We start from the raw sequence: 51,062 nt of genomic DNA, 5'->3' as shown, positions 1-51,062 counted from the left end.
ATGGAGCAGGAAAAACAACCACAATAAAAATGCTTACTGCATCTTTGAGGCCGACATATGGAGAAATAAAGATCTTTGGGCTTGAGATGCCCCAAAAAAGGGTTGAAATCATGAAAAGTGTAGGTTATATGCCTGAAGTTCCAATAGCATATGAGGACATGACAATTTTTGACTTTCTCATATATATGGGCAGACTTTCTGGTATAAAAAAAGAGAAAGCAATAGAGCAAGCAAAGGAACTGATGAGCTATGTGGGTGTTGGAAAACTAGCATTAAACAAAATAAAAGAGTTATCTTCGGGCCAGAAGCAGAGAGTAGCTTTTGCTTCTGCTTTGATTGGTAATCCCGAACTTTTAATATTGGATGAACCAACGGCAAATCTGGATCCTCTCGGAAGAATAGAGTTTATTGGAAAAATCATATCCCTCGCAAAAGAAGGGAAGACAATTTTTGTTAGCTCTCATATAGTAAGTGAAGTGGAAAAGATGTGCAACTATGTTGGCCTCATCAATCAAGGTAGGCTTATTGCTCAGGGAAGGATACGAGATCTCACGCAAATAGAAGAGAATGATTATGACATTGCAACTTCTAACAACGCTTTTGCACTCAACTTTTTAAAAGAAAAGCCCTACGTAAGAGAGGTTTGGGAAGAGGAGGGGATTATACGAGTTCAAGTAGACCCAAGGTTTTTGGATGAGCTTTTCCTCCAGTTTCCAAAATACCTAACCTCCCAGGGCATTCGCTTAAAGCTTTTCAGGCCTCATACAAGCCCTCTTGAAAGAATTCTCATGGAAAAGTTCGGCATAGGTGAGGCAAGTGATTAGTGTTCTTTACCAAAACGAAGTTTACAGACTTTTGAAGTCTAGAAGACTAAAAGTAATGCTTGCGTTAATGCTTCTTCCCGTGATAGTTTATTTCTTTACCCATGAAGAGATAACGGAATATGGTGCAAAGGCCTTGGAGATCTCATTTCAGATAAATATTTCTCAATTTTTGATAAACTTCTGGGCAAGTGTAATAGGCCAGCTTGTGGTAATAATCATTATGAGCGATTTGCTGGCGAGTGAAATAGATAGGGGGACAATAAGAATACTCTTAGTAAAACCAATAAAGAAAAGTGAAATAGTACTCGGCAAGTTCTTTTCTGGTATAACAGCAGTGGCATTGATATTTGGGATTCCCTATTTGGTTATGCAAATCTACATGGTTCTTCTCTATAAAGCGGGTTTTGAAGGATTTACTGCAACTTTTGATGATTTTCTGTTTGTTCTTGTGATCACGATTCTTGTACTTGGAAGTTTGGGAGGAGTTTCAATGCTGCTTTCAGTAATTCTCTCAAGACCTCTCTATGCTTCATTAGCAAGCTTTGGACTAGTGTTTACAGCTCAGTTCATACTTCCCCAATTGCCATTCTTTGATAATCCTGAGCGCTTTAACTTGAGTTATCAAATAGGAGTTCTTCTAAAGAAAGGATTTACACTCAACACTGGTTTAGACGCTTATAAGGGTGATCCAAATATGAGTGGGATGTTTTTCCTCGGCGTTATCTTACTTAGCTTAATTTTCACCTTATTAGGGTTATATAGAAGAGAGTATGAGGGATGAACCATGAAAAGATTTTTATCAATGTTTATTTTCCTTTTGTTTGTTGGAAACGCCTTTGCTCTTTCTGTTGAGCTTGGAATAGATGAGGTATTGATAGTGGATAACACCACTGTGACTTTCGACGTTGCTCAAAACAATCCTGGCCTAGTTTTTCTGACCTTGGAAAGAGGGAATGAGAGTATCCTTAAGGCTTTGCAGTTTGGAGAGAGCGTTTTCTTCAATGGTGTGAACTATACTGTGGGAAGCGTAGATATGGATACTCTCACTCTCAAGCTCCATATCTTAGGAAACTACTCCAATCTTGAGGTAGTGAAGAGGAAGGACTTTGAGGTCACTCTTCTTGAGTCTTTTGATGCGTATATAAAGGTAAAAATCACGAACACTGGCTACTATGAGATTGACGACACTCTCATTGTTTCAACTCAAGGAGTAACTGTGACAGAAAAGAAGCTATACTTAAAGCCGAATAAAGATATTATCTTAAAAATAAAGCCTTCTTACACTCAGCTGACATTCACGTTAAAAAATGCAAAAATTTCGAAGAGCCTAACGATTCCTTCTTTTGATGAGCTTGTGACAATAGAGAGAATTTGGAGAGACGACAAGCTTCACATTCTCCTCAAAAATCATGGGGATCCCATTAATGTCACAGTTAAGCTTCTCTTTAGTGGCATGACCTTTGACAGAAAAGAAGTTCTCCTTGAATCAAAAGAGGAAAGGGAGGTAACCTTTGAAACAGACGTTACTCAGGGGACAATAGTTGTAGATTACAGCATCATAAAACAAGAAAGCTTTTATTTTGAGTCTCCTGCTATTTCGTTAGTGAATGTGACAAAGGAAGGAGATACACTCTACATCTGGCTTAAAAACGAAGGAAAAACTGCATTTTCTGGAAAAGCTACTGTTTACCAAAATGGAGTAATAATAAGTGAACCTTACTACAGAGATGTGAAAATAGGCCCTAATGAAGAAGTCCTCTTAGAGTTTGTTGTTCCAGAAGATGTTCAGATTTTGACTCTTAGTGTAGTTTCTCCAACTTACTCTGTCGCTTTTCCAATCTCACTAAAAACTAAACTCAATGTGAAAGCAGTAAATTCTTATGCCAGGGGAATTTTAGGAGGAACGACAAGTTATGCAATTGTTATAGCAGGAAATGAGAAGGTTGTGCTTGGTGTTGAGGGGTTGCCAGATTCAATAAAAGCATACTTCTATTATGATGATACTCAGGTTAAAGAACTTGATGTGGTTCAAAGTGCACAGGTGAGTCTCGTCCTAAAGCTTCCTAACCTTCCCCAAGGTTTTGCACTTAATGAGCCAATCCTATTTAACGTGACTATAAATGGGATCGAAGTTCCCCTTAAGTTGGAAGTGACTGGGATTGGGATTTTACCAGTGTATGGTGATAACTGGCTTGCAAAGATAAACTATACTAGTGAATACCACCATATAGGTTTGCCATATAGGATTGTTGGGAACAAGATAACGCCTCCATTCGTATTTGAACATTGGAAGGGAGAGAAGATCGCAATAATATATGGGAGATACATAAGACAGGGAAAAGACTTGAGAATCCATCTCTTAGATTCTTCTGGGAAGATTGTGGCTTCCTCAACGCAAGAGAAAGGTAGGAGTGATTATCTTATCTTTAACCAGAGCGACTTCATGATTATGATTGAGGGGGAAAACTACTTTGACGGAGTGCTTTTGGTGGCTGAGTATCTCAACGAACCTAAGAATATAAGCTTTGAACTTAAAAGGAGAGAATTTGGTGAGGGCTTGAGAACTTTTATTATAAATGCAACGTCTCTTAGAGGACAACGGCTTGAGGTTTCTTTAGATTCAGATAAACAGGTTGAACTTAGGGCTTATTATTTCACTCTTAACAATGAGAAAGAGAATCTTGACCCACTCTCTACTAATTTTAAAGGGGTCTTTAAGGGAAGAGGAAGGACTATAAAAGGGGAGTTTGGGATAAGGAGTTATGAAGATTTTGTTGCCATAGCTGTTGTTGGGGAGGGAAACGTAACCCTCCACTTTAAAGTATCTGGGGGAAGGCCAGAAGTGAGTGAATTAACTTCGAGAGAAATTTACCTGTTGATTTTAGGCTTAGTAGTGCTTTTGGCTATTGTAATATATTTAGAAAAGAAAATTGGATAGAATCAGAAAATCAATGGGGCCCTGTATTCACCCCAAACCTCTCTGAGAATGTCAGTAACCTCACCAAGGGTTGCAAGGTGCTTGTGGGCTTCGATTATGTATGGCATTAGGTTCTCATCTTCGGTCTCAGCGGCTTTTCTCAATGCGTCCAATGCTTCTTCAACCTTTTTATTATTGCGTTCACTTCTAAGTTTCTTTAATCTCTCTACCTGTTTATCCCTGATGCTTGGATCGACTTTGAGGATTTCTACTTCTAGTGGTTCATCTACGATAAATTCGTTCACACCAACAATAATGCGCTTCTTCTCTTCAACTTCCCTCTGGTACTTATAAGCTGAGTCGGCGATCTCCTTCTGGATGTATCCCCTTTCAATGGCCTTCATCATTCCTCCCATGCCTTCAATCTTTTCAATGTACTTCATAGCTTCTTCTTCTATGTGATCGGTAAGCCACTCAATGTAATAGCTTCCTCCAAGTGGGTCGATGGTATCAACCACTCCACTCTCGTATGCAATGATTTGTTGTGTTCTTAAGGCGATTCTAACGCTCTTTTCTGTTGGAAGGCTCAGGGCCTCATCATAACTATTAGTGTGGAGGGATTGGGTTCCACCTAAAACTGCGGCTAGGGCCTGAATGGCAACTCTAACTATATTGTTTTCTGGTTGTTGAGCTGTGAGTGTTGAACCGCCTGTTTGGGTGTGGAATCTCAAGAGCATTGATCTTGGGTTCTTGGCTCCAAATTTCTCCTTCATTATCTTGGCCCACAGTCTTCTTGCTGCCCTAAACTTGGCAATCTCTTCTAGGAAATTGTTGTGAGCATTGAAGAAGAAGCTCAATCTTGGAGCGAACTTATCAACGTCCATACCTCTTGCTATGACAGCCTTAACATACTCAATACCATCAGCAAGAGTGAAGGCAACTTCTTGAACTGCATTTGCTCCAGCTTCTCTAATATGGTACCCACTTATACTTATTGAGTTCCATTTTGGAACATGTTCTGCACAATACATTATGATGTCTGTTGTTAGCCTCATAGATGGCTGTGGTGGGAAGATGTACGTTCCTCTGGCGATGTATTCCTTTAATACATCGTTTTGTACAGTTCCTCTAAGTTGATCTTGTGAAACACCTTGTTTTTGACCCACAAGAATATACATGGCTAAGAGATTAGCGGCTGTAGCGTTAATTGTCATTGATGTAGAAACCTTATCTAGGGGAATTCCATCAAAGAGTATCTCCATATCCTTGAGAGAATCAATAGCAACACCGACTTTACCAACCTCACCTTCTGCCATGGGGTGATCGGAATCATAACCAATTTGTGTTGGTAAATCAAAAGCGACGCTTAGACCAGTTTGCCCTTGCTCCAAGAGGTATTTGTAACGCTTATTGCTTTCTTCAGCGGTTCCAAAACCAGCGTATTGTCTCATTGTCCATAGTCTTCCTCTATACATCGTAGCATAAACTCCTCTTGTGAATGGGTATTGGCCAGGGAAGTTGAGCTTTTCTAGATACTCCCAGTTCTCAAGATCAGCGGGAGTGTATACCCGTTTGATCTCAAATCCATCTGCGGTCATGAATTTTTCCTTTCTTTCTGGCCTTTTTGCGATGAAAGGTTTTACAGTTTTTTCATTCCATTCTTCTTCGGCTTTTTTAATATCCTCTATCCTCTTTTTATCGAAGGTCATTAACACCACCGTAGGGGTTATGTTTTAAGCATATAAAAATCTTTTAGTTTTTACTCCAGAAATGCCTGTCAAAGCCAATGAGGAGAGTCAAATAGCTAAAAGCTCGTTTTCTATTGGATTTTTTATCCAGATATCTTAAGAATATAAATAAAGTGAAAAAGAGATTTATTCTTGCCATTTGGGGTTGTCTTTGACAACAATTTCCCCGTTTTCCTCAATTACTATTTTAGAAAATCCTTTTTCAGCAATTGTTCCATAATCATGTCCAGCATCTGCTGGGTAGAGGGCTAAAAAGATAAATGGCTCATTTCCAGTGTTTATTGTTCTATGGGCCCAATATGGAGGAACATAGACTATTGTACCAGGCTCCATTGGGATCCATTTTGCGTCACCTTCTGGGGTTTGTAAAAGCATTCCTCCCTTGCCCTTGAGAGCAAAGTAAACTTCTGCTCGGTCTATCTTTGAATGATAATGACCTTTTGTCATGAAAAACTCTTTTCCCACCTTTCCTGGATAAAGAACTGTTGTAGCGAAGTTTAAATCTCCTTCCTTCTCTTCCTGTTCTATAGCATATACCTCATAAACCACGGGGTCGCTTTCTTCAATCATTTTTTTCTGTGCCTCTTCATCGATAAAATATCCCTTCATGTCACTGAGCTTCCTAACACTTTTCTTTGCATTCTCAATAATCCCAGTTTCAAAATCTAGTTTGACACCGAAAGGTATTTTGTACTCCATTTTCTTCACCTCTATATCTCAATTTGCCCGTTCTATTTTAACTTTTCTCTTTTTGTATCACTAAAGGTGAAAAATTAGAGGAGGGATTGAAGGAGAAAAGCAGTCCCTATTGCAACTGCCCAATAACCAGGATTCCACTTTAGGACCTTATAACCGTCCAGTGGGGGTATTGGGAGGAGATTAAAGAATGCCAGCAATAGATTGATATAAGCAGCGTAATAAAGAGAAACTCCAACAACTCCGGAAGGCTTCCCAAAACTCAATAAGGCTATGGCAATTATTCCTACCAGTATGTTTGTCACTGGTCCGGCGAGACTTATTTTTCCATATATTTCTCTATCTTCCCACCCGGCATATAGAGAATAAACCTGAACCGCACCAACAGCAACAAAAAGGAATCTAAGTCCCAATAATTTGTTAAGAATTCCTAGGAAGAGAGCAAGCAAGATTCCAGTATCCCATCTTCTATAAATCGCGTAATATCCATACTTTCTGGCTACTTGTCTATGGGCGATTTCGTGAAAGATAAACGCAGTGAAGATACCCAGTGCTACGTAGGGGATTATCTTTATGTTAAAACGGGAAAAAACAAGTGTAAGGACTATGAATGAGATTACTAGGTCTTCTATTTCTTGTTTCTTGAACTCAAATGCCATCTTTCATCTACCCCGGATTTCAATTTTTTTACCGAGAACAAGCTCCGCTGCTTTGACAGCACTTCCTCCGCTACCTACGGCTATTCTAATTTGGTCTTTAGGGACATAAACAATTATCTTATCTTGTTCGTATTCGATCTCTAGGATCTCAACTTTGAGCATGCGTTTGAGTTCTTCTCTCATCTTTGACCCCAAGAAAATCTTGGAGACTCATAATATAAAGTTTAAGGAGAGGTTAATTTTGAAGATGTTGTAACCCAATCTCGAAACTGGTTTCCTGAAAGCTCTATAACCCTGTCTGCAGTATTTTGTAGTGCATCGCTTATTTCGTCTTTTGGAGTGATAATAATTACTTCTTTCCCCATCTTTTTGGCTTCTATGACAAGAGGCATGAAGTGTGCATCTCTAACTCCTAATGCTAGAATATTTATTTTTGGGTTGTAGATTATTTTCATAGTCTCAACGGCAACAGCCACATCAACTCTCCCATTAACAATGATTGGCTCCAAACCAGAGTCAATGATAATCTCAACAAGTTTTGGAGCGATGTTATGGTTAAGAACGACTTTCCCTATAACAATTCTTCCAAGACTTCTCAAAATATTTGGAATCTCATCAATCCTGACGTTAAATCGTTTCGATAGGATATTAGGGCCATTTACAACCAAACCAATTTGCGGAGTTTGGTTGTTTTTTTGAGACATGATATTCCCCTCTTAGAAATTTATAAAATGGGGAAAGGACAGGAAATACTCTTAAGTATGAGATGTTATTCGTCCCCTTTCAGATACTTGTAGGCTAGGAGAGAATACAGGGCAGACCCCTTCCAAAGTACACTCTCATCAACGTCAAATCTAGGATGATGATGGGGATAGATTATTCCTTTTTCCTCATTTCTAATCCCTAGGAAGATAAATGCACCAGGAACTTTTTGTAAGTAAAATGCAAAGTCTTCTGCTCCCATAGTCATTTCTGCTTTAGTAATGGGCCCTAATTCTCGCGCAGTTTTCATAACAAACTTAGCAAGTTCTGGAGTATTAATTGTTGGAGGATAGGGTATTCTAAATAATTCAAGAGTTCCTTCACAATCCCAAGCAGCTGAGTAGTGTTTCACAATGCTCTCTATTTTCTCTATTATTTTAGTTCTAAGGTTCATATCAAATGTCCGCAAAGTCCCTCTAATCTCTAAGCTGTCGGGGATTACGTTATATCCATGACTTGCTTCTATCATGGGAGTTGTGATAACTATGGGAGATAAGGGATTAACACTTCTTGAGACAATCTTTTGAAGGGCATTGTATATGTCTACAGCAGGGGCTGTAGGGTCATTTGTTAGATGGGGTGATGCAGCATGTCCGCCTTTTCCTTTTATTCGAATAATAAAGCCGTCAGATGATGCCATTATAGGACCTTCTTTTGTGGCGATAGTTCCAGAAGGAAGGTGGCCCCATACATGGATGCCAAATATTGCATCTACGTCATCCAAGTGTCCTTCTTCGACAATCTTTTTAGCTCCAGCACCACCTTCTTCTCCAGGTTGGAATATTAATTTCACAGTCCCTCCAAGATGCTCTTTTATTTCAGCCAGTATTTTTGCTGCTCCGAGGAGCATTGCTGTGTGTGCGTCATGACCGCAAGCGTGCATTTTTCCTGGAATTCTGGACTTGTAAGGGACATCATTCTCCTCCTGAATCGGCAAAGCATCCATATCAGCCCTCAATGCGACAGTCTTGCCCTCTTTCCCACCGTTTAAAATTCCAATGATGCCTGTCTCGGCAGTTCTAAGAACTTTATACCCAAGCTGTTTGAGTTCTTCTTCCACGATACTAGAAGTTCTAGTCTCTTCAAACTTTACTTCTGGATACATGTGAAAATCTCTTCTTCTCTCAATGACATACGGTTCTAATTGCTTTGCAAGATCTATAATTCGGGATTCAATCCCCATATGTCTCATCTCCTCTTGAATTATTCCAAAGACAAATAAAAATGAAAAAAGATCACAACTTAATTGGTGCCCCAGGCCCTAGTGGGAATCCTAGAAGATACCATATTATTGCTAGTATGATCCACGTCACTAGGAAGAGCATAGAGTACAAGAACGTTCTTGAAATTATTGTACCAATTCCCACATCTTTCTTGTAGATACTTGCATATCCAATGATGACTGGGAAGTAAGGGGACAATGGGGTAAATGAGTTGGTGCTTGAGTCACCAAGTCTGTAGAGTAATTGTGCCCACTCTGGAGTGTATCCTAAGTAGTACATCATTGGCACGAGAACCGGAGCTAAAAATGCCCATTTAGTGGATCCACTTGTTATGAAGAGATTTATGAAAGTGGCTATTAGGATTATGGATATGAATAGGCCGATACCAGTGAATCCTGCGGACTTGAGGAAATCTGCAAGCTTTATTGCAAGTACTGAGGCCATGTTCGTGTGCTTGAAGGTATAAGTAAAGTTTGCTATGGGCAAGATTATGACCAAGTAAGATGCCATAGTTTTCATAGCATCTGCCATGTAATTTACCATGTCGGTGGGCCTTTTAACTGTACCAACGCTTTTTCCATAAACATATCCACCAATTACGAAGAACAAGAACAAGATTGGAACCATGCCCTTAAGGAACGTAGAAGGCACTATTGTATTTTGGGTAGGATCTCTTAGTGGTCCGTTGGGCATTATTGTTAGCAGTAACATCAAAAGGAAATATCCGCCTGCGGCCAAAAGGGCCTTCTTTAGAGCTCTCATTTCATAGTCGGTGATAGGTTTTAGATACTCTTCTGGAACTTGAGCATGCTCGTATTCTTCCTCCCATCTAGCAAATCTTGGCATTGCGTACTTTACAGTGAATATCGTGGCAACAGCAGTGATTATGAATGTTGAGGCCACCATAAAGTAATAGTTTGCAGTTGGATATACATTGTAATTGGAGTCTACAATTTTAGCTGCCGCGTCAGTTATTCCTGAGAGTAGTACGTCAGTTCCTGCTATGAATAAGTTTGCTGTAAAACCAGAGGACGCAGCAGCATATCCAAGTATAAGTCCAAATATTGGGTCTTTTCTTCTGGAATAGAACAATGCCGCTGTAAGTGGAGGAATTATTACTAAAGAAGCATCAGAGGCAAGGTTTCCACAGATTCCCAAAATGAATATAGCAGGAATCAAATATTTGTCAGGAACTTTTGTTAGAGTTCTCATAAGTGCGGGGATAAAACCTGCCCTTTCGGCAAACCCTGCTGCCATCATCATGACTAATACTAGTCCAAGTGGTGGAAACTGTGCAAAGTTTTTGACTATGTTAGTTAGAATCCAGTATAACCCTTCCTTATTAAGTAGACTTACTATTGCGACTTCTTCGCCTTTCGCTGGATCTATCGCCGATACTCCTGCCAAAACACCTGAGAGCAGGATAACCAAGACCCAGAGACCTAAGAAAATCCAAAACATATGGGGAAGTTTGTTGCCTACTTTTTCTATCCAGTTTATAAATCGCATTAATGCTCCGCCTTTTTCCTCAGGCATATTTTATCACCTAATGGATTTGTCACAGACAAATAGAAGAATAAATATTTATGTATTGTTGTTTAAAATTTGACATTACAATATGGCGTAATCTTGCAGTTTGTTATAGGTCAACCCTGACAAATTCGATGTGTTAAGGTGTTACTTTTACCCAGCGTAAAAATATAGATGAAGATTTAAAATTTCAATTTAAATGATTTGTACCATGCTTTCGGACTTCCTATTGCGGGATAAACACTGTATTTCTCTACTACTTTGTGATTCCTAAGGAATTTATCCACATGATACCTAAGTCGCTCAAGATTAGTTTCAAAAAATCTTAACAGAAGGTCATAATCTCCTCCAAGATACATGGTTACTTCGTATATTCTGGGATTTTTCATTGCTTCATGAATAAATTCGTTGATCTCTTCAATTCGGATTTGTTGGTTCAATTTAACCAAGACATCAGCATATGCAGCATCAGCCGCTCTCAAAAGCAGGAGACCGATTATTTGTAATATTCCCTCCTCTTGGAGTCGTAATCGTCTCCGCCTAACTGTAGTTATAGAAATGCCAAGCTTTTCTGCAATTTTGGTATCACTTATTCGCCCATCCTCTCTTAATGCTTGGTATATTTTTATATCCAAATCATCTAATTTTCCTTTAAAAACTGTTTTTAGAACTAAGATTTCGTCATGATCTAGATCCATAACTAGAACCTCCTCGATTAATTTCATAGCAATCGTTATAGTACATAAAAGAGTATTTAAAGTTCATGGAGAGGAATTTTGACATATTCTCTTCTAAATAACCATCATACATTAAGCCTTATAACCACAAAAATTACTAAGAGTGAGGAAGAAAAACTAATCGAAATCCCATATTGTCCTTCCTTTGTAGAACATCATTACATATCCACAAGTTTCACAGATCACAATACTTACTCTGTGAGCTGTGAAGCCCCATTTACTATCCAGTTTGCCTTCTTCGACCTTAAAGCTGGTTCCACCACAAAGGGGGCATTTTAGATGTTGTCTCTCCATAGGATCACCAGTGTAGATTTGTTTTTTTATTTAATAAATCTTTTTGCTCTTTATATGAATTTAAGATTCTCTCTATTCCTTTTTTATGTCCTAGGCCAACTACGGCGATTACTTTAGGCTTTTTGATACCCGCCTTTTTGAGCTCATCTACAATAAATTTGAGATGTTTTGCCATTATTTCGTTCCTTTCCTCTACTAGAACTTTAAACAAATAGGGATATCTTGTTTTAAAACGATGCATCATTATTTTGTAGCTTTCCATAATGTTTTCTGACTCTCCCTCAATGGGGACTATTGGAAAGAACACTAAAGCACTTTCAATTAGAAGAAAGAGTTTCTCCCTAAACGGAGCTTTTAAAAGCTTCCCCATGATTATTTGTATATCCTCGTCGATCAGATAAAGGGGAATTCTTAGAAAACCTGCCATTTGAATAGCTTCTTCCATTTCTCCACCGGGCTTCATTCCAAACTCTTCTCCAATTTTCTCTTCAACTTTCATTAGAATGTAAGCCAAAAGGGCTTTTCTTCCAAGTTTCAAGGCTTCTTGAAACGTGAGTTTTTTAGAAGATTTGAGGGCATAGAATCGTTGTTTGTCGAGTTCAATAGCTATGGCATCAGGATTTTCCTTTAGGATCAACTGCCTGACTTCTTCCCTACTCCTTGGAGACACGTGCATAGTTCCGATGATCTTAACGTATCGAAGATAGCTCATACCTCTCACCAACTTTAATGACATCAAAGTCCTTTGGAATTATAAATTTGTAGTTGCATACTTCACGTGCTCTCGTACAGTACTCTTCATAAGTGTATCTAGGTGCTCTATGGAAGAGGGCTAAAAGTTTCACTTTGGCTTTTTTTGCTATTTCACAAGCTTCAGGAACTGTTGAGTGATAACTCTCGTTTCTGTCTGCTTTATCTATATATGTGGCTTCGTGTATCAGTAGATCAGCTTTTTCTGAAAAAAGCTTCACTCTCTCACATGGTTCGGTGTCTCCGGTATATACTACTTTTACTCCTTTTTTGGGCTTTCCAGTCACTTCTTCAAGGTGTATTATTCTGCCATCAATTTCTACTCTTCCTTCTTTTTCAAGCTTCTTCATCCAAGGGCCTGGGATTAGTCCGAGCTCTCTAATCTTTTCAATATCAAAACTCCCTCTCTTCTCCTTTTCTTTAAATACATATCCCAAAGCAGGGACACCATGTTCAACTTTAAAACTCCATATTTCATAGTCCCCGAACTTTAATCTAGCTTCTCCAAGCTCATGAATGTGAATTTCAAACCCTGGCCTGAAAAATCCACTTTTTAAATAATTCTGTACGAATTCAAAAGTATATTTTGGGCCATAGATATGAAGTGGCCTTTCCCTATTCCATAAGCTCATGGTTTGAATAAAGCTCATCAAGCCAAGATAGTGATCGCCATGAAAATGAGTTATGAAAATCTTGTCGATCTTCATTGGACTCAGCTTGGCGATATTGAACTGTCGTAATGTGCCTTCTCCAATATCCCATAGTATTATCTCGCCCTTATATTTTAAAGCTATAGCAGGAACATTTCTCTCTTTATTTGGCATTATGCCTCCAGTCCCAAGGAAAATTACTTCAAGCATGTTCCTAATAAAGAAGAGAGAGATAAAAAAGTTTTTGATAAGTTGAGAGTTTTTTTATCATTTGGTAGATGAAGGGATTCAGCTTCTCTTGGTGCTTAATAACATTCCTCGTATCCCTCAAGTTCGGGGTTTAATGCTTTATTAATAGTGAACTTGATCTTTTTTGCCTCTTTCTGGAATTTCATTATAGTCGTGGCAAGTTCTTCAAGCAAGGGGAGGGGATCAGGAGAAATGTTTGTTAGAACGTCTCTGTTTACAAAGTATATTGATATTCTTCGTGTGTCTCCTAAGAATCTCTCAAGAATACTTACAAAAGACATAACTTCATTTTTGAATAGCATGTATCTTTCTAGTCCAAAAAATAGGACGACGGTAAAGTTTTTACTCACAAACTCCTCATAAACTTCTTTATACTCTGCTAATAATGCTAATAATTCTCTATCCACAGGAATGAACTTTATTACCTCTCCTACTGAGGGCTCATGTCGCCCGATCTCTATGATTTTTGCCCATTTTAATACTTCCATGTCCAATCCTTCCATTTTCATGCGATAAGTATGGAGCTCTACTAGATTGTACATGTCTGTGATTAAGACCTGATATTCTTTGCTCTTGGCCCATTTGATAATATCATGAAGAATTCTGGTGGGATTCATGTTTGAAGAGTACTCGACCAGTACAATCTCACCAGGTTTTATTTTGTCGAGTATCTCCCACATAGATACTTCACCTTTGAAATTTTTAAAGAACTTTTGAATATTTAACTTTTTTCATATGAAATAATCATGTTCTGCCAAAGGTTAAAATACTACATTCACCAAAATTAATTGGTGAAGCTGGATGGAAGAAGTACTTAAAGCAATTCAGGAAAAAGAATGCGAAAAAGTAGCAACGTTGCTCTATTACAAAGCAGATGAGTTAACTGAAGACGAACTAAAGATTGTTCTAGAGAAAACTGAGAAACTCGCATTAGAGTGTAAGGATTACGAACTCTATAAACTGGTTGTCTACTATTCTCTCGAGTTTCTTGAGGTTGATAAGATTAAGGACTTTGAAGAATTGGTTGAGAAAGATGGAAGTTTTGAGGCCAAATATCATCTTGCTGATTTGTATTATCTATTAGGTGAGCTTGAAAAATCAATTGAGCTTTACAGAGAACTGCTTGAAGAGGAAACTGAAAAAGGAAACCTTGAGAATATTGCAAAAGTTTACTACAACATGGGTCTTATCCATGAGGAACTTTTGGAGTATGAAAAAGCTCTAGAACTTATGAGCAAAGCTGAAAAGGTCTTTGAGGAACTTGGGAAGAAGGAGGAGATTGTTCATATTAGAATTCACAAGGCATATATAACATTTGAAATAGGAGAGGTCCCAAAAGCAAAGGCGGAACTGGCAGAAGTACTTTCCGAGGCGCGTGGGAATAATCAGTTAGTAGCCCAGGTGCATCTGGTCTTTGAGGAAATCTTCGAAGAAAAAGATAATTATGATGCAGCTTTACATGAGTGCCTTTATGCGATGTTGTATGGGAGAGGTACAGAGTATTTCGACATTGCATTTGATTCATTAATCGATGTTCTCTGGCAGATATTAATGGAAGACAAATTTGATGTGATATACAACAATCTAGATATGTTCGCTAGGGCCTTTCCAGATATGAAAGAGTTCTTTGAAGGTGTAAAGGTTGTTGCCTTATACAAGGACGGAAAAATAGGAAGAGAAGAAGTAAGCGGATATATAACAAAGATTAAAGACAGGAGACTCCTAGATCTACTTGAGTTCTTAAGCGAAGCTGAGCCCTGATTTTATCTTTTTTGGTGATTTTCATGAATATCAGGATAGCAAAGCTTGAAGATGCAAAGGGGATAGTTGAAGTACACTGTTCAGGTGTTGAAAAGTGGATTAAGAAAGACGATAATAGGGAAGCGACTTATGAAGAACTCAGTATAAAAGACCGCTATCTGCATGGTGGTCCATGGATGAGTATTGAAACCTGCGCTGTTCATTTAAATAGCCTTCTCTTGGAAGGTCAGATTCCTATAGTGGCGGAGACAAATGGGAAAATTATTGGAAATGCTGAGCTTTTGATAAGCGAAGAGCCAATAGTCGGTAAAATTAGAAGAATAGCTCATCTAGATATTCTGGAAGTTCATAGGGATTTTAGGAGAAAAGGGGTAGGAAAGAGAATTGTAACCTTTGTAGAAAATATAGCAAGGGAAAGAGGGTGTGAGCTTTTGACAGTAGTACCTGAAAAGAGTGCTATTGGTTTTTATACAAAACTTGGGATTGATAATGTGCTCTTTCAGGGCTATTTTGTTGAGTTTGAACTCTCTCTTTTTTCAGACCAAGAAGAAACCCCTGATTTATTTGAGTTTTCATGGAAAGAAATTAAAAATAAAGAGATGGTCGTAGGGAGATTTCAGAGCTCTTATCATCATTGGTTTACGGCATTTAAAGATAGACTGGCAGGTATAGATGATGCAGTTTATTTCGAAAGTGGGAAGTTGGGAGAGTCCTATTATATCCTTGAGGAGGCCATTTACAGTAATTTGATAGTCACTGCATATATGTGGGGGCAGGAGAAGGACTTTCCTCTCTTATTAAACAGGGCAAAAAACCTAGGTTTCACAAAGCTTCGTACAATAGTTGAAGAGAACCTAATAAAAGAATTCAACCCAAAGATTTTGGACAAAATGATTATTCTCTCGAAGCGCCTTTAAACTTTTTTAAGTCTCTTTTTGTGTTTATATTGAAAAGACTCTCTCTCCATTCAAGAGGGAGGGATTCTATTTGAATATAGCATGTCTTTGCATTTCTTATGGCTTTCCCCAACATATACTCTCCCTTTTTTATCTGATTTTCAAGAACAGGTAAGAATTCCTGGGAATAAGCAGCATGGAGGGGCTCAAGGTAGCCATTTGCCCATAAAGGAACGCAGGCCATAGGCCTAAATTTGTGGAATTCTTTTATAATATAGTTTACGAACTCTGGATTTATATTGGGCATATCGCCTGCTGCTATAAACACATCCCCCAGCTTGACCAAAGCTGTATAGATCCCTCCAATGGGACCTATCTCAAGTTTATCAATGAGAATCCTAACTCCGAGATCCTTAAATTTGTCCTTTCTTTCTTGCAATGTTATTATAACTACTTCTTCTATTGATTTTGATTTCAGGAGTCTCTCGATTGTGTAGGCAATTAAAGCTTTTCCGTTCACGTTATACAGAAGTTTCTCCTCTCCAAACCTGTTTGATTTACCTCCAGCAAGTATTACACCAATCACGTTTCTCCTCTCCGAGTTTGGAGATATGGAAAATATAGGTCATAAAGATATATGTTTTTATCTTTTGTATTTTCTATTAGTGATGTAAAGTTTAAAGTTCAAAGCCTTATACCTTAAACACTTTAGCGTTCGCGACTTCCTTCAAAACTGGAACATAGGAAATCCCCGGGTTTATTCCCTTGCCATTTGTATCGTAAATGTTAAGCTCAATGCCCTTCTTTCTCAACGCTTTTGCAAGCTCAATGATTTCATCCTTAATTCTCTTGCCAAAGAGGGGAACGTTTGCTTTTCCATCGGTTATTAGAAATGCTCTAACTTTGACGGACTTGTCTTTCATTCTCTCTCTATTGGCTAAAAGCAAAAGATTGTATAAAGCAGAGCTGAGAGGAGTCCTTCCTCCAGTTGGGACACTTTCTATTTTTTCAAACACTTCCCAGTAGTTCTTAGTTGGCGAAACAAAAACTTCTGCTTCTTTGCCCTTTGCAACTATCAAAGCCATTTTTGACTTCTTGATATAGCCGTTCTCGACCAGCTTTTCCGCTATCCCCTTTGCAATGCTTATTCTTCTCTTCACAGCCATACTTCCGCTTGAGTCTAAGAGCAAAACCCAGAGCGTAGGAGCCTTTGCCTTCCTAACCCTAACGCGGACATCCTTTAGCTCAAGCTTTATTGGTGGCTTCTTGCCATTTAACACTGCCCAAATAGTCGAGTTGTAAAAATCAACATCCCTTATTTCATCTTTTGGGGGTAGATAAGAGACGGGAATTCCCTTTGGAAAGTTTACCACAGTAATGCTAACGTCCCTTGAAGAGCGGTAGCCTGTAAAGTCGTTGCTCCCAAAGTTTTTGCTTTCTATTTTTGGAATTTTGGCTTCGCTTGAGCGAAAATTTTGCTCTAAATTTCCGATTCCTTGACTTCGAGACTTTTGGTTTCTCCTTTCGCTTTTTTCTTCCTTCTTGTGCTCATGCTTATGGTTGTGCTTATGATCATGATTGTGCTTCTTATCATCTTTAGGCTTTGGAGGCTTCATTTGAGGTGGCTTTTGAAAAGGTCTATCCCTTAGACGGTGCGGTAAAGCTAATTCCATAGCTTTCTCTAAGTCCTCTAAGGAAACCCTTCTCCTTCCGTTTAAAGCGGCTATTGCTTTTGCAGTTTTTATTGTAGTGATTTCAGCCCTGTTGGTCTTTATACTTAAATTAATCACAGTCTCAGCTAAAAGCTTTAACAAATCATCGCTTATTTCAACTTTAGGCAAAAGTTCCTTCGCTTTAACAATCTTTTCTGTAAGCTTTTTCTCTTCGCTCTCAAACTTCTTGTAGAAGCTTATTGGGTCTTCATGGAATTCTTCTACTCTTTTAACTATCTCTATCCTATCCTCTGGGTTCATTGGTGCTGAGACCTCAACGCATAGACCAAATCTATCGAGAATTTGGGGTCTTAAGTCCCCTTCCTCTGGGTTCATGCTTCCAACTAAGATAAAGCGGGCTGGATGTCTAAATGAGATACCTTCCCTCTCTATTGTGTTCCATCCCATTGCTGCAGCATCTAAGAGTGAATCAGCTATGTAGTCATCTAAGAGATTGACCTCATCGATGTAAAGCACTCCCCTATTAGCTTCCGCTAATATTCCCGGCTGCAAAGCTTTTTTGCCCTCCTTTAAAAAGCGCTCCACATCAATTGTTCCGACTAATCTGTCTATTGTAACGCTCAAAGGCAAATCAACAACGCGCATCTTCCTCTTTGACGTGGGCAACTCTTCCCCATTTTCATATCTCTCATAACAGCTGTCGCACATCTCTAATGGGTTCATTGGATTGCAGTTGAACGAACAATCTGCCACAACTTCAATCTCGGGCAAAACGTTGGCCAGAGCCCTAACCAGGGTCGATTTCCCCGTTCCTTTGTCTCCTTTCAATAAAACTCCGCCTATTAGCGGATTAACCGCTACACAGAGTAAGGCTAATTTAGCCTTTTCCTGCCCGACTATTGCAGAAAATGGGAAGATTAAGCGTTTTTCACGAGCTTCCATATTTTATCCACCTCCTCAATGTTTTCACTCCAGTGTTCATCATCCTCAGCAGTGTAGATTTCAATCGTTCCACCTTGAACTTCCCCTTCACCAAGGTGTTCCTCCAAAAGCCCCTCAATTTCAGAGTAAGCTTCCATGAGCCTTTCAATGAGCTCCTCGCTCGTCTCCCACAAGCCACGCTCATAAGCTTCAATCAAACGCCTTGCAATTTCCTCAATAGCGTAGGGATTGTGCTCCTCGAACCATCTCCTCATATCTTCATCAAGAACGTACTTTTCCGCTATTTCATCAAAAATCCAATCTTCAACGAGCTTTGTTGTTGCTTCCCAGCCATAGAGATGAAGAATCTTCTTTGAGAACTCGCTCGCCCCTCTGTAGCTGTGCTTCTTCATTTCCTCAATCCATCTGTCGTTGAGAAGCTTTGTCCTTGTTATTCTCTCAATCTCGACTTTAATATCAACAATTTTAGTATCGCTTATGTCTCTCGTATCAACTTGGATTATATCTACATCCTTGCCAGTTAGAGCATCTACCGCTGTTTTAAATCCACCGTGATAGGCAAAATAACAGCAGCAGTTCGTTAAGTCGTGCTCATCACTTATGTGGTTTCTATTGATTATGTCAACGCTTTTGAGGTTCAAAACTAACGATTCGTGAGCCTCAACTCCAAAGGCATCTTTTCCATAAGCGTAACCACTCCACTGAACCCAAACCTTTGCTAAATCCTCATCCTTCTGCCAGCCCGATGACTCAACAGCTAAGTTTACACCAGCTCCATAAGCTCCAGGTGGAGCAGAGAAAACTCTAAACCTCGCAAACCTTTGGGCTTCTTCAAAACTTTTTCCTAATTCAATCAGTTTTTTAATGTGCTCAATGTAGTGCTTTTTGATGTAGTTCATCTCTAAGGGTTCATCCAGCGTAACAACCTTTTCTATTGCTTTGTCTATGAGATATATGTAATTTGGCAAAGTATCTCTAACAATTCCACTTATCCTAACCAGAACGTCAATCCTTGGTCTTCCGAGCTCTTCTAAGGGAATTATTTCAAGGTCAGAAACTACATCTCCTTTCCAGATAGGCTTAACTCCAAGCAAATAGAGAATTTGAGCTATTTGTTCGCCATCCGCCTTATAACCGTCTATACTCCAGAGAACCTGCCCAATGCTTTCGGGATACTTCCCATGCTTCTTTGTATACTTCTCCAAGAGCTTTTCAGCAGTTTCAACTCCAATTTGCCAAGCTGCTTTGGTTGGCAGAGTTCTTGGATCAACTGCATAAAAGTTTCTTCCCGTCGGTAAAATCTCGAACTTCCCTCTCGTTATGGCTCCCGAAGGGCCTGGCTTCACATATTTTCCTTTCACGCCTTCTAAAAAGCCATTATATTCCCTTTCGCACTCGACAACTTTTTGAGCAACTTCAAGGGTTTTTCTAAACGTTCCCTCAAGCTTTTCTTTCTCCTTAACTCTGAATCCACACTTTTCAATTTCTTCCTCAATGACATCAAAGCCTTCTCCATTAAGCAAACGCTCTAAGCTTTTAACTGCTATCCTGTGGAAAATCTCCAACAATTCTCTGTTCGTAAATCCGTTTGTAGTCTCCAAGGGGTTCTTTCTTATCTTGTCGTAGTCCATGCCTATTGCCTCAGCTATTGCCCTTCTAATTGACGGGGAAGCGTAGGAATCATAAGCCATTGCCGTGGCAATGTATTCCGCCAATCTTTCTGGTTCTTTCGGTGGATGTCCAAAGATATGAAGACCGAGATTAATTTGAGAACCTCTCATCAACTCAGCGTAGCGGTGGATTTCCTCGATAGTTTCCTCGTCATTTTGAGGATTGTTTAGTTTTATTTTGTTCTCCTCAGCTTTCTCCAAAATTTGCTCGTAAATTTTCTTTCTCCTTGCCTCATCTCCTAAGTTCTTTGCCTTTGCATATTGGTTTAGAAACGAGTCTAAATCATCTAAAACTTCAGCCATTGCCATTGGGGGATAAATGTGATCTATTAACGTTGCATAACTTCTTCTCTTGGCTATGACACCCTCCATTGGATTTGAAACTACATAGACGTATAAGTGGGGAACGTCATCTAAGCTCGCCTCAGGAACACATGAAGGAGAAAGCCCAACGCTTTTCCCCGGTCTAAATTCTAAATAACCGTGAGTTCCAAAGTGAATCATAACATTGGTATTAAACTTCCTCGTTATCCACCTGTAGACGGCCCACCACTGGTGAGGAGGAGTTATAGTCGGATCATGGAGGATTCTACAAACTTTTCCATCACACCTCGTCCCAGCGCAGCCGAACTTTGGCTGGGGAGTAATAAAGACATTTCCAAACTTTATTCCAGGAACAACGAACTTTCCATCATAAACCATTCCAACCAATGTTTTGTCTACTTTTCCTGCCAAAACGTCCTCTGGTCTTCCCCAATCTTTGACTATTTTTTCTCTCAAGTCCTCGGGAAGCTCATTGAACCACTCCAAATAATCCTCCAAGCTTACGAAGTCAATTGCCCCACCATTTTTGACGATTTCTTCCACACTTGTCCATCTAAACTCGCTTATTGCCTTTCTCTCCAAAATCATTCTTATTAGCTCTTCTCCATTCTTTGGAAGCTCTTCACCAACATAATAGCCTTCTTCTTTTAGCTTGTGCAGAAGTCTCACTATGCTCTCTGGAACATCTAATCCCATTCCCACTGCAATGCTGGCTTCAAGTCCCTTACAAGGCGGATTTATCAAAACTATCGCTATTTTAACGTCTTTCTTTGGCTTTTTCCTTAGCTCAATCCACTTCTTCACTCTTTTGACGAGATATTTTATGTGTTCTTCGTATGGCTCGCCTTTTTTGTAGCCCTCAATGTTTTCAGTTCCAGCTATAAATATCGGTTCAATCGCTCCTGCAACTTCTGGAATTATCACCCCATAAACCTGCGTCATGTAATCAACGCCTTCTCTCTCCTTCCACTCTTTGAGGTTTTGATAATAAGAGCGAATTGGAGCAAATACTGGGACGTTCAGCTTTTCCAAATTATTTAAATCAACGGTGCCAAAGGAGATTAAACTTACCAGTGCCTCAATAATTGGTTTCCCATCTTTTATGAAGAACTCTTCAACTGCTTCACTCTTTTCTTTTCCGAGTCCTGTTGTTGAGTCTTTCCCATAGGTAAAGACTGGAATAACTCCTAACCCTTCACTTTCAAGTGCTTTGATGAGCTCCTCAATCGGGCTGAATTCTCTGTAAAGCCAAGCACTCCTCCAGAATAGAATCCCAACAAGTGGTCTCTTATCATAAACCTTCAAATATTCATCTAAGCTTTCAAAAACCCCAAAATTTGGGTGGTAAATCCCATGCATTGGAACTTCTTTTGGCTCTTCATATTCTCTCTTTTCACCTGCCAGGTTTGCTAAAAACTTAGCTAAGTTTCTTAGATTCTCCTCACCACCGAGGACGTAGTAAGATTTAGCTTTAACTAAAATCTCTTGCGGAACGTTGTTTAAGCTGTCCATTGAAACAATTTTTGCTCTGCTCTTTTTTAGCGTCTCTACAACAACATCCGGAAGTTCGTGGGCATAAATGAAAATTACTTCTGCCCTTTCAACTTTTTCGAGCTCTTTCTCACAGTTCTGGTCTGTTAAAACAATTCCATCGATTTTTTCCTCTTTCAATATTTTCTCAAGCAAAGGTAAAGGTCTTGCACCGTAACCCAATATGAAGCAGATCATAAAACCACCTCCATCACAAGTATAAGGCACAGTATGATAGCACTCCGTGTTGCCATTGAGATGAGCATAATCTTTGTTCCATCTTTAGCTCCATATAGACCAACATAATAGGGAATCAGCACTCTTAGGAAAGTTATATTCGCGAGAACTGATCCAAGAAGGAGAGACCTTATTAGAGCTTTTTCACTTATTAATCCAGCTTTTAAGAGGTTTGCACCGAGAGTATAAGCCGCTATACTGCTTGCCATTGCACTTAGTGCCACACTTATTTCTTCCGGTGAAAGAGGAAGGAAAGCTGCAAAATCTTTTACGAGAGAGGTTAAATACTCAAAAAATCCTGCTGCTATGAGTAAGGCGGTTATGTAAGTTGCCAAAACCATGGTTTTTAAAATTGGGATTGAGTGCTTCTTAGTTTTTGCTAAAGCCTTTCTTAAAACTTTTTTAAATGGCTCTTGGGAATTTTTGGCGTGCTTTTGAACATTTTTTATTTGTTTTGGGCTCTTAATTAAGAGTTTCCCCGCGAATGCAAAAACTGTTGTTTGAATAAATCCAATAAGAACTAAGATCCCGAAATAAAGTAAGCCAAATGTTCCAAGCGTTGCCAAAAGAACTGGGATTAATGAGTTCCAGTGCCTAACCATTGCAGGAAATGCGTTCATAAGAGAGGCAATATAGAGTTCTTTCTTGCCTATTTTTCCTTCTTTGTAAAAATCTATAAGCATGGCATTTCCTGCCCTCGTATTTAAAAACGCAGTTGCAAAGGCTAGAGCACACTCCTCTGGAAGATTTGAAAGCTTAACAAAAGGTTTTCCTATTGGAGAGAACTTGTTAATAACTCCTTTCTCAATTAAAAGCTCAGCTATGAATATACCAATCAATAACCCGGGAACAGAGCGTTTTAAAAAGCTAAATGCTATTTCCGTTGAGGTTATTATCAAGCTCAGCATTACACTACCTCCGTTTTTGGCATGATAACTCTAAATCCATTGAACTCCAAGATGTGAATTGGAACACCGTAAACCTCTTCAAGTATCTCCTCTCTCAAAATCTCGCTCGACTCTCCAACGGCTCTGATCCTTCCTTCCTTAACCAAAGCTATCTTGTCTGAATAAATTGAAGCCAAATTTGGATCATGGAGTGTCAGAATTGCTGTAATTCTCTCTTCCCTCGCGAGTTTTTTAATAATCCCAAGGATTTTTACCTGATTTTTAAAATCTAAATGAGCGGTGGGCTCGTCAAGAAGAAGGACTTTTGGCTCTTGGACTAATGCTCTCGCTATTAAAACCAATTGTAATTGACCTCCGCTCAGCTGGGTATATGGCCTGTCTTTAAAACTCTCCATCCCCAAAAGCCTGAGCTTTTCGAGAGCTTTCTCATAATGTTCTTCTCTTGGGCTCTCAAAAACACTGAGCTGAGATGCCAAGCCCATAACGACGACATCTAAAACTGTGTACGGAAAAGGAGGGTAATGGGATTGAAGAACGTAACCAGCTAACTTAGCCCTCTCCTTTAATGACAAAGAGTGAAAATCTCTGCCATCTATGAAGACGCACTTTTTCTTTGGCTTTAACAACCCATAGACATTCTTCAAAATCGTGGTTTTTCCACTGCCGTTTGGACCTAATAAAGTTAAAATCTCTCCTTCTTTAACCTCAAAGCAAACATTTTCAACGCTGAAGTCGCCATAACTGAATGATAAGCCTTTAACTTTAAGCATGCCAACCACCACCCGTCTTTCTCAATAGATAAGCAAAGAAGGGTATCCCAAGTAATGTGGTTAATATCCCAATTGGAATCTCATAAGTGGCTATTGATCTCGCTAGGGTGTCTGCCAAAACCATAAAAGAAGCTCCGACAGTTATTGAGAGGGGGATTAACTTCTTATGGTCGGGTCCAAAAGCCATTCTAACCATGTGGGGAATCATTAAGCCAACCCATCCAATTATTCCACAAAAAGCGACAGAAGCAGCTGTTATAAGTGAAACGATTAAGATAAAGGCAAACTTCAACTTTTCAGTCTCAACTCCAACGAGCTTGGCCTCTTCTCCAAAGGATAAAACATTCAGCTGCCAGCGCATTAGAGATATTATAATGCATCCAGCAAAAATAATTGGAAATGCTACTTTAACAGAATGCCAATCGGCATTGGCAAAGCTCCCCATAAGCCAGTAAACCACACTCGCCAATTTTTCGTGTTCCATTAAAAACTTCAATAGTGATGTTAATGCAGAAAAGAACGCATTAACTATAACACCAGCCAAAATTAGTGATACCGGGGTTATTCTCCCACCTATTTTAGCAAGAGATGTCGTCAAAAACACTGCAAGCAGAGCAAAAGCAAATGCTAAAGAAGTAACACCCAAACCTAACGAGAGTCCTATGGCTAATGCAGCTCCAAAAGCTGCTCCAGAGGAAATCCCTAAAATATAGCTATTGACGAGGGGATTTCTAAATATTGCCTGCAGAACTGCTCCAGAGACTGCTAAAGCTGAGCCAACAATCATAGCTAAAAGAACCCGGGGAAGTCTTATTTTAAAGAGGACCGTTTGATAAACGCTTGGATATGGAATTTGAACATCAAAATAAATCTTTCCAAGGGTTATTTTAGCCAAAACACCTGAAATAAGTTGGAGGGATTTTAGGAGCACCATATTTATTATGTCGACCATCGGCATGTGATACGCCCCGATAAACAGGCTTATGAAGAATGCAAAGATTGGAGAGACTAAAAGAAAAAGAAAGAGAAATCTTCTCATCCTTTCACCCCTCTATCTTGTAGAACTTCTGGAGTATCTCATTGTAGATTGGCTCCCAGTTGGGATAGTATTCTGGATAAATTGCATGACCAAAGGCATAAATTCCCGTTATGAACCTTGGTCCATAAAGAGCAGTTGCGTCTTTCTTATATGAGCTCACTAATATTCCAACGACGTTTCCTTCTTTAACTGCTTTAATCTCCTGCCAACTTGAATCGCTCTTGATTTTCTCAACTGCCTCATTAAGTCTCTCCGCTTCCCAGTCAACAACAATTAGAATGTCAGTTTTGTTTCCAAAGTGTGCTATGAGCTTTTCTAAGTCAAGCTTTAGGTAAGGTCCTCCCTCATTGACGTCAAAAGCTAAGTTGTGTCCCCCTACAAGTTCAGCGGTTTCAGCATAAGCACTTCCTCTTGTAGAGACAGTTATTGTCCCTGTTGCATATTTACCAGTAATTGATGAGCCGTAAACTATAAGCACGTTTTTCTTCTTGTCTTCTGGTATTTTGCTCGCTATTTCAAGGGCTTGATTATAATAGTGCTCCAAGAAGCTTGCCAGTTCTTCGGCTTCCCTCTCCTTATCAAAGGCTTTTCCAAGCACTCTTATTATCCTAATGTTTTCATAGGGCATTTCTGTTCCTGTCTTGTTTGAATCAGGAATTCCAAAGGCTAAAACTGGAATGTTAAGCTCTTCTGCTCTCTCAAATAGTTCCTTTTCCTTTGGCTCAAATGAGCCCCACCACAGGCCCATTACGATCAAATCTGGCTCTAAGCTTGCAACAGTTTCCCAATTAATTCCTTTATAAACAGAGCCAATTTGCGGCTTTTGCTTAACGCTTTCTGGTAAGAATTGATCCATTGGCGTGTACTTATCAATTCCCACTATTTTGTCGTCCAAGCCTAAGCAATGCAAAACTTCAGCCCAATAACTACTTGTAACGATGACTCTTTCGGGAACTTTTTCAAAGGTCACCTTTCTTCCAGCAGAGTCCATTACCTCCACTTTTATCTCATAGCTAAGCCCATAGAACTTCTCAAATAATTCCTTTGCAACTGGCTTCCACTCTGGGTAATACTCTGGATAAATTAGTCCACCCATTTGGTAGACTCCTACGACTATCCTTGGTCCCCAGTCTAAGAATCCTTTAGAACCGGCCAAAATTCCGTAAACATGTCCTTCCTTAACTGCTTTAATTTCTCTCCATCTTGGGTCGTTTTTTATGTCATTCACAGTTTTTTCAAGCGTATCCTGACTGAAGGAGGTTACGATTATAACATCAGCTTTGTCTCCCCAGTATGCAATTATCTTCTCCAAATCAAGCTTCGGCCACTGAGTGTCGAACTCTTTGTCAAAAGCCAAGTTGTGAGCACCAACGAGCTCAACGATGCTTGCCCAAGCACTTCCCTTTGCATAAACTGTGATTGGGCCGTTTATGTCTTTGGGAGCATTTATGATAATGACGTTCTTCCTCTCATCATCTGGGATTTGGCTGGCTATTTTGTTCACTTCTTCCAACTTGCTCTTCATCCAATTTGAAAGCTCTTCGGCTTTCTCTTCCTTCCCAAAAACTTTCCCCAAAAGCTCTACTACTTTAACGTTATCCTCCACACTTTGAGCAGTTAGTGCTATAACTGGAATGCCAATTTCTTCTGCTTTCTCAATCGTCTCCTTGTCCTTGTATTTACCACCATACCAATCAGCAATTATTAAATCTGGCCCTAAACTTGCAACACTTTCCCAATTAAGACCCTTAAATGAACTTCCTACTGCTGGCTTTTGCTTAACTTCCTCAGGGATATATGGATTATTTGGAACGTACTTTCCAATGCCAACGATTTTATCATCTAAACCAAGTATGTGAAGAATCTCGGTCCAATAGCCTGTTAAAACAATTATTCGTTCGGGAACTTTCTCTAAAGTTACATCTCTTCCCGCAAAGTCTGTGATTACTATTTTTTCTTGAGTTTCTGTTTGAGCATGAGATGCACTTGTTGTCTTTTCTTGGATGATTGAGGTGGAGGTTGTTTCCATTGGAGTCTTTTGGACACATGCACTGCTGAATGCTAAGATAGATATTACAAGCAGCGCCACCAACATCTTGCTACTTTTCATAAATTTCACCACCAATTGTGCTACTAATTTTGATTTTAGTGACACTACAAGATGCAAAAAGTCTTTTTTAAAAGTTTTTTAAACAGAAAGTGATTAACTAAAAGTTAAGAAACCACAAGATCAACTCTAACTCCAAAACTAAAGCCTATTCCTCTTGTAAGTTTTTTGACTAAATAACTTTCACCATTTTTTCAGCCCAAGGTGAGATCCTAACTTTTATGTATCCTTTAAATTTCCTGTCAACCTCTTTATTTCCAGTATAAACTCTTATTGGCTTCCGGACTTTTGATGGGGTTGCCACTACGATCACGTTTTCTTTGGGTATATGTTTCAAAACTTCTGGTGAGAATTGTTGGTTCCCTCGTCCAAACAGAAAGTTAAGGCCTCCCACTACGGTGACAATTATTTTGGGTCTATTTCCTACAAATTTTAGCAAGTCTTTTTCTTGGGCATCCTTTACAAGAAGTTTTGCTTTTCCATTTTTTATTTCTACAATATCAATCCCTAAGAGGGTCCCATCTATACTGAGTAGGTCTTTTATTTTCTTTACTGTTGAACCAGCTCCGAGGAAGTAAATTCCATCTTCAAGTTCTTCTACAAGAGCCTCTGCTATTGCATCTAACTCTTCCCCTTCGTCAAGGGGGGTTGACTCTTTAGCTCCTTGAATAAAGGTTTCAATATAAGGAGTAAGGGCAGTTCCATAAGTTCTCGCTTTTACTTCATCATGCCTGTATGCATTTTCGTCTAGGTCAAGAATCTCCCTTTCGACAAGTTTTGCACTGCCATTTGCAAGCTCTACCAAAAGTCTTGCAGCATCCTCCGGAGAAGTTGCAAAAGTTCCTGAAAACATTTTAACACCAGTTGGGATACCTAAGATGGGTTTTCTCTTATCTATTGCCTCGTAGATATCTCTTGCAGTTCCATCACCACCAGCAAAGAGGATTATATCAACTTTCTCGTTCATAATGGTTGCAAGTTTTTTTGTGTCTTCTTTGGTAGTATCTGGTATTTTGATAGTAAGGATCTCCTTTTCCCCTATTTTTCTATATCTGATAACTTCATAAGGAAAATTGAATTCTTTAAGAGCATCTTCGCCCAATCCATCGGGTCCAGTTACGAATTCCACATTTATATCGTAATGGGAGAGCTCTTTTAGGAACAATTTTGTGATTTCAATTGCAACTGGTTTTGCTCCTCTTTTAATGGCCTCTTCTACAACTCCGTCAGTTCCCTTAAGGGCTACTTTTCCACCCATTCCTGCTATTGGATTCACTATTAGACCAACTTTCATTCTCATCCCTCACTGCTATTATTTCTTTCAGTGAAAGTTTAAACTTACCGCATGTACTTTCTTGCAAAGACTGTCAAGAAGACTGCCCACATGAACATTCCAAATAGAGCTTCAAGTGAAGCGAATATCCTCCCTATTCCAATAGGGTGGAGATCTCCATAACCGAGTGTTGTAGCTGTTACTATGCTAAAATATTCATAATCCCAAAAACTTTCAAGGGGGACACCGAAACTTGTGACACTTTTTGTGAAATAGAAAAGTGAGGGGAATATAATGTTAACCATGAAAATCCAAATTAGAATTGGTCTTTTCCAGTCTGTTCCATATTTACATGTTAGGTCTGCAAAAAACCACTCAAAAACTCCCTCGAGGAGATGGATATAGTGCTTTGCTTTTACTTGGACTTTTCTGAAAGGTAGAGATGGTAGCTTTACTCCAATTCCAAGTTTAGGTAGATATGTTATATATCTTCCCATCTTCTGTTTTCTTCTTGCAAGCATCTCTAGGTAGTAGTACATATCCGCTTTTTCTTTGTCTCCGCTTTTTTCCCAGCTAATTCTAGCTAATCTGTAAAAGAACTCCTCCATCGTAGGATTATTAAAACGACACTTTTCTAAAATTACAAATCCTTTAACAGTCAATTCGGCTGGCAAGTTTGGCAGTACAGTGAGATTCCATGTTATGTCCCCATGAAAAGTGACATTCCTAAATACTAGGTTATTTTGGACTGTGGTATGAATAAACTCGGGGATTCTTAACCGCCCACCCCTTATTTCGACGTGCCTAGGGATCTCCAAATTCTCCAGTTGTAGAATACTATCGAGGTTTCTTATAAAAACTCTAACTTGTCTCTTGAACCTTGGGCTTGGATCAAATTCAATGTTCTTGATGATAAAGATTTTCGCCTTAACGTGCTTTCTTGAAATGCCTGAGAAGTTAATTCCGTGCTCTTCTAATACATCTTTGAGCAGAGGGTAACGTGAATTTATGCCTATCCTTCTAACCTTCTTAAGCTCAGAAAGTTCTATCCTTCCATATACTGCCTCTTTTTCTCCATACTCTTCTTCGTGGGGTTTCATACCTTCTACATGTTGCACAGAGTTCATCATGATGTATCTCACTATACTTTCACGGATGTAAATTGAGTTTCCAAACTTCACATCTAGTAGGTTAAATCCGAAGAATGTTGAGCCTTTAATCCATAGAGTGCCTATAGTGGACGAGAGGATAATTACCCGTTCAATTTCACATTTGTATAGTGTTATCCCTTTTAGATGAGAACTCTCTACAATGAGTGTTTTTATCTTTGAGTTCTTGAAAACAAGGGGTTTTTTGCTCGTTAAGTTTGAGATCCTTGCCTCATAAAGCTGAATACCTTCAAAATGTCTTACTCCTCTTTCTAGCTTTCTTTTAAATGCTCTTTCTTTTATTTCTTTGATTTTCTCACCGTAGAGAAGTTCACCCTCTTCAAAGGGGATGTGAAGTGAACAATACTTTGAACCAGATATGGCTTTTATTCTACATTTCTCCCCGTTTTCAAAGGTATATTCACACATAGACATCCCCTTGATACTACTCTTTAACAATCACTATATCATCTAAACTCTTCAGCTTTGCCTTTTTTACGGATTCTTCTATCTTTGTGGGGATGTCATGAGTAGGTTTAAGGATTATTGCCTCAACTTGTGAGAATCCTAATTTTTTTCTAGCATATGCTCTATGATGACCGTCTAGAATGTAATACTTTCCTCTATGTTCAAGGACAATAACTGGTGCATCGTATCCATGGACTATCTCCTGAAGGACCACTAACAGCTTTTTCTCACTCAATTCCCATTGGGTGGGTGTAAGAATATCAAATGGAAGATATTTTTGATAAATTTTGAACTGGATCCCATAAATTGCTTCATTCTCTTTTTTTATCCTTTCAGCTCGTTTAAAAGCTTCTTCTCTTGTTATTAATCTAATCACCCTTAACTCCCCTAACCAATATAAATGCTCCAAGGTTCTTTAGCTTATCGCTAAACTTTTCATCGAGCTTCTCGGCTAACTTTACAAAGGGAAAGAATGAGGGGAAGAAGATAATTCCTTTACTCTCGACATCTTCAAAACCGGCTCCTTTCATTAGTCTTTCCAGTTCACTTGGAGTGTAAAATCTTGCATATCTATATGCAGTTTCTTCAAAAAGGCTCTTTATGCGCTTAAAAATAAACCAGAGGCTTTTGCCGTTCATGGTGCCTATCACGACTTCTCCTCCTGGTCTTAACACTCTGTAAATTTCATTTAAGGCAAGTTCTGGTTTGTGAATGAATTCAAACATTGTAATGCTCAGCACTAGATCAAAAGTGTTCTCCTCGAAAGGTAAAGAGTATGCGCTTGCTCTGATAAATTTAACGTGGGGAAGCTTTTTTCTGGCAATTTTTAACATTTCTTCGCTTAAATCAACCCCAACGACGTCAAAGCCTCTCATATAAAGTTCTAGCGTGTAATTTCCAGTACCACATCCCAGATCGAGGGCTTTTCCATTCTTGCTTTTTATCATGGAGAAGACTAGCTTTTTCTCTGTCCTATCTACGTACTGTCCTACTTTGGTTTTGTACCAATCATCATATCTATGAGCAATTTTATCAAAATACTCTGCCATTCTCTCTCCTTCCAGTGAGTTCCTTTGCAGGGTGCTGTTTTAAATATTCTTCCATGTATGGTTTTAAGTTATTTTTGGTGAGATGGCTAATCTGAAATTTCCAGTATAATAGTGAAGGGTTCTGGTTATTCAAATTCTTCTCTTTTCCTTTCTCTATTCCATATATAATCTAATAGGGGCCTAATTCTTTCCCAAACTTCTTCTATCCCTCCATGCCCGTTTATCTGTACATACACTCCCTGGCCTTTGTAGAACTTAATTATGGGATTCATGTTGTTGATATAGATGTCATATCTTTTTGACACTATCTCTGGCTTGTCATCTTCTCTTTGAACCACCTCTCCACCACAAACATCACATTTTCCAGAAATCTTGGGTGGGTTGTATTTTATATGGTAGACAGCCCCACAGCGTTTGCAAATTCTTCTCCCAGATATGCGGGTTATACTTTCCTCTTTTGAAATAAAAATGTCAATTGCTAGATCTATTTTTATTCCATGGTCATACAAGAAGTTTTCTAGTGCCAAAACCTGTTCGGCTGTTCGAGGGTATCCATCTATGATGAAGTTTTCTCTTCTCCTTCGTAGTTTTGAAAGAACGAGAGTATTTATCACCGTGTCTGGGAGTAACTCTCCTTTTTCTATATATTTTCTCATTTCTCGACCTAAAGCGTTTTCTTTGTTTATCTCAGCTCGTATTATATCTCCCGAAGCGATGTATTCGATATGATATTTTTCTATAATTCTCCTTGAATGAGTAGATTTTCCAGAACCTGGAGGACCAAAAATTAAAATATTCATTCGATCACCAATATTGATATATATTTTCAGTGCATTAAAGTATTATGGTGGGGAGCTATGCCCAGGCTCTCAACAGGATTTGTTAGGGCAAGCGGGTATGCAAATAAGGTTAGAAAAGTTCTTTTTGCATTAACACGAGGAAAACTTAACCCCGAAAAGGTTGTAAGAGCAGCTGCGCAGCTGAATCAATATTTATTTGAGAAACTTCAGGAGATGGGAGTTAGAAAAGAAGATGTTGTGCGAATTTCAATAGAGTTTTCTATTAGAAGTGGCGAAATAATGTGGAATTATGATACCTTAAAAATTGAAGTATACAAACGGGAGGAAGAAGAAAAGCTTGCTGAGGCCATGAAAGAGGTAGAAGAAAGTGAAAAGGCCTTGGAAATTGCTATAGAAGAACTTAGTAAACTTTCTGAAAAACTAATGGGGCTTAGTGCAGAGGTCTCTCAAATAGTAGAGCAGCTTAAAAGGGAATACACATCTCTAAAGTTGGAGTTTGAAGAGGAATAGTGTATTACTCTTCGTACCCTTCAGTTTGTTCGCCTTTTCCTTCCATCTTAATGACATAATCGGCGGCATTCTGGAGAGCAATGCTGAAGCCTGGTTCTACTCCTATAATGACGGTCTCTTTACCCTTTCCTTTCCCCTCATTTATTATTGGCAGAAAATCTGCATCTCTTGTAGCGAGGGCTATTACCTCGATGTCGCTATTGTATATGAGTTCCATCGCTTCAATGGCAATTCTTACGTCTGTATCTCCGGCAACTATTATTGGTTCAAATCCTTGATTTACAATGGCCTCAATAAGTCCTTGGGGAGCGTATTGGTTTAAAACAACTTTAGCCACTCTAATCTTTCCGATCTTTTCTAGAGCTTCTTTTATGTTTTCAAGTTTTATCCCGAATTCCTTTCTTAGTATATTGGGTCCATCAATTATAAGCCCTACACTCTTTGGAGGGGTCTTGGGAACTTCTTTCTTTTCTTTTTCCCTAGGCTTTCCTTCTTCTCTTCTCAGTATCTTGAATAGAGATGCTCTCATTAGCTTCACCTCTTTCAAGAATTACCACATAATCTGCGGCATGTTTTAAAGCTGCACTAAACCCAGGTTCAATCCCGATTATAGCAGTTTCTTTTCCTTTTTCCTTTGCTTTTAATATTATAGGTAAGAATTCAGCATTTCGAGTTGCTAAAGCGATTATATCTACATTTGGATTATATATCTCTCTCATGGCTTCAACAGCAAGTTTTACCCCTGTTTCTCCAGCAACAATTATTGGTTCAAAACCCTGATTTGCAATAGCTTCAATAAGTCCTTGGGGAGCGTATTGGTTTAATATGACCTTCGCCACTCTAATATTTCCAAACTCTTCCAGGGCCTTAACTATATCCTCAAGATGGACGTGGAATTCTTTTCTTAGTATATTGGGACCATCTATGAGTAAAGCAATCTTTTTGCCTCGTTGAATTTTTTGTTTCATCATTGCGATACTCCTTACTCCCCCTTTTGTTATCGAGACTATCTTTTCCCAATTGCTGGGCATCGTTATCACCATAATTATTGATATCTTCAAAACTTTATGTAAGAATTATGTTTTTAGAGTATAAAAAAGTTGGGTAAATGCTTAACAAAAGGGTTATAATTAGCAAAAACCTAATATAATACATGAGTAGAGTCCCTTTTTATCTCAGAGAGCGGCTTGATGAAATAAAGCAGAGGGTATTATTTGAAACTTATGAGGCACAAAAACTTCCAAAATGGGAACAGGTAGTTCTAACTTGGATTGCACTTTTTTCATTTTGGGTGATCATAAGTACAAATATAAGATCAGAGAATCTTTTCATTGGTGGAATAGCGACTTTTATAATATCCCTTTTTATGTATGAAATGCTCACTAGTGATATAAGAAAGAGTGGTCATATAGTAGAGAAAATTCTTTATATCGCCTTTTTTGTTATTCCACAATACCTCTTTATCATGGTCTTCAGGCTAATTGAGAGTAACTTTAAAGTAGCAAGACATGCGATTCTTATGGATATAAATCCAGGTATCGTGAAAATAAAGACTGATCTACACTCAAACACAGGTATAACAATTCTGGCTAATTCTATAACTTTAACTCCGGGGACATTAACTGTAGATGTGAATAAAAAACTTGGAGAGACCTATCTATATGTTCACTGGATAAAGGTGGAAACTCTCAATAGAGAAAAAGCTGGGGAGAAGATTAAGGGGGATATCGAGGGATGGTTGAAGAAGATCTTCTGGTGAACCCATTTGGCTGGGGAGCTTTAATACTGGTGGCTACATCTTTGATATTATCGTATAGAGTTCTTTTTGGACCAACGTTAGCCGATAGAATTGTGGGAATAAATACAGTGACCACAAAGGTAGTGGTGGTTTTGGCTATTTTTGGTTTTATAATGAATGAATATTTCTTCTTAGACCTCGCAATAGTGCTTTTAATGGTCAATGCAGTGGGAGGTCTTATTCTAGCAAAATATATGGAGGGAGCCAGGTGATAGAATATTTCTTTCTTCTGCTTGGAGAATCGATAATGCTGTTTGGTACACTGGGAATCCTTCGTTTTCCAGATGTTTATACAAGACTTCATGCCGCTACCAAGTGTGATACAGGGGGAGCAATGAGCATTTTAATAGCTCTAGCTATTGCTTCTCAGGCCTCTCCACTAGTTAAACTCAAATTCCTTGTATTAGCATTTTTGATAGCTTTGGTAAATCCCATGATATCTCATGCGATTGCGAGAGGAGCTTATAAGTATGGTATAAGACCAAAAGTTGTGGTGGATATGTATGCCTGGGATAATCCTTGAACTTCTCCTTGTGGCAATGATAATCCTTTCAGTGGCAGTGATTGAGGAAAAGAACCTAGTTAATGCAGTAGTTAAATATGCTTTCCTGAGCTTGGCGTTTGTTCTTGTGCTCGTGCTTTTGAAAGCTCCAGATGTAGCTCTTTCTGCAATAGTAGTTGGAGCGGTTGTTATAGGAGTGTTTCTCTTTACTATTAGGGAGGTGGAAAAATGAAAAGAATAATAGCCTCCTTCATAGTAGTCGCTCTAATAGCTGTTTTTATATCTCTTGACTATTCGCGGGCAGAAGGAGGGAGTTATGAATATTACACTACTCATTGGGGAGAAGTAGGGGTTCCAAATTTGGTTACTGCAATTTTAGCAGATTGGAGAGTTTATGATAGTTTGGGGGAGGCCACTCTTTTATTTACTGCAATTGCAGGGTTTTATCTCCTCCTTGGAGGGAAGAAAAGATGAAAATGACTCCTATCGTAAGAACGACTACAAAGCTTGTAAGCCCGTTTTTAGTTACATATTCTGTTTACTTGATGGCATATGGCCATTTAAGCCCTGGAGGGGGCTTTCAAGCAGGAGTTATTCTTGCGGTTAGCATTGTTCTTTTGATAACCTCCCACGGGTATAAAAGGGTTAGAAAAACATTTAAATTCTGGGAAGTGCAGTTTATAGAAGGTATCTCAGGGGCATTTTTGGTTTTCCTGGGAATTTTAGGAGTATTCTTTGGAAACTTTTTCTATAATTTCTTGAGGGGAGGTGATGTTGGAGCTTTGCTGAGTGGAGGTATAGTACCTCTCTTTAATATAGGAGTAGCCTTGAAAGTTGGTGCGGCTTTTACCTTCATGTTTTATATTTTGCTGAGGTGGGTGGAACGTGATTAGTCCGGAAATAGCGGGGATTATAATAATGTTAATCGGGTTTTATGGTCTTATGACAAAGCAGAACCTGATTAAGTTAGTACTCTCAATAAACGTGGTTTCTGTAGGTCTCGTCCTCTTTTTCATTGGCACAGGTTATATTGAGGGAGGGGATGTTCCAATACTCCCCAGAAGGATTATAGTGGATCCCTTACCTGCTACTCTAATGCTCACGACTCTCGTAGTTGATGTTGCAATTACATCTCTTGCTTTAGCACTAATTTTAAAAATGGAGAGTGAGGAAGAATGATTCCCTTACTTGTAGCGGCCCCACTGTTATTTGCTTTCATGCTCTCAGTGTTACCTGCATTAGGAATGGAAAAGCGTTCTAAATACTTATTTTTAATTGGGGCTATCTCTTCTTGGGCTTTTGTGCCTTTTATACTTTTAGAATTACCCTATGCTGAGATAGTTGGTGGATGGGAGAGACCTGCTGGAATTGAGATAGCGATTGATTCTTATAACTTTCCATTTCTAGTAGGAGAATTGGTTCTTTTTACCATTGTTGCGCTCTATATCTACAGTGGATATTACCCGAAAAAAATTGAGAATAAGGTGTATGTACTATTGCTCCTCATTCACGCAGGTCTTCTTGGTGCCTTTATAAGCAGGGACATTTTCAATTTCTATGTTTATATGGAGATAGCATCAGTTTCAAGCTTTGCTTTAGTTGCAATCTCTAAAGAAAAAGGTGCAAGAAGAGCCGCGTTTAAATATGCGCTTTTCTCCTTGCTGGCTTCATACATTTTTATCTTAGCTATCGGTATAATCTACTTAAAAACAGGATATTTGAACTTAGTATTGATAAAAGAGAGATTCACGTTCTCAAAGGAGATAAACGTTGCATTAGGTTTGGCATTTATCTCTCTTCTATTAAAGAGCGGTATTTTTCCTCTTCATTTCTGGCTTCCAGACGCCCATTCCAAAGCAGATGCTCCTGTAAGTGCTCTACTTTCAGGTTTGGTTGTTAAGATGCCCGCTTATGGAATGATACTTCTAATACTAACGTTTCCGCTGGATACGTTCATGCAGGACGTTTTATTTGTAACAGCATTTGCTTCAATGTTCTTTGGTATAATCATGGCTCTACTTCAGAAAAATTCTGAAAGACTTTTAGCATATCACACAGTATCTCAGATGGGTTATGTGCTTCTTGGTATAGCTATGTTGAATCCTTTGGCTGCTGCATATTATGCTATGGCTCATTCACTCTTTAAAGGAGGACTTTTCTTAAGTGTTGGAACAATAGCAGAACATTATAACACCCGTGATTTAGAGAAGTTGTCCTACAGAGATAGCAAGTTTCTGATGGTTTCAGTAATCTTATTAAGTCTTGCAATTGGAGGAATCAGCCCATTTATTGGTGCTTTTGGAAAGATCATGCTGCTTGAGGGGCTTAAGGATATTCAGAGATATTTATTCTATGGTGGAACAATTGGCACACTTGCTTCCTTTATAAAACTCAATTACTACCTTTCAAAAAGAGGCAAAAGGATCCACATCCCAATGAAAAAAGAGATACTTTCCCTATTGTTGGGGTTAATTACCCTGATCTTTGGAATATACTTATATCCCCATTTACAGGTAGTAAAAGATTTCCTAAATATTGCTATTGCCCTGACATTGTTCTATGCCCTTAAAAAAGCAGGAGTCTTTAGACTTCATTTGCCTTCGGTCTTCCCCTTTGATACTTCTGAATTTGGCAAGGAGATAAATGCATACATGATGATTTTTGGTGTAGTATTACTCTTTCTTTTATTTAATCTCCTTTAGAGATACCTCCATGACTTCCTCTATTATTTGTAGCTCCTTTAAAAGCCGGTCTAAAGTTACATCTGCCTGACTCACGTCCACAACGGCAACTATTGCTCCTAGTCCAATTTGCTCCATTTCCTCGGCTTCGCTAAAGAGAATGTTTATACGATGTCTGCCTAGTAATCCTGTAATCTTGGCCAAAACTCCAGGCTGATCTTTGACCACAAGTTCAATCTCAACCAGTTGCTTTCCAGGCAAGGCTATCCTTTCCATATGGACTTCATTCAGCTCAGTATCAATTTCCACTAGGAAATAGGCATCTTTTACAAGTCCTACTTCATAAGCCCATTCTAGAGGAATTTCAACCTTTCCATTTTCTTCGATCTTTAAAATCTCGTAATGTCTCATAGAATAACTAACGCGCTGGGACAATAAAAATCTTCTGCAGTTTTAGAAAATTTTTTAATTGGATGGATACCAAGAAACGTGGAGGTGCAAACGTGGAACCTTATGGGGTAATTGGGTATATCTTTATCATAATTGCAATTGCAAGAGTCTTTGCTGAAATATTTGAACGGTTTGGCTATCCTGGGTTTCTTGGGGAGATTTCAGCGGGATTATTCTTAGGAGTATTTCTCACTTCTATGCCCAGGGAGGAGTTAAACCTTCTTGCTGAGCTAGGAATATTTTTCCTCATGATGTATGCAGGTCTTGAGCTCACCCCAGAAGAGGTCCACATTGGAGGAAAAAAGAGCCTTCCAATTTACATTCTTACATACGCTCTAATGACGTTTGTTACCCTTCCTTTTACGAATTACACACTCTCTCATGAGAACCTTATTGTGGGGGCTATACTCTCTGTTGCATCTGCCCCTATAGTTTTGAGACTTTCTAGATTCTTTGGAGATGATTTTTCCCATATTGCTCTTTCATACGCAGTAATAAGTGAGGTTGGTGCACTTATAAGTCTCTACATCCTCATCAACTTTGAAGTCTATCATTTAAGTTATTTGGGATTAATAATGGAACTTATAAAAGATGGGCTGTTTTTAGGTGCTCTTTTTGGAATAAACTACTTCCTTAATGTTAAGCATAAGGTCTTGATTATTAAAGGTCTCAGAAACTTGAAGAGCGATGAAGCTGTTTTTGGCTTAGTAATGATTTTATCAACTTCAATAGCCCTTTTGAGTGAGATGATAGGTCTTCACTTTAGCATTGGAGCGTTTGTAGTGGGTCTGTTACTTCACAGTGATTTAATGGGGACTAAACAATATAAAAGGGTGCATACAATAATTTCGGGAGTAACCTATGGTATCTTTGCCCCTATATTCTTTGCATGGAGGGGGATAAATTTTGAAACTGAATTTTCAGTAGAGGTTATTTACTTCTTTGTTCTTGTGTACGTTATTAGAATTCTCCTTACTATGGGCTTCACTTGGAATGGTAATATCCAGAAGGCAATTGCCCGAGCTAGTGGTATTGCAAGCTTTGGTGTTCTTGGTCTCCTTGTAGGGGAGCTGGGCTATGAATATGGAGTTTTGAGTGAACATCTGTATGCCCTGGCTTCATTGGCTAGTATATTAGGAATGTTCCTTTCTACAACTATTGGAAAAGCAACATCAGAGATTAAATCTCAGGAGGATTTTAGTGTTGATCGGGTTTAAAGCAGCCCATATGGGATTTACTCTATCCTCCATTCTTTTCTATTTTTTCTGAGCAAAAGCGAAAGGTTTATAAGCAAACATACTGGTAACCTCAAATTGATAACGGAATTCTTAATCAAATAACCTTAAAATCAAAAATAACATGATAATTTGTGGAGAGAAAGGAGGTAAACAAATATGAGTTGGACAACACCAAAAAAAGCCATTTTACTTGCTGCAAGTGCTGAGGGAGGAACAAAATTAAACGCCTTTGATAATGCTTTACTCAAGATGGGGATTGGTAATGTCAATCTAGTGAAACTTAGCAGTGTTATTCCATCATATATCGAGTGGGTGGAGGAACTCCCTAAGAATATCCCAATAGGAATGCTTTTACCCACAGTTTACGCTCACATAGAAAGTGATGAACCGGGGTCCACAATCAGCGCTGCTCTAGGAGTGGGAATAAGCGAGGGTAATGAAGGTGGACTCATATATGAATACAGTGGCTACTGCACTAAGGAAGAAGCAGAAAGAATGGTAAAGAAGATGGTCGAAGAAGGCTTTAAAGTTAGAGGCTGGAAGCTTAAGGAATTTAAAGCTGCTGTCGCTGAAGTAACCGTTAAGGATAGGCCTGCGGCAGCTGTTGCAGCTGTTGTTATGTTGCCATACTGATCTCTTTCATTTTTCAAAATCAAAATAAAAGGAGGTGTGGTGCATGGAAGGGGGTGACGTGGATGGTTCAAGTAGTAGTAAACGACCCAATAGGAATGCATGTGGTTTTGGACCTTTACGAATGCGATCCTCAGATATTAGACGACATGGAAAAAGTAGAAGAGGTTCTTACTAAGGCAGCTGAAGTTGCAAATGCCACGATTATAGATAAACGTTTCCACAAATTTTCACCGCAGGGTGTTTCTGGTGTTGTTGTCGTTTCTGAGAGCCATATAGCGATTCACACTTGGCCTGAACATGGTTATGCGGCTGTTGATGTTTATACGTGTGGGGATCACACCATGCCTCTTAAAGCAAGCGAATATATAATTAAGGAATTAAAATGTAAACGGCCAACCATTGTAAAGCTTGATAGGGGGCTTCTGTTTAAAGAGTGAGTCTATTCCCTTTATATCTTCTTTTTGGAATGGGAAGATCTTTGAATATGTTTTGAAAAGTGATATATGCTTCATGGCAAAACTTTAAAAACTATCTCTGAAGGTTTCATCGAGGTGAGTATAATGGAATTTATTGAGTGGTATCCGAGAGGTTATGGTGTGGGATTCAAGATCACTTCAAAAATCCTCGAGGTTCAAAGTGAGTATCAAAAAATCGAACTTTATGAGACTGAAGGCTTTGGAAAATTACTCGTTCTTGATGGTACTGTGCAACTTGTCGAGAATGGTGAGAAAAGCTACCATGAACCTTTAGTCCATCCAGTAATGTTGGCTCATCCAGGCCCTCGGAGGGTTTTAGTCATTGGCGGGGGAGATGGAGGAACTTTAAGAGAGGTTTTGAGGCATAAAAGCGTGGAACACGCTACAATGGTAGAGATAGACAAAAAAGTTGTCGAAGTCTCAATGGAGCACTTGAAAATAGATGAAGGTCTCCTAGAGAGGTTATTTAGAAAAGAGGAACCCAGAGCAGAACTTATAATTGGAGATGGTGTCGAATATATGAAAGCTCATAAGGAGCATTTTGATGTTATAATTGTAGACTCTACAGACCCTGTTGGACCAGCGAAGCTCTTGTTTAGTGAAGAATTTTACAGAAATGCGTATGATGCATTAAGCAAAAGGGGAATATATATAACTCAGTCTGGTAGTGTCTATCTTTTTATAGACGAGCTTTTGGAAGCATATAACAACATGAAGCGGGTTTTTGACAAAGTGTATTACTTTAGCTTTCCTGTAATAGGTTATGCATCTCCTTGGAGTTTCTTAGTTGGAGTAAAGGGGGACATCGACTTTACTAAGATAGATATAGAAAGAGCAAAAGAGCTTGAGTTAGAGTATTATGACCCAGAGAGGCACGAGACTTTGTTCCAAATTCCAAAATATGTCAGAGAACTTCTTGAAAAGAGACCTAAGAGTTAGGACCTCTCTATCTTCTTTCTCCAAAATTTTTAGAGTTTCAAGTTTAAGATTCTTCAAGAAAAAAGAGACCAGATTTTCACTGGAAAAGCATATAAACAATTTTCAAAAGGTCTCTAATGGTGGTGGTATCGATGATAAGAGCTGTAATCAAGAACTCAAGAATATTTGATGGGAAGTCATTTATTGGGATGGGCATTCTTGGGATGCTCATGAGTTTCAGGGATAATCCTGATATTTTCAATGGATTCTTATTGATTACTTCGATTATATTGTATGTTGGTTATGCATTTGCTATCAATAACTGTTTTGACGTGGATACGGACTTGGTTAATCCTAGAAAGAGGTATAAAAACCCAATTGCAAATGGAGAGCTCAGCTTCAGGATGGGCATTATAACGGCTTTGTTCATGATAATGACTGGTTTGATATTTTCATATTTTGTAGGGAAAGAACCATTTGTTGTTTATTCTCTAATGAGTATATTAGCCACTTTTTATTCAGTACCTCCTAGGTTCAAGAGCATTCCAATAGCAGACATTCTCTCACATGGCTTATTTTTCGGAGTATTGCCTTTTATTTACGGTGCATACTTTGATGGAGTTATTAGCGAAGGAGAATTGGTCATTGCAGGTTCTCTCTTTATGTACTCCATTGCTATGGAACTTAGAAACCATTTAGAGGACTATGATAGTGATCAAAGGGCCAATCTGAAGACTACTCCAATGTTGATAGGAAAAAGCGTTTCGGAGAAACTAGTGATTAGTTTCTCAATAGCTTCATTGCTTCTTCTGCTAAGTCCATTATACTCTCCCTTTGCTGTAGTAGGAGTTTTGGGAGTTGTTTTTTGGAACAAAAAGTTGAGTTATAGGATGTTAGATGGAGGCATGGTCTTGCTCTTAGGGGTGCATGCACTAAAGGCAATGTTTGGTGTCTAAGATGGAAAAAACTACTTTGAGGAAGCTATTTAGCATCTTAGCATTTGTGATATCTTTGGCCTATTTATATAGAAGTGTGGATGTTAATGAGCTGTTCATTGCTTTAAAAGAAGCTGAGTACAAATATCTCCTTCTTGCAATCATATTATCTTTCTTTACTCTCGTTCTTGCAGCAACTAGGTGGTATCTTGTTTTGAGAAGAGTTCAAAAAACGAGCTTTAAGCGAACAGTTCAGGCCTTTGTTAGTGGATATTATCTAATGGCAATTCTTCCTCCTACAGTTGGGCATATGGCAAAAGTTAAGTTGGTGGGAGGGGATTATTTTGCAGCATTATCATCCCTTGCCTTTGGAATGGCAGCAGAGATTGTGATCATATTGTCTTTTGCCCTGATCTTTTTAGGGTTTACCAAGCTTGGACTCATTGGCATAGCCATGATACTTTTAGCATTTATCTATGACAAAGCCTTCCACAAAACTGCTTTGGCCTTCTTTAAATTCTGGGAAGATGTTGGGGCAAAGAAATTTTCCCGAACTTTGAAAGAATGGTGGAACAGAGGATATACAGGCTGGATTAAGGCCCGAAAGAATAAGTCTAGCTTTTTAATGGTATTCTTGATCTCAATTGTAGTAATACTCGTTCAGACGTTTGGTTTAATGCTTGTAGGAAAGGCTTTTTCGCTTGAGATATCTTTTAAGCAGGCACTCTACGCTTTCTTGATGAGTGTGCTATTTGCATCGTTAAGTGGAATCCCATCTGGAATAGGAGCGAATGAATTCGGAATTCTTGTTGGAATAGGTTCATCCACAAAAGCTTTTCTTACTGCATTTTTATATAAGTTCCTTTTCCAATATATATACTCGATTGCAGGAGCTTTTGTTTTTTACAGACTTTTAGGTGAGGGATATGAAAGTAGCACTAGTTAGTGATTGGTATTACCCAAAAATAGGGGGAGTAGCATCTCACATGCATAACTTGGCTATAAAACTAAAGGAAAGAGGACATGAAGTAGCCATAGTAACAAATAACCGAGAGACTGGAAAGGAGGGAGAATTGGCTGAAAAGGGAATTGAGTTAATAAAAATCCCGGGAGTCATTACTCCTTTGTTAGAGATAAATGTGAGTTATGGTCTAAAGTCGTCTGAAGAACTTAATGGATTTTTGAAAGATTTTGATGTCATTCATTCACACCACGCCTTTACTCCACTTGCATTAAAAGCTGCAAAAGCTGGAAAAGCTATGGAAAAGGCCACTCTCCTTACAACTCATAGTATATCTTTTGCTCATGACTCGCGTCTCTGGGAGGCCTTAGGGTTGACAATCCCCTTATTTACTATGTATCTTAAATATCCTCACAAAATAATTGCCGTGAGCAAAGCGGCTAAAGCTTTTATTGAACATTTTACGGATATCCCAATCTCCATTGTTCCGAATGGTGTGGATGACAATCGATTTATACCTGCTACAAATAAAGATGATATAAAAGCTGATTTTGGGATTGAGGGGGATGTGATCCTATATGTGAGTCGTATGAGTTATAGAAAAGGCCCGCATGTACTCTTGAATGCATTTTCTGGGATAGAAGATGCCACACTTGTAATGGTGGGAAGTGGTGAAATGCTGCCTTTTCTGAAAATGCAAGCTAAGTTCTTAGGGATTGAAGATAGAGTTATCTTCTTAGGATACATAGAGGACAACAAACTTCCTGAAGTCTTTAGGATGGCAGACATCTTTGTCTTACCTTCAGTAACGTCAGAGGCCTTTGGAATAGTTGTTCTTGAGGCCATGGCATCTGGGGTACCAGTTATAGCTACAAATGTTGGAGGAATTCCTGAAATAGTGAAAGAAAATGAAGCAGGATTGCTTGTCCCTCCTGGAAATGAGCTTGAGCTTAGGAATGCAATTCAGAGATTGTTACAGGAAGAGAAACTTAGGAGATGGTATGGAACTAATGGAAGAAGAGCTGTTGAAGAAAAGTATTCTTGGGACAGGGTCGTGGTTAAGATAGAAAAAACTTATGAAGAAGTTCTTTCAAATATATAGTGGGATTTTACATGAAAATGGAAGAACTCAGTTGGGAAGAATTTGCAAAGATGAAAAAGAGCATAAGAGCAGTTTTAATTCCTGTTGGAAGTGTAGAAGCTCATGGGAAACATTTACCTTTAGGCACGGATGTATTTGCACCTCTTGAAATCTCTAGAAGAATCGAAGAAAAGTTGAAGAGAAAAGGGATTGACATCTTTATAGCCCCACCTGTTTGGTATGGTCACAGTTTTGTTTTGAACGTATATCCTGGTACCATAAATGTAAAGGCAGATACTTTACGGAGATATATTCGGGATATTCTGGATGAGTTTGCATTGGAAGGCTTTAAGGAGCTTGTCATACTAAACGGACACGGGGGGAATATATATCCTCTTGTTGAGGCAGCTGAGGAAATTGCTGAAAAACATGATGTTGAAATTCTGCTTATAAACTGGTGGATCGACTTTAGAGAGGAAATATCAAAAATATGTTCCTCTCAAGGGCATGCTGGAGAAGATGAAACTTCAGTGATGTTAGTAATAGCTCCAGGGCTTGTCAAAATGGACAAGGCAAAGGGGGAGAAAAAGGCTTTGCCGGTTAGGGTCATAAAAAAGGATATTGGGCTTGAAGTCTTTCCAGATGGTGTAAATGATAATCCTCGCAGGGCCACAAGAAAGAAGGGAGAACAGATTTTAGAAATTGTTAGTGATAAGATAGCAGAAATTCTGGTTGGGAGACTATGAAAGAAGTTTTGGAGGAAATTGAAAATAGGATCCGGCGTCTTGAAGCAGAGATAGAACTTGTAGAAGGTAGGTTACAGTTTCTTGAAAGAGTAGGTGCGAGTTCAAAATATCAAATTCTTCGAAAGCGAAAAAGTATGGATGAAATGTATATCATGTTTTTTGTACTTTGGGGGTTTATAGGGTTGGTACTTCTTCTCTATTTGAAATACAAATACTCGGAGATTCTTCCATTTTCTTTAACTCCATACATTTGGGCCATGGTTGGTTTTATTTTACTTCCGTTTGCCTATTACATGTTTTTTTCTAAAAAAACTGAATCGGAAACCCCTATGGAATACTTGGAAAGAAGAGAAAGAATGGCCCGTCTAGCGATAAACAGGTTTTACATACCCTTAAAAGAGGCACTAGAAAAAAAGGACAAAGAAAAATTAAAAGCTGTAGCAGATAGACTATTGGAAGGAGAAGTGGCTAAGGCTATAGAGGAACTTAATGAAGGGGATCCAAAAGTCATGGCATATGCTCTTTACATATATATAAACAAAGACCAAGTCGGGTCGGACGAGATAAAAAATATAGCTGAGATAATGAAAAATAAGCCCCTAAAGAAACTTCTTTTCAAGACTTTCGAAGAGTGAAGAATTATCTCTCTCAACTTGGATTCTATGGGTATGAGAATACTCAATGTTTATAACTGGAGAAAGCTCCTCTTTTAATGGTGGAGAATTATGAGATTTGAAGTATTGAGCAAAGAAGATATGATAACCCTCTCAAAAGAGCTTAGTAGAGAAGGCATAATGAATAAAACTCAAGAGAAATTTGGTTGGGAGCTTCATCACTTTATTGTCGTTAGAGACAAGTTTGGTAATTTACTTAGAAAATCAAAGGGAATAAGTCCTGTTATTGAAGAAACTCTAGAGGAAATGCAAGTTGCATTTAATGCATTGATGTCTGCTTGGGAAGTAGGTGAGGAAAAAGAGTTTAAAGAACTCTTTGATGAAGTTGACGTGGCCAGAATTACATTATTAGCAGCTCTTATTGAGGGTGGTTATATTACTGGAGATGAAAAACTCAGATTGATAGAGGTGCCTCAACTTGAGGAACTGGAGATTGAACTCAAATTTAGCATAGATGATCTTGAAGATGTTCTTGAAGAAGTTGAAGAAAAGCTGGGTGCAACTCTTACCACAGAGGTTTCTTTTATGAGGAGATACTTTGTAGAGGTTCTTGAAATAGAGGAGGAACTCATAAAAAGGGCCCTCGAGATTGCGGAGGAATACGTCACTGAGGAATCTCTCATTGAGGCTATGTTTGTGGGAATTGGAAAGTCTGTGCTAGCTCAAATGCTACTCTCATTGGCTGAAGAGAAGAATACAAAACTTGAGCTTATAGATGCCCTTTTAGAGCGTGAACCAATAAGTATTGAAGGAAAACGTGAGAAAATAAGCATTTACTTTGATGAAGAAGCTTTAGAAGATCTTTTAAAAGAACTTCAACGGATGGGATATCTCAAAGTGAAGGGAAATAGGATATGGATTTAGAAGGATAAAGCTTAAAAATTGATTCTGAGATTACTCCATGGGGGTGGAGGGTGATGATGGTGATGAAGGCGATAAAAATTAAAGATAGGGACGGGGAAGTATTCTTCAAATGTCCAAGATGTGGTATGGTGTTTAAGAAGAGTAAGGATTATATTAAACACGTAAACAAGGCCCATGGACATCTCTTTAGAAGTCCTTGACCTTCTTTCCCCAATTTGGGATGAAGAAAAGTTAAAAACTGAGAGATGATGAGCGGCAGGGCTTTCTGACTCTTTTAGACTTCTTTTTCAACCTTGGGATATCAATATTCTCTTAAGTCTATTTCTTTTACAAGCTTAACAATGAAGGTTTTGCCCACTTTTTCCCTTTCGACAAGTTGCTTCTTTTCAAGTTCTTGAATTATTCTACTGACGGTGGGTCTGGAATAGCCAGTGAGGTCGGGGAGGTCTTCTTGCTTTACTTTTCCTCCTTGTTCTATCAATGCCTTTACTACTATTCTCTCTTTCTCTGTGAGTACTTCCACTGGGATTTTGTGGGAATACCACTTCTTTTTCGCCCAATAGAGCACAACAGGTACAGCAATTACTAAAGCTAATATGGCACCAATGAATGAGTAGGTATAAGGTGAAGGTTCTTCAGGGGGTGAAACAGGAGGCTTCTCAACAGTCCTACCAAGCCAATATGTCTGATATCCCATGTTTTTGAGTTTTGTTTCTATCGTTTGGTTTATTCCAGTACCTACGATTATAACAAGATTTGGTTTCAGGTTTGATAATCCGGCAATGGCATGTTCGGAAAGGTCATTTTCGAGAGTTAATAGCATTGGAAGTTCATATTCCATAGCAAATTTTGATGCTGCTAATGCAGATCCATAATCCAGAGCACTTGCCAATACAACGGCTTTTGATCCACTAGGATAAAAATGAACGGCTAGTTTTTCCGCTGTTTCGGTTCTAACATCGCCACCTATCCGCGTAACGCTATATCCCATTTTAAGGAGCTCGTCTTCGACTTCCTTACTCACAGCATTTGAGTTTCCAACTATCAATACTTTTTTCCATCCCAGTTGCACGTAAGAATATAATTGAGCCCAAGTTTTTTCATCTAATCCCTGAGGATTAACAGGAAGAACAGGGACATTAAGAAGTTTTGCATAGGGTTGAACTGTGATGTAGTCAATCAAGTCATCATTTCTAACAATTATAATATCATACTCGGGGATATTAGGAGTCTCTTCTTGGGCATGTACCAAAACCCCCATAAGGGAAGCTATGAGTAAACTTGTAATTAGTATTGTTGCTGTGTATCTTCTCCTCAATCCACTCACCACATAAAAGCTAAAAAAGAAAGTTTAAAAGCTTTTTCAAAGCTCAAAAACCTCTCCCGGTTTTAGTATGATAACCTGAGCTTTGTCTCCAACAAGCTCTTTGAACTCCTCAGGAGTTTTGGCTATTGGTGGAAATGTTCCATAATGCATGGGGATGACGTACTTAGGTCTAAGGAGCTCGACAGCTTTCGCTGCTTCCTTGGGTCCCATTGTGAAGTGACCTCCTATAGGAAGCAAGGCCACGTCAATTCCATAGAGTTCTGCAAAAAGTTCCATATCTTTAAAGACGTAGGTATCTCCAGCGTGGTATATCTTTATCCCTTCGAATTCTACAATATAGCCACATGCGTTGCCTATGCTGTACTTTCCATCACTACTTGAATGCCAGGCGGGCACTTGAACTAGTTTAACTCCATCCACCTCGGTTGGGCCATAGTTCATTCCTATTGTGGTTATTCCTGCGTTTCCTTCCACCAGATAATTGGCTATATCATACATCGCTACTATTTTCGCTCCGGTTCTTTGGGCAATTTTAACACTATCTCCTATATGATCTCCATGGGCATGAGTTACGAGGATTAGGTCAACTTTCTCAAATTCTTCAGGTTTTGCAGCTGCAGTTGGATTCCCTGTTAAAAAGGGATCAATGAGTATCTTTTTTCCTCCTCCCTCTATCTCAAAGGCAGCATGTCCCAAGAATCTTATTCTTACCATTTATCGTCACCTCCATGAATGCTCAAAATCTAATACTAACAAAAGATTACTTAAGTCTTTCGAAGGAGTGTTATGGATTATTTTGCATTCCACTTTAGATTCACTTAAAACTAAGCTAGCAAGCGATGTATTGGGTTAAAAAAGAGTTAATGTTTACCTTTATAAACCAAAGATTTATAAAGTCCTTACCCAGTTACTCTTGGGGAGAGTGAATGAGTAGGTTAATAAAGTTCTTCTACATAATTAGATACAGGAGGGAGAAATTATGAACGATGTTAAAGATGTCAATATCAAACCTCATGAGGAGGAATATGATGATTACGTTTATTATCTCAAACGTAGAATAAGGCAGCTTGAACTTCAAGTGAGAACACTTGAGGCCGATAAGGAGAGACTTGAGAGAGAGCTTTCTCGCTTAAGGATGGAAATGTCCCGACTTAGACAACCCCCTGCTTTTGCGGGGACTTTAATTGAATTGTTGGATGAAGATAGAGCCATTGTGCAGAACTATAATGGACCTAGGTTTGTTGTTAGAATTGCACCATGGATAGAAAGAGAAAACCTAAAACCAGGTTCAAGAGTGGCTCTTGACCAAAGAACAATGGCTGTGATAGAGCTTTTACCATCACAAAAAGATCCATCTGTCCTTGGATTTGAGGTAATTGAGAGACCAAACGTGACATATAACGATATTGGTGGGTTGAAAAAAGAAATAATGGAGCTTAGAGAGGCTGTTGAGCTACCTCTAAAACATCCAGACCTCTTTGAAAAAGTTGGAATTGAGCCTCCAAAGGGAGTTCTACTTTATGGTCCTCCAGGATGTGGAAAGACTTTGATGGCCAAGGCACTCGCCCATGAGGTTAATGCCACGTTCATAAGAGTTGTGGGAAGTGAACTTGTGAGGAAATATATAGGTGAAGGAGCAAGGCTGGTGAGTGAGTTATTTGAACTTGCGCGGGAAAAGGCACCTTCAATAGTCTTCATAGACGAAATAGATGCAATCGGTGCAAAGAGGCTTGAAGAGACAACTGGAGGAGAAAGGGAGGTTAATAGAACTTTAATGCAACTTCTTGCTGAGTTGGATGGGTTTGATCCAAGAGGAAACGTCAAGGTTATTGCGGCAACTAACAGACCAGACATTCTTGACCCTGCTTTGTTAAGACCTGGAAGGTTTGATAGATTAATAGAAGTTCCATTACCAGAGTTCCGCGGCAGGTTTGAGATCCTTAAAGTCCACACTAGAAAGATGAACCTCAAGAAAGTTGACCTTAAGGTAATAGCAGAGATGACAGAGGGAGCTAGTGGAGCTGACCTAAAGGCTATTGTAACAGAGGCAGGGATGTTTGCAATTAGAGCAAGGAGAGAATACGTAACCCAAGAAGACTTCCTAAAAGCGGTTGAGAAAGTCCTTGGCTCTGAAGAAAGATTGGCTCAACAAATGGCTGCACACGAAGTTATGTATGGATGAACTCCCTTTCTTTATTTTTCTCAATAAATTTTAGGGATTTATTTTTAGTAGTTGTTTCCACAAATTCTTAAATACTTTGAGGATGATTAAATGAACATAAAGATTAATTAGAGGGGTGGTAAAATGAGGAAGTTGCTTACTGTAGGACTCGTCTTTGTGGTGTTAAGTTTTTTGGCAGTTCCTATGAGTGCAAGACCTTGTGAGCTCAGTGAAAAGGCAAGAATCTATGTAGGGTGGGAGGGCTATTTCTACCAGTATCTCCTATATGGACAAGTGGTTGACCCATCTAGTACGTTAGATAGTTGGATGGTTGTAAAGTGGTCAAAAGGTTGGAGCTTTCCCTTTGGGAGTGAAAATGATCCAGAAAAATCATGGTTTGCCGTTCATTTTACCTGGTATACCAATGACTTGAGTGGATTCTTTGGCTATGAAACAAGAGTTGCATGGAATAACGTCAATGAAATTCCAGATGCAAGTTACAAAGTTGAGGAATATGTTAAAATAATGATAATTGGAGAAAATAGCAAATATATAGAGAAAGGAGCATATCCCGCAGCCTCTTTGGGTTATCCGTTCCCAAGCAATGCCTATGTTATCCACCAAACCGTAGAAGTTTATAACGCGACAACTGGAGAACTTCTTTTTGAGATTACGTTTGTGCCCTTCCGGGCTTCTTAATTCTCTTATTTTAATTTGAAAAGATCAGATCGTGTTATAATCCCCACAGGTTTCCCTTCTTTGTCCTGTACAATTATAGCTGGATGTTCCTCCAGTAGATATTTTACTACTTCAATACTTTCGTCTTCATTCACTATCGGAAATGGCTCATCCATAACTTCCATGGCTTTTCTAGAGAGTAAATCCTCATGTTCAAAGCTTTTTCGTACGAGTGTTTTCTCAGTTATAGAACCGACCACCTTATTTCCTGCCATTATAGGGACTTGGGAGATGTTGTATTCGTTCATAAGTCTAACCACATTTTCAACGGTCTCATAAGGTTTAACGGCAATTATTGGAGAAGACATTATCTCTCTTGCAGTAAAACGACTTTTCTTGCATTCTTTCAATGCCTGGAGAATTCGATTGAAGGTTGACAATCTTGGATCTACTTTTCCACTTTCCAATTTTGCTATGTAAGCTTGTGTGACACCTGCTCGTTCAGCAAGTTCTTCCTGAGTTATTCCCAGCTCTTTTCGAAGTTTTTTGATTTCTCGAGGATCTATTGGTTGGGGGATAATTACCATACATAACCACCAGTTATTATTGTAAAAAATAGTTTAAAAAGTTTAGTGAGAGGCCGTTTGAGGTGTTGCCCCTTAGAGGTCTCAAGCTCATTGCAACTCGGTATTCTTTGGGCACTTAATAGTAAGCGTGAACTGCCCCGCCCTTATGGAGGGGGCTTTGTGAGAGTTCATTTGGCGTCCCGTTGCCGGTAGCCTCACTCTCACTGGC

General features: G+C 38.9%; 57 protein-coding genes. 27 read left to right on the top strand and 30 right to left on the bottom strand.

The window, feature by feature from the left end; translation table 11 throughout:
* From EP1X_RS08650 to EP1X_RS08640, 3 genes are all read left to right on the top strand, one after another.
* On the top strand, positions 1–824 hold an 824-nt coding region (locus EP1X_RS08650), incomplete at its 5' end, for an ABC transporter ATP-binding protein (protein ID WP_055283646.1).
* Positions 817–1,605, top strand: coding sequence for an ABC transporter permease (locus EP1X_RS08645; RefSeq protein ID WP_055283644.1), 789 nt, complete (start codon positions 817–819; stop codon positions 1,603–1,605). The genes EP1X_RS08650 and EP1X_RS08645, both read left to right, overlap by 8 nt.
* Before the next feature lie 21 nt (positions 1,606–1,626).
* Entirely contained in the window at positions 1,627–3,762 is a 2,136-nt protein-coding gene (locus tag EP1X_RS08640; protein ID WP_253276565.1) for a hypothetical protein, read from the top strand.
* A 2-nt stretch (positions 3,763–3,764) separates the two neighbouring features.
* On the opposite strand, the gene EP1X_RS08635 is transcribed toward EP1X_RS08640, so the two are convergent.
* The 12 genes from EP1X_RS08635 to EP1X_RS08585 form a co-directional block, all read right to left on the bottom strand.
* The gene (locus EP1X_RS08635; RefSeq protein ID WP_055283641.1) at positions 3,765–5,450 is read right to left on the bottom strand and encodes a methylmalonyl-CoA mutase; all 1,686 of its coding nucleotides are present in this window, start codon (positions 5,448–5,450) and stop codon (positions 3,765–3,767) included.
* 165 nt (positions 5,451–5,615) lie between these two features.
* The gene (gene pgiA, locus EP1X_RS08630) at positions 5,616–6,188 is read right to left on the bottom strand and encodes a glucose-6-phosphate isomerase (protein WP_055283639.1); all 573 of its coding nucleotides are present in this window, start codon (positions 6,186–6,188) and stop codon (positions 5,616–5,618) included.
* Positions 6,189–6,262: 74 nt separating this feature from the next.
* Positions 6,263–6,844 carry a site-2 protease family protein gene (locus EP1X_RS08625; RefSeq protein ID WP_055283637.1) on the bottom strand — a complete coding sequence of 194 codons (582 nt, stop codon included), beginning with the start codon at positions 6,842–6,844 and terminating at the stop codon, positions 6,263–6,265.
* Between the two features lie 3 nt (positions 6,845–6,847).
* On the bottom strand, positions 6,848–7,027 hold the full coding sequence (locus tag EP1X_RS08620) for a KH domain-containing protein (protein WP_055283635.1): 180 nt from the start codon (positions 7,025–7,027) through the stop codon (positions 6,848–6,850).
* A 41-nt stretch (positions 7,028–7,068) separates the two neighbouring features.
* Positions 7,069–7,548, bottom strand: a complete 480-nt coding sequence (locus EP1X_RS08615; RefSeq protein ID WP_055283633.1) for an NYN domain-containing protein — start codon at positions 7,546–7,548, stop codon at positions 7,069–7,071.
* 65 nt (positions 7,549–7,613) lie between these two features.
* Positions 7,614–8,789 (bottom strand): carboxypeptidase CpsA, encoded by a 1,176-nt coding sequence (gene cpsA / locus EP1X_RS08610; RefSeq protein ID WP_216597221.1) that lies wholly within the window; start codon positions 8,787–8,789, stop codon positions 7,614–7,616.
* 52 nt (positions 8,790–8,841) lie between these two features.
* Positions 8,842–10,365, bottom strand: a complete 1,524-nt coding sequence (locus tag EP1X_RS08605; RefSeq protein ID WP_055283629.1) for an AbgT family transporter — start codon at positions 10,363–10,365, stop codon at positions 8,842–8,844.
* Positions 10,366–10,541: 176 nt separating this feature from the next.
* On the bottom strand, positions 10,542–11,084 hold the full coding sequence (locus EP1X_RS08600) for an Lrp/AsnC family transcriptional regulator (protein WP_253276564.1): 543 nt from the start codon (positions 11,082–11,084) through the stop codon (positions 10,542–10,544).
* Positions 11,085–11,213: 129 nt separating this feature from the next.
* Complete coding sequence (locus EP1X_RS10155) at positions 11,214–11,390, bottom strand: hypothetical protein (protein ID WP_167887851.1); 177 nt, start codon at positions 11,388–11,390, stop codon at positions 11,214–11,216.
* Between the two features lie 4 nt (positions 11,391–11,394).
* Positions 11,395–12,102, bottom strand: coding sequence for a TraB domain-containing protein (locus tag EP1X_RS08595; RefSeq protein WP_055283625.1), 708 nt, complete (start codon positions 12,100–12,102; stop codon positions 11,395–11,397).
* Positions 12,080–13,000, bottom strand: coding sequence for a ribonuclease Z (locus tag EP1X_RS08590; protein ID WP_055283623.1), 921 nt, complete (start codon positions 12,998–13,000; stop codon positions 12,080–12,082). The genes EP1X_RS08595 and EP1X_RS08590 overlap by 23 nt, the downstream gene beginning before the upstream one ends.
* A 95-nt stretch (positions 13,001–13,095) precedes the next feature.
* A complete protein-coding gene (locus EP1X_RS08585) occupies positions 13,096–13,719 on the bottom strand; it encodes a DUF257 family protein (protein WP_055283622.1) in 624 nt (207 codons plus the stop codon).
* 121 nt (positions 13,720–13,840) lie between these two features.
* Here EP1X_RS08585 and EP1X_RS08580 point away from each other — a divergent pair, with 121 nt between their 5' ends.
* Together EP1X_RS08580 and EP1X_RS08575 are read left to right on the top strand one after the other, a co-directional pair.
* Entirely contained in the window at positions 13,841–14,800 is a 960-nt protein-coding gene (locus tag EP1X_RS08580; RefSeq protein ID WP_055283620.1) for a lipopolysaccharide assembly protein LapB, read from the top strand.
* Between the two features lie 23 nt (positions 14,801–14,823).
* The gene (locus tag EP1X_RS08575) at positions 14,824–15,717 is read left to right on the top strand and encodes a GNAT family N-acetyltransferase (RefSeq protein WP_055283618.1); all 894 of its coding nucleotides are present in this window, start codon (positions 14,824–14,826) and stop codon (positions 15,715–15,717) included.
* On the opposite strand, the gene mobA is transcribed toward EP1X_RS08575, so the two are convergent.
* From mobA to EP1X_RS08515, 12 genes are all read right to left on the bottom strand, one after another.
* A complete protein-coding gene (gene mobA / locus EP1X_RS08570; RefSeq protein ID WP_055283616.1) occupies positions 15,695–16,282 on the bottom strand; it encodes a molybdenum cofactor guanylyltransferase MobA in 588 nt (195 codons plus the stop codon). The genes EP1X_RS08575 and mobA overlap by 23 nt on opposite strands.
* A gap of 106 nt (positions 16,283–16,388) precedes the next feature.
* The gene (locus EP1X_RS08565; RefSeq protein WP_055283650.1) at positions 16,389–18,311 is read right to left on the bottom strand and encodes an ATP-binding protein; all 1,923 of its coding nucleotides are present in this window, start codon (positions 18,309–18,311) and stop codon (positions 16,389–16,391) included.
* The gene (gene cobN / locus EP1X_RS08560; RefSeq protein WP_055283614.1) at positions 18,287–22,033 is read right to left on the bottom strand and encodes a cobaltochelatase subunit CobN; all 3,747 of its coding nucleotides are present in this window, start codon (positions 22,031–22,033) and stop codon (positions 18,287–18,289) included. Before cobN ends, EP1X_RS08565 begins: the two co-directional genes overlap by 25 nt.
* On the bottom strand, positions 22,030–22,980 hold the full coding sequence (locus EP1X_RS08555; RefSeq protein WP_253276563.1) for a hypothetical protein: 951 nt from the start codon (positions 22,978–22,980) through the stop codon (positions 22,030–22,032). The genes cobN and EP1X_RS08555 overlap by 4 nt, the downstream gene beginning before the upstream one ends.
* Positions 22,980–23,750 carry an ABC transporter ATP-binding protein gene (locus tag EP1X_RS08550; RefSeq protein WP_055283612.1) on the bottom strand — a complete coding sequence of 257 codons (771 nt, stop codon included), beginning with the start codon at positions 23,748–23,750 and terminating at the stop codon, positions 22,980–22,982. The genes EP1X_RS08555 and EP1X_RS08550 overlap by 1 nt, the downstream gene beginning before the upstream one ends.
* Positions 23,743–24,789, bottom strand: a complete 1,047-nt coding sequence (locus EP1X_RS08545; protein ID WP_055283610.1) for an iron ABC transporter permease — start codon at positions 24,787–24,789, stop codon at positions 23,743–23,745. Before EP1X_RS08545 ends, EP1X_RS08550 begins: the two co-directional genes overlap by 8 nt.
* A gap of 4 nt (positions 24,790–24,793) precedes the next feature.
* Positions 24,794–26,899 (bottom strand): ABC transporter substrate-binding protein, encoded by a 2,106-nt coding sequence (locus EP1X_RS08540; protein ID WP_055283608.1) that lies wholly within the window; start codon positions 26,897–26,899, stop codon positions 24,794–24,796.
* A 169-nt stretch (positions 26,900–27,068) separates the two neighbouring features.
* Entirely contained in the window at positions 27,069–28,190 is a 1,122-nt protein-coding gene (locus tag EP1X_RS08535; RefSeq protein ID WP_055283606.1) for an ATP-NAD kinase family protein, read from the bottom strand.
* 44 nt (positions 28,191–28,234) lie between these two features.
* Positions 28,235–29,746 (bottom strand): potassium channel family protein, encoded by a 1,512-nt coding sequence (locus tag EP1X_RS08530; protein ID WP_055283605.1) that lies wholly within the window; start codon positions 29,744–29,746, stop codon positions 28,235–28,237.
* 16 nt (positions 29,747–29,762) lie between these two features.
* On the bottom strand, positions 29,763–30,161 hold the full coding sequence (locus EP1X_RS08525; RefSeq protein ID WP_055283603.1) for a ParB/RepB/Spo0J family partition protein: 399 nt from the start codon (positions 30,159–30,161) through the stop codon (positions 29,763–29,765).
* Complete coding sequence (locus EP1X_RS08520; protein ID WP_256381559.1) at positions 30,154–30,849, bottom strand: class I SAM-dependent methyltransferase; 696 nt, start codon at positions 30,847–30,849, stop codon at positions 30,154–30,156. Before EP1X_RS08520 ends, EP1X_RS08525 begins: the two co-directional genes overlap by 8 nt.
* A 110-nt stretch (positions 30,850–30,959) precedes the next feature.
* Positions 30,960–31,634, bottom strand: a complete 675-nt coding sequence (locus tag EP1X_RS08515; RefSeq protein ID WP_055283599.1) for an adenylate kinase — start codon at positions 31,632–31,634, stop codon at positions 30,960–30,962.
* A 57-nt stretch (positions 31,635–31,691) separates the two neighbouring features.
* On the opposite strand from EP1X_RS08515, the gene EP1X_RS08510 reads away from it, so the two are divergent.
* The gene (locus EP1X_RS08510; protein WP_055283598.1) at positions 31,692–32,144 is read left to right on the top strand and encodes a single- stranded DNA-binding family protein; all 453 of its coding nucleotides are present in this window, start codon (positions 31,692–31,694) and stop codon (positions 32,142–32,144) included.
* A 4-nt stretch (positions 32,145–32,148) separates the two neighbouring features.
* On the opposite strand, the gene EP1X_RS08505 is transcribed toward EP1X_RS08510, so the two are convergent.
* Positions 32,149–32,673 (bottom strand): TIGR00288 family NYN domain-containing protein, encoded by a 525-nt coding sequence (locus EP1X_RS08505; protein WP_055283596.1) that lies wholly within the window; start codon positions 32,671–32,673, stop codon positions 32,149–32,151.
* Entirely contained in the window at positions 32,624–33,175 is a 552-nt protein-coding gene (locus tag EP1X_RS08500) for a TIGR00288 family NYN domain-containing protein (protein ID WP_055283594.1), read from the bottom strand. Before EP1X_RS08500 ends, EP1X_RS08505 begins: the two co-directional genes overlap by 50 nt.
* 122 nt (positions 33,176–33,297) lie before the next feature.
* Between EP1X_RS08500 and EP1X_RS08495 the strand changes: the two genes are divergently transcribed.
* From EP1X_RS08495 to EP1X_RS08460, 8 genes are read left to right on the top strand one after another with little or no spacing between them, the layout of a single operon-like run.
* Entirely contained in the window at positions 33,298–33,903 is a 606-nt protein-coding gene (locus EP1X_RS08495; protein WP_055283592.1) for a Na+/H+ antiporter subunit E, read from the top strand.
* Positions 33,879–34,154, top strand: coding sequence for a monovalent cation/H+ antiporter complex subunit F (locus EP1X_RS08490; RefSeq protein WP_055283590.1), 276 nt, complete (start codon positions 33,879–33,881; stop codon positions 34,152–34,154). Before EP1X_RS08495 ends, EP1X_RS08490 begins: the two co-directional genes overlap by 25 nt.
* Positions 34,151–34,465, top strand: coding sequence for a monovalent cation/H(+) antiporter subunit G (gene mnhG / locus EP1X_RS08485; RefSeq protein ID WP_055283589.1), 315 nt, complete (start codon positions 34,151–34,153; stop codon positions 34,463–34,465). The genes EP1X_RS08490 and mnhG overlap by 4 nt, the downstream gene beginning before the upstream one ends.
* A complete protein-coding gene (locus EP1X_RS08480; RefSeq protein WP_055283587.1) occupies positions 34,446–34,676 on the top strand; it encodes a hydrogenase subunit MbhD domain-containing protein in 231 nt (76 codons plus the stop codon). Before mnhG ends, EP1X_RS08480 begins: the two co-directional genes overlap by 20 nt.
* A complete protein-coding gene (locus EP1X_RS08475) occupies positions 34,673–34,918 on the top strand; it encodes a hypothetical protein (RefSeq protein ID WP_055283585.1) in 246 nt (81 codons plus the stop codon). Before EP1X_RS08480 ends, EP1X_RS08475 begins: the two co-directional genes overlap by 4 nt.
* Positions 34,915–35,337, top strand: a complete 423-nt coding sequence (locus EP1X_RS08470; protein ID WP_055283583.1) for a Na(+)/H(+) antiporter subunit B — start codon at positions 34,915–34,917, stop codon at positions 35,335–35,337. The genes EP1X_RS08475 and EP1X_RS08470 overlap by 4 nt, the downstream gene beginning before the upstream one ends.
* Positions 35,330–35,623, top strand: coding sequence for a cation:proton antiporter subunit C (locus tag EP1X_RS08465; protein WP_055283582.1), 294 nt, complete (start codon positions 35,330–35,332; stop codon positions 35,621–35,623). Before EP1X_RS08470 ends, EP1X_RS08465 begins: the two co-directional genes overlap by 8 nt.
* Entirely contained in the window at positions 35,620–37,146 is a 1,527-nt protein-coding gene (locus tag EP1X_RS08460) for a monovalent cation/H+ antiporter subunit D family protein (protein WP_055283580.1), read from the top strand. The genes EP1X_RS08465 and EP1X_RS08460 overlap by 4 nt, the downstream gene beginning before the upstream one ends.
* On the opposite strand, the gene EP1X_RS08455 is transcribed toward EP1X_RS08460, so the two are convergent.
* Positions 37,129–37,536 (bottom strand): ACT domain-containing protein, encoded by a 408-nt coding sequence (locus tag EP1X_RS08455; RefSeq protein ID WP_055283578.1) that lies wholly within the window; start codon positions 37,534–37,536, stop codon positions 37,129–37,131. The two genes, EP1X_RS08460 and EP1X_RS08455, sit on opposite strands and share 18 nt — an antisense overlap.
* Before the next feature lie 62 nt (positions 37,537–37,598).
* On the opposite strand from EP1X_RS08455, the gene EP1X_RS08450 reads away from it, so the two are divergent.
* The 11 genes from EP1X_RS08450 (at position 37,599) to EP1X_RS08400 (ending at position 46,301) form a co-directional block, all read left to right on the top strand.
* Positions 37,599–38,792 carry a cation:proton antiporter gene (locus EP1X_RS08450; RefSeq protein ID WP_055283576.1) on the top strand — a complete coding sequence of 398 codons (1,194 nt, stop codon included), beginning with the start codon at positions 37,599–37,601 and terminating at the stop codon, positions 38,790–38,792.
* A gap of 177 nt (positions 38,793–38,969) precedes the next feature.
* Positions 38,970–39,446 (top strand): pyruvoyl-dependent arginine decarboxylase, encoded by a 477-nt coding sequence (locus EP1X_RS08445; protein WP_055283574.1) that lies wholly within the window; start codon positions 38,970–38,972, stop codon positions 39,444–39,446.
* A gap of 62 nt (positions 39,447–39,508) precedes the next feature.
* Positions 39,509–39,883: an adenosylmethionine decarboxylase gene (gene speD, locus EP1X_RS08440; protein WP_055283572.1), complete on the top strand. Its 375-nt coding sequence runs from the start codon at positions 39,509–39,511 to the stop codon at positions 39,881–39,883.
* Between the two features lie 123 nt (positions 39,884–40,006).
* Positions 40,007–40,861, top strand: coding sequence for a polyamine aminopropyltransferase (gene speE / locus EP1X_RS08435; protein WP_055283570.1), 855 nt, complete (start codon positions 40,007–40,009; stop codon positions 40,859–40,861).
* Between the two features lie 131 nt (positions 40,862–40,992).
* The gene (locus tag EP1X_RS08430) at positions 40,993–41,796 is read left to right on the top strand and encodes a UbiA family prenyltransferase (protein WP_055283568.1); all 804 of its coding nucleotides are present in this window, start codon (positions 40,993–40,995) and stop codon (positions 41,794–41,796) included.
* 1 nt (position 41,797) lies between these two features.
* Entirely contained in the window at positions 41,798–42,721 is a 924-nt protein-coding gene (locus EP1X_RS08425; protein WP_055283566.1) for a lysylphosphatidylglycerol synthase transmembrane domain-containing protein, read from the top strand.
* Entirely contained in the window at positions 42,702–43,838 is a 1,137-nt protein-coding gene (locus tag EP1X_RS08420; protein ID WP_055283565.1) for a glycosyltransferase family 4 protein, read from the top strand. The genes EP1X_RS08425 and EP1X_RS08420 overlap by 20 nt, the downstream gene beginning before the upstream one ends.
* Positions 43,838–44,563 (top strand): creatininase family protein, encoded by a 726-nt coding sequence (locus EP1X_RS08415; RefSeq protein ID WP_371180452.1) that lies wholly within the window; start codon positions 43,838–43,840, stop codon positions 44,561–44,563. The genes EP1X_RS08420 and EP1X_RS08415 overlap by 1 nt, the downstream gene beginning before the upstream one ends.
* Complete coding sequence (locus EP1X_RS08410; RefSeq protein WP_055283562.1) at positions 44,560–45,198, top strand: hypothetical protein; 639 nt, start codon at positions 44,560–44,562, stop codon at positions 45,196–45,198. Before EP1X_RS08415 ends, EP1X_RS08410 begins: the two co-directional genes overlap by 4 nt.
* Positions 45,199–45,288: 90 nt before the next feature.
* Positions 45,289–46,101 (top strand): hypothetical protein, encoded by an 813-nt coding sequence (locus tag EP1X_RS08405; RefSeq protein WP_055283560.1) that lies wholly within the window; start codon positions 45,289–45,291, stop codon positions 46,099–46,101.
* A gap of 53 nt (positions 46,102–46,154) precedes the next feature.
* Positions 46,155–46,301, top strand: a complete 147-nt coding sequence (locus tag EP1X_RS08400; protein ID WP_055283558.1) for a C2H2-type zinc finger protein — start codon at positions 46,155–46,157, stop codon at positions 46,299–46,301.
* Between the two features lie 101 nt (positions 46,302–46,402).
* Here EP1X_RS08400 and EP1X_RS08395 read toward each other — a convergent pair whose 3' ends face one another.
* Together EP1X_RS08395 and EP1X_RS08390 are read right to left on the bottom strand one after the other, a co-directional pair.
* Positions 46,403–47,431 carry a cell wall-binding repeat-containing protein gene (locus tag EP1X_RS08395; protein ID WP_371180451.1) on the bottom strand — a complete coding sequence of 343 codons (1,029 nt, stop codon included), beginning with the start codon at positions 47,429–47,431 and terminating at the stop codon, positions 46,403–46,405.
* Between the two features lie 33 nt (positions 47,432–47,464).
* Positions 47,465–48,142 carry a metal-dependent hydrolase gene (locus tag EP1X_RS08390; protein WP_055283555.1) on the bottom strand — a complete coding sequence of 226 codons (678 nt, stop codon included), beginning with the start codon at positions 48,140–48,142 and terminating at the stop codon, positions 47,465–47,467.
* Positions 48,143–48,407: 265 nt separating this feature from the next.
* On the opposite strand from EP1X_RS08390, the gene EP1X_RS08385 reads away from it, so the two are divergent.
* Together EP1X_RS08385 and EP1X_RS08380 are read left to right on the top strand one after the other, a co-directional pair.
* Positions 48,408–49,610, top strand: a complete 1,203-nt coding sequence (locus tag EP1X_RS08385; RefSeq protein WP_055283553.1) for a proteasome-activating nucleotidase — start codon at positions 48,408–48,410, stop codon at positions 49,608–49,610.
* A 123-nt stretch (positions 49,611–49,733) separates the two neighbouring features.
* Positions 49,734–50,288 (top strand): hypothetical protein, encoded by a 555-nt coding sequence (locus EP1X_RS08380; protein WP_055283551.1) that lies wholly within the window; start codon positions 49,734–49,736, stop codon positions 50,286–50,288.
* Positions 50,289–50,293: 5 nt separating this feature from the next.
* Here the strand turns inward: EP1X_RS08380 and EP1X_RS08375 are convergent, their stop codons facing one another.
* Positions 50,294–50,854, bottom strand: coding sequence for a CBS domain-containing protein (locus EP1X_RS08375; protein WP_055283549.1), 561 nt, complete (start codon positions 50,852–50,854; stop codon positions 50,294–50,296).
* Between the last annotated feature and the right edge of the window lie 208 nt (positions 50,855–51,062).

The sequence above is a fragment of the Thermococcus sp. EP1 genome (genome assembly GCF_001317345.1).
Lineage (GTDB): Archaea > Methanobacteriota_B > Thermococci > Thermococcales > Thermococcaceae > Thermococcus_A.
The sequence above is the reverse complement of the archived record's forward strand: the minus strand, read 5'-3'. Positions and strand labels throughout refer to the sequence as shown.

Bases quoted from the DNA above. Each gene is read 5' to 3' on its own strand.
- EP1X_RS08640 (WP_253276565.1), top strand. From the start codon at position 1,627: ATGTTTATTTTCCTTTTGTTTGTTGGAAACGCCTTTGCTCTTTCTGTT.
- EP1X_RS08635 (WP_055283641.1), bottom strand. From the start codon at position 5,450: ATGACCTTCGATAAAAAGAGGATAGAGGATATTAAAAAAGCCGAAGAA.
- pgiA (WP_055283639.1), bottom strand. From the start codon at position 6,188: ATGGAGTACAAAATACCTTTCGGTGTCAAACTAGATTTTGAAACTGGG.
- EP1X_RS08625 (WP_055283637.1), bottom strand. From the start codon at position 6,844: ATGGCATTTGAGTTCAAGAAACAAGAAATAGAAGACCTAGTAATCTCA.
- EP1X_RS08620 (WP_055283635.1), bottom strand. From the start codon at position 7,027: ATGAGAGAAGAACTCAAACGCATGCTCAAAGTTGAGATCCTAGAGATC.
- EP1X_RS08615 (WP_055283633.1), bottom strand. From the start codon at position 7,548: ATGTCTCAAAAAAACAACCAAACTCCGCAAATTGGTTTGGTTGTAAAT.
- cpsA (WP_216597221.1), bottom strand. From the start codon at position 8,789: ATGGGGATTGAATCCCGAATTATAGATCTTGCAAAGCAATTAGAACCG.
- EP1X_RS08605 (WP_055283629.1), bottom strand. From the start codon at position 10,365: ATGCCTGAGGAAAAAGGCGGAGCATTAATGCGATTTATAAACTGGATA.
- EP1X_RS08600 (WP_253276564.1), bottom strand. From the start codon at position 11,084: ATGAAATTAATCGAGGAGGTTCTAGTTATGGATCTAGATCATGACGAA.
- EP1X_RS10155 (WP_167887851.1), bottom strand. From the start codon at position 11,390: ATGGAGAGACAACATCTAAAATGCCCCCTTTGTGGTGGAACCAGCTTT.
- EP1X_RS08595 (WP_055283625.1), bottom strand. From the start codon at position 12,102: ATGAGCTATCTTCGATACGTTAAGATCATCGGAACTATGCACGTGTCT.
- EP1X_RS08590 (WP_055283623.1), bottom strand. From the start codon at position 13,000: ATGCTTGAAGTAATTTTCCTTGGGACTGGAGGCATAATGCCAAATAAA.
- EP1X_RS08585 (WP_055283622.1), bottom strand. From the start codon at position 13,719: ATGTGGGAGATACTCGACAAAATAAAACCTGGTGAGATTGTACTGGTC.
- EP1X_RS08580 (WP_055283620.1), top strand. From the start codon at position 13,841: ATGGAAGAAGTACTTAAAGCAATTCAGGAAAAAGAATGCGAAAAAGTA.
- EP1X_RS08575 (WP_055283618.1), top strand. From the start codon at position 14,824: ATGAATATCAGGATAGCAAAGCTTGAAGATGCAAAGGGGATAGTTGAA.
- EP1X_RS08565 (WP_055283650.1), bottom strand. From the start codon at position 18,311: ATGGAAGCTCGTGAAAAACGCTTAATCTTCCCATTTTCTGCAATAGTC.
- cobN (WP_055283614.1), bottom strand. From the start codon at position 22,033: ATGATCTGCTTCATATTGGGTTACGGTGCAAGACCTTTACCTTTGCTT.
- EP1X_RS08555 (WP_253276563.1), bottom strand. From the start codon at position 22,980: ATGCTGAGCTTGATAATAACCTCAACGGAAATAGCATTTAGCTTTTTA.
- EP1X_RS08550 (WP_055283612.1), bottom strand. From the start codon at position 23,750: ATGCTTAAAGTTAAAGGCTTATCATTCAGTTATGGCGACTTCAGCGTT.
- EP1X_RS08545 (WP_055283610.1), bottom strand. From the start codon at position 24,789: ATGAGAAGATTTCTCTTTCTTTTTCTTTTAGTCTCTCCAATCTTTGCA.
- EP1X_RS08540 (WP_055283608.1), bottom strand. From the start codon at position 26,899: ATGAAAAGTAGCAAGATGTTGGTGGCGCTGCTTGTAATATCTATCTTA.
- EP1X_RS08535 (WP_055283606.1), bottom strand. From the start codon at position 28,190: ATGAAAGTTGGTCTAATAGTGAATCCAATAGCAGGAATGGGTGGAAAA.
- EP1X_RS08530 (WP_055283605.1), bottom strand. From the start codon at position 29,746: ATGTGTGAATATACCTTTGAAAACGGGGAGAAATGTAGAATAAAAGCC.
- EP1X_RS08515 (WP_055283599.1), bottom strand. From the start codon at position 31,634: ATGAATATTTTAATTTTTGGTCCTCCAGGTTCTGGAAAATCTACTCAT.
- EP1X_RS08510 (WP_055283598.1), top strand. From the start codon at position 31,692: ATGCCCAGGCTCTCAACAGGATTTGTTAGGGCAAGCGGGTATGCAAAT.
- EP1X_RS08505 (WP_055283596.1), bottom strand. From the start codon at position 32,673: ATGAGAGCATCTCTATTCAAGATACTGAGAAGAGAAGAAGGAAAGCCT.
- EP1X_RS08500 (WP_055283594.1), bottom strand. From the start codon at position 33,175: ATGCCCAGCAATTGGGAAAAGATAGTCTCGATAACAAAAGGGGGAGTA.
- EP1X_RS08495 (WP_055283592.1), top strand. From the start codon at position 33,298: ATGAGTAGAGTCCCTTTTTATCTCAGAGAGCGGCTTGATGAAATAAAG.
- EP1X_RS08490 (WP_055283590.1), top strand. From the start codon at position 33,879: ATGGTTGAAGAAGATCTTCTGGTGAACCCATTTGGCTGGGGAGCTTTA.
- EP1X_RS08480 (WP_055283587.1), top strand. From the start codon at position 34,446: ATGCCTGGGATAATCCTTGAACTTCTCCTTGTGGCAATGATAATCCTT.
- EP1X_RS08475 (WP_055283585.1), top strand. From the start codon at position 34,673: ATGAAAAGAATAATAGCCTCCTTCATAGTAGTCGCTCTAATAGCTGTT.
- EP1X_RS08470 (WP_055283583.1), top strand. From the start codon at position 34,915: ATGAAAATGACTCCTATCGTAAGAACGACTACAAAGCTTGTAAGCCCG.
- EP1X_RS08460 (WP_055283580.1), top strand. From the start codon at position 35,620: ATGATTCCCTTACTTGTAGCGGCCCCACTGTTATTTGCTTTCATGCTC.
- EP1X_RS08455 (WP_055283578.1), bottom strand. From the start codon at position 37,536: ATGAGACATTACGAGATTTTAAAGATCGAAGAAAATGGAAAGGTTGAA.
- EP1X_RS08450 (WP_055283576.1), top strand. From the start codon at position 37,599: ATGGATACCAAGAAACGTGGAGGTGCAAACGTGGAACCTTATGGGGTA.
- EP1X_RS08445 (WP_055283574.1), top strand. From the start codon at position 38,970: ATGAGTTGGACAACACCAAAAAAAGCCATTTTACTTGCTGCAAGTGCT.
- speD (WP_055283572.1), top strand. From the start codon at position 39,509: ATGGTTCAAGTAGTAGTAAACGACCCAATAGGAATGCATGTGGTTTTG.
- speE (WP_055283570.1), top strand. From the start codon at position 40,007: ATGGAATTTATTGAGTGGTATCCGAGAGGTTATGGTGTGGGATTCAAG.
- EP1X_RS08430 (WP_055283568.1), top strand. From the start codon at position 40,993: ATGATAAGAGCTGTAATCAAGAACTCAAGAATATTTGATGGGAAGTCA.
- EP1X_RS08425 (WP_055283566.1), top strand. From the start codon at position 41,798: ATGGAAAAAACTACTTTGAGGAAGCTATTTAGCATCTTAGCATTTGTG.
- EP1X_RS08420 (WP_055283565.1), top strand. From the start codon at position 42,702: ATGAAAGTAGCACTAGTTAGTGATTGGTATTACCCAAAAATAGGGGGA.
- EP1X_RS08410 (WP_055283562.1), top strand. From the start codon at position 44,560: ATGAAAGAAGTTTTGGAGGAAATTGAAAATAGGATCCGGCGTCTTGAA.
- EP1X_RS08405 (WP_055283560.1), top strand. From the start codon at position 45,289: ATGAGATTTGAAGTATTGAGCAAAGAAGATATGATAACCCTCTCAAAA.
- EP1X_RS08400 (WP_055283558.1), top strand. From the start codon at position 46,155: ATGATGGTGATGAAGGCGATAAAAATTAAAGATAGGGACGGGGAAGTA.
- EP1X_RS08390 (WP_055283555.1), bottom strand. From the start codon at position 48,142: ATGGTAAGAATAAGATTCTTGGGACATGCTGCCTTTGAGATAGAGGGA.
- EP1X_RS08385 (WP_055283553.1), top strand. From the start codon at position 48,408: ATGAACGATGTTAAAGATGTCAATATCAAACCTCATGAGGAGGAATAT.
- EP1X_RS08380 (WP_055283551.1), top strand. From the start codon at position 49,734: ATGAGGAAGTTGCTTACTGTAGGACTCGTCTTTGTGGTGTTAAGTTTT.
- EP1X_RS08375 (WP_055283549.1), bottom strand. From the start codon at position 50,854: ATGGTAATTATCCCCCAACCAATAGATCCTCGAGAAATCAAAAAACTT.